Here is a 55216-nt window from a genome sequence, read left to right as displayed (position 1 = left end):
TGCGCGCCGACTCGGCGATGCCGGGCAGGCGCTCGTTGATCACGTCCGCGCCCAGATGCATCAGGTTGAGATGGATGTGGTCCTTATGCTCGCCGACGCCGCGCCCCTCGCGGATCTCGATCGTCATGGCGCGGCTGACCACGTCGCGCGAAGCCAGATCCTTCGCGTTCGGGGCGTAGCGCTCCATGAAGCGCTCGCCCTCGGAGTTGGTGAGGTAGCCGCCCTCGCCGCGCACGCCCTCGGTGATCAGGCAGCCGGCGCCATAGATGCCGGTGGGGTGGAACTGCACGAACTCCATGTCCTGCAGCGGCAGGCCGGCGCGCAGCACCATGCCGCCGCCGTCGCCCGTGCAGGTGTGCGCCGAGGTGGCGCTGAAGTAGGCGCGCCCGTAGCCGCCGGTCGCCAGCACCACGGACTGGCCGCGGAAGAAGTGCAGCGTGCCCTCGTTCATGTCCAGCGCGAGCACGCCGCGGCACACGCCCTCTTCGTCGAAGATCAAGTCGATCGCGAAGTACTCGATGAAGAACGAGGCGTCATGCGCCAGCGCCTGCTGGTACAGCGTGTGCAGGATCGCATGGCCGGTACGGTCGGCCGCGGCGCAGGTGCGCTGCGCGGTGCCCTTGCCGTAGTGCGTGGTCATGCCGCCGAACGGACGCTGGTAGATCTTGCCCTCGGCCGTACGCGAGAACGGCACGCCGTAGTGCTCCAGCTCGATGATCGCCGGGATCGCCTCGCGACACATGTACTCGATGGCGTCCTGGTCGCCGAGCCAGTCGGAGCCCTTGATCGTGTCGTAGAAGTGGAAGCGCCAGTCATCCTCGCCCATGTTGCCGAGCGCGGCGGAAATGCCGCCCTGCGCCGCCACCGTGTGCGAGCGGGTCGGGAACACCTTGGTGATGCACGCGGCCTTGAGGCCCTTCTCGGCCAGGCCGAAAGTGGCGCGCAGGCCGGCACCACCGGCACCCACCACGATCACGTCGTACTTATGTTGTTGGATCTTGTAGCTTTCCACTTCAGGCTCCCAGAGCGACGCGCAGGACCGCCAGCACGCCCGCAAGCGCGCCCAGCACCGCGAGGAACTTCACCAGCACCAGCAAGGAAACTTCCTTCCAGCGCGTGTGCACGTAGTCTTCAATCACCACCTGCAAGCCGAGCACGGCGTGCCAGAACATGGTGACCACGAAAGCGATCAGCAGGATCGCGTTCCACGGCTTGCCCACCAACGTACGGGCGGTCTCGTAATCGGTATGCGCCAGGCGAAGCACCGTGGCAAGAAACCACAGGCCCAGCACCACGAGCGCAATCGCCGTGAGGCGCTGCGTCCACCAATGACCGACACCCGACTGCGCCGAACCGAGGCCGCGCGCCCGCTTGATCGGATGCTGCAGATCCTTCGCGCTCATGCCGCACCTCCGGAGGTCAATACATAGGCCCACACCAGCAGCGTGATCACCAGGCTGCCGATCACCGACAGCCAGCTGGAACGCACGAACTGCGGGATGCTGTAGCCGGCACCGGTGTCCTGCACCAGATGACGGATGCCGTTGCACAGGTGATAACCGAACGCCCAGGTCCAGCCGAACAGGACCAGCAGACCGAGCGGGCTGCCCGCGCACGCCGTGAAGGAGGCGAATGCATCGCCGCCGCTGGCGAGGGCCATCAGCCCCCACACGATGATCGCGCTGCCGAGGGCGAGCACGATTCCGGTCGCGCGATGCAGGATGGAAGTCATCATCTGCACCTGCCACTTGTAGACTTGGAGATGCGGAGAAAGCGGTCGTCGTGTGTCTGCCATGGTGGCTATCCTGGTGTGGAATCGCTGGTTTCCACGCCGACCATCTCCACCTGCCCGCACGCCGACTACTGCCGGCGTGGCAGATCAGAAATCGATGCAGCGACCGTTCTTTTCCCAATCGCCGTAGCGCGTGGGATCCGGCGCCGGCCGCTCGTCCGTCTTGCCCGAACCGGCGGGATTCGCCGGCACGGGCTGCTTCGGCGCCGGGGCGGTCGAAGGCTTCTCTTCGGGATGGGAGCGGTTGTCGGACATGGCTTCTCTTAACTGAACAAGAGTAATACTTGTGCCCCTGCAGGCACAACCTGACCAGGTGCCGCATCCTTGTCTTGATGGTCGTTCACCCCCACTCCTTGAGCCATGCCCGACACTTCGCTTTCCACGATTGCCGAGACGCTTCTGATTGAAGGTCCGGACGCCATCACCTTCGCGCAAAGCCAGTTCACCAGCGACGTGCCGGCACTCGCAGTAGGGCGCTGGCAATTCAGCGCCTGGCTCGACGCCCAAGGGCGCGTACGTAACCTCTTCCATCTCGTACGACCGGCTCCGGACCGCCTGCTGCTGCTTTTGCGCGGTGGCAGCGCCGATGCGATGAAGAGCGAACTCGCGCGTTTCGTGTTCCGCGCAAAGCTCTCCATGCATGCCGACAGCACTCGCGTCATTGGCATCGAAACCGCGCTGGCCATGCACGACATGTGCGAAGAACAGGGTTCGACGCGCCTGGGTTGCGGCGACTATTCGCTCGCACTTTCCAACAACCACGAGATGGACAACCGTTGGCGCGCCCGTCAGGTGGAAGGCGGATGGCCGTGGCTGCCCGAGGCGCTGCTTGGCACCTGCCTGCCACCCGCCCTGTCGCTGCATCGTCTGCATGCGGTGAGCCTGGAGAAGGGTTGTTATCCCGGCCAGGAAATCGTCGCTCGCCTGCATTACCGCGGCGGCAACAAACGCCATCTGTGCCGAGTCGGATTGTCGCAACCTGTTCCCTCCGGTACATCACTCGATGTGGGCGATCGCGGCATGTCGATCGCGTTGCTCGATGTCGTGACGACAGATCGTGGCATCGAAGCGCTCGCCCTTTGCCACAGCGATTTCGCGCAAGCATCAGCACACCTGTCCGCCACGCATGCGGGCCAGACGATCACGATGGAATGGCTCGAGACATGGCCCGCGTGAAGCAGCTGCGGGGATCATCAATTTGTGAGTGCAGTGTGAATTCGAAAGTCGCGGCACTTGCCTTCACAAAATCCCGCCACTAGGCTCCGCCGGAATCTGAGCGGTCCGTCATCTCACGGACCGATGCACGCGACGAACCGGAAGACTCCGGATCGGCGCGACCCGGCAAGAAGATTTGCCGGAAGGAATCACCGCCGTCCGTGGCGGAAGTAGTTGCAGGCAGTGCGGGAGCGGCGCTCCCGACGATGTCCCGGCAGCACTGGTCAGGCTAGGCAACCAAGCGCCGCCCGACTCGCCACAATCCCGTGGCAAAGGCACCCAAGGCCCCAAGTTTCGGCCCGAGTGTCATTCATCCAGGTGGAACGGCCTGCCCGCCCGTCCACCGCAACGGCGCATGAGTCTCGGCCTCTGCCGGCCATGCGTACAGCACGTTGGAGGCAGACATGAAACTTTCACTGTTGCTGTGGATGGCCTCCGTGCTTCCCCAGCCGATAGCGGACCAGGCGTGCCTGGCCACGACTGTCTATCTGGAAGCTCGCAGCGAGCCGACCATGGGACAGCTCGCCGTCGCCGAGGTCGCGTTGCGGCGTCGCGAACGCGGGCAGTGGGGCGACACGGTATGCAAGGTCGTCACCGCCCCGCATCAATTCGCCACCACCACCACACCCGGCTCGTTCGACATCACCAACATGCAGGCATTTGCGAAGGCATGGAAGATCGCCGGCGACTCGATGAGTAATTGGCAGCTTCCGGCTGCCGAACGTCGACTGGTGGTTCCGCATGCCGACCATTTCGCCACGCTTGCCATGGTGCCCTACTGGTCGATCAACCAGAACAGCCAGACCATCGGCGAGCATCGCTTCTACGCCGTCAACTGATCCGACGCGTCATGCAAACAAAAAGCCCTCCAGATGGAGGGCTTTTTGTTTGGACGTCCAGATGTCCAATCAGATCACCGCGACAACCTCATCGCGCGTAGACGCGACCACCCTGGATTTCGACGTAGTCACCTTCGCGGACGCGAGGATCCTCTGCCTGGGTGATGGTGGTGTAATCGCCGCTGTCGAGGCGAACCGTGACGCGCCACGCCACGTCGCTGCCACTGTTGGCGGTGGCCACCTTGTTGCCCACCACGCCGCCGGCGACCGCCCCGGCCACGGTGGCGGCCTTGCGGCCGTCACCCTTGCCGATCTGGTTGCCCAGCACGCCGCCGGCAACCGCACCGATGACCGCACCCAGGGTGCCATTGCTCTTGCGCTCCACGTAGACCTGCTGCACTTCCTTGACCACGCCGCAGCTGTTGCAACGGGCCGGCCCGCGGTTGTCATAGCCATACGCCGGTTGCGACGGACGACTGTACCCCCCGTTGCCGTAGGGCGCGGTTTCGCAACCCGCCAGCGCAAGGGTCGCTGCCAGTGCAGCGGAGACGAGCATCATCTTGCCTGTTGCGATAGCCATGGGGTACTCCTCAGCGAGCGTCGGAAACAGCGGTAACACCTTCCTGGACCTGCACGCGATCGCCCGGGTCATGGTCCATGCGAACCGTGCGGGTCACCCCGTTGTACTCGTAGCGAACGTCGTAACCGACCAGCTTGGTGCTGGAATTGTTGACCGTGCTGCAGCGACGCTCGACGGTGGAGGTGGTGTTGGCATGCTGCCGGCTCTCTTCGATCTTCTTGCCGGCATATCCACCGCCCACCGCGCCGGCGACTGTAGCCAGGGTCTTGCCCTTGCCGCCGCCCACCTGATTGCCGAGCACACCACCCAGCACGGCGCCGATGGCGGTACCGGCGATCTGGTGCTGATCCTTCGGCGGCGTGGTGGTGTTGACCACCTCGTCGTGGCAGACCTCCTTGGGCGTGTTCACGGTCTGACGGACCGGATCCACGCTGATCACCTTGGCATACTTGACGCCATTCGCGCCGGTATCGCCTGCAACGCCGGCGTCCGCGCTCGCATCGCGATTGCATGCCGCCAAACTTGCCGCCAACGCAGCAGCCATCCCCACATGAAGCACGTTGACCATTACACGGTTCATCATGACTCTCCTCGGTTGAATCCCTGCGAGGCGGCGCGAGCTGCGCCCCTTCGCGTTTCGCCTGACCATTGAAACCCTGCGTAACTGAATACGACCTAGCTCTTTCCCGTCACTTGGCTTTCACGTGACGCCCGCCACATCCGCGAGCCGACCTTGTTCGCCCCCATCGACCTGCATCCATGACCACGCTCGTAGATAGCCACCTTCATCTGGACGACGAACGCTTCGGCGAAGACCGCGAGCAGGTGATGTCACGGGCGCGCGAGCACGGCGTGCGGTCCATGGTAGTCCCTGCGGTGCATCGGCGTAGCTGGGACGCCATCGCCGCGCTCGCGGACCGTCACCCCGACGTGTTTCCCGCCTACGGCCTGCATCCGATGTTCCAGCAGGAGCATCGCGTCGATCATCTGGATGCCCTGCCCGGCTGGCTGGATACACACCCTGCCGTCGCCGTAGGCGAGATCGGCCTCGACTTCTTCGTCGAGCAGGCTGACCGGGAAGCCCAGCATCAATATTTCACACGCCAGCTGGCCATCGCGCGAGAACGGAACTTGCCAGTGATCATCCACGCCCGTCGTGCCGTCGATGCGGTGATCCTCGGCGTGCGCCGACAACCGGGCCTGCGCGGCGTCGTGCACAGTTTTTCCGGCAGCGAGGAACAGGCCCGCCAGCTGTTCGACCTCGGCTTCTTCCTTGGACTGGGCGGACCGCTGACCTATCCCGGTGCCCATCGACTGCATCGGCTGGTGGCGGCGATGCCGATCGATCAGCTCCTGCTCGAAAGCGATGCCCCCGATCAGCCGGGCGTCGAGCATCGCGGCCAACGCAACGAGCCGGCCTGGGTGCGCACCACCCTGTCGCATATCGCCAGGCTACGCAATGAAGACGAGGCCGCCGTCGCCGCCGCCACGTCGGCCAATGCCGAGCGCCTGTTCGGATTGCAGGATTTCCGCAACCGCCACGACTGAAGCCTCGTCCAATCGTGCGGTTGCGTCGGGCGTGCGCGGCTTGTTATCTTTTTAGTTCACCAATGAAATATGAGCTGATGAAATGGCTCTACTGTGCAACTGTATTGCGATGATGGATGAAGGCATCGACCGGCTCGGCGATGCGATTCCAGACATGCCCGCGGACAAGGCCAAGCTCAGCCGGCTGATGCTGATGGTGGGGGGCCGCCTGCAGGAGGAGCTCGAGCTCACGCTCAAGCCGCACAAGCTCAATCACAGCGAATTCCTCACGCTGATGATTCTCTACAGCAGTCCCGACGGCAGCTCCACGCCCGGCGAGTTGTGCGACTACACCTCGCAAGGGGCCACCAACATGACCCGCATCGGCAACGCACTGGTGCAGCGTGGCCTGGTCGTGCGCGCCGCAAGCGAAGAGGATCGCCGGCGGGTGCTCATCCGCATCACGCCGGCGGGCAAACGCTTCGTGCAGAAGATGCTGCCGACGCTGTTCCCGCGGGTGAGCGCTATGTTCGATGGCTTCAGCGACGTCGATCGGCGGCACCTCGGACGCCTCCTGCGCAAACTTGCGGCCAACCTGGATCAGCTGGACGAGCTCTCCCCTCCATGAATCACGTTTCGACAAGGCGACCCCCGATGAAGCACGCCCTGCCCCGCAGGCGCACCCTGCTGCTGGCCGCGATGACGGCGGCCCTCGCCGCATGCGTCATGCCCCCGCACAAGCTCGATCATCCGACCCTTCGCGACGATGTTCCGCTCGCCGGGCTGCCGACTGCCGCGCGCGCCGGCTGGCCCGCAGCCGAGTGGTGGACCGCGTACCAGGACGACCAGCTCGATCGCCTGATCGACCAGGCGATGCGCCAGGCTCCGGATCTGGCGCTGGCGCAGAGCCGCCTGGGTGGCGCCGAGCAATCGATCCGGGCGGCCGCTGCTCAGGCTGGACTGAACATCAACGGAAGCGCCCAGGTGGCGCGTCAGCGCCTGAGCGAGCACGGACTGATCCCCAGCAAGTTCCTCGGTTTCACCTGGTACAACCAGGCCGACCTTGGCGTGCAGTTGCGCTACGACTTCGACTGGTGGGGCAAGACGCGAGCCGCCGTGGAGTCGGCGCTGGACCAGGCCCACGCCGCCGAGGCGCAGCGCAGCGTGGCGGCGCTGGCGATCCAGTACGCGGTGGCCGACACCTACTTTGGCTGGCAGGCCGATCAGGCGCGCCTGGCACTGGCCGATCAGGCGCTCGCTGTACAGCAGCGGCTGACTGACATCGCGGAGTTGCGCGTTCGTCAGGGCGTCGACCTGCCGGATGAAGCCACGCGTGCTCAGGCCCAGCTGGCCGCAGCGCGCGAGATGCGTACGGCAATCGACAGCTCAGCCCGGATCCGCCTGGCCGCGCTGGCATCGCTGGTCGGCGTGGCACCGGCCGAACTTCCAAAGCTCACTCCGCGCCCGCTCCCCGCTGTCTCCGGCAGCCTGCCCGCAGGGGCCGGCCTCGATCTCATCGCGCGCCGCCCCGACATCGCCGCCAGCCGCTGGCAGGTAGAGGCTGCGCTGAAGCAGACCGACGTGGCGCGCGCCCAATTCCTGCCGGACCTCAGCATCAGCGCGCTGGCGGGACTCTCCAGCATCGACCTCGGCCAGCTGTTCACCGCCAGCAGCCGCACGTTCGCGCTCACTCCGGCGTTGCATCTGCCGCTGTTCAACAGCGGCCTGCTGCAGGCCAACTACGGCCTGAGCAAGGCGCAGCTCGATGGTGCCGTGGCGCAGTACAACAGCGTCGTGCTGCAGGCAGCACGCGACGTGTCGACCCAGGCGCTCACCGCGCAGATGCTGGCCGAGCGTCGCACCCAGCAGGAGGTCCAGTTGGATGCCGACAAGCGCCTGCTCGCCGCGGCGCAGGCGCGCGCTGCACAGGGCGTGCGCGATGCCCGCGAATCACTTGCCGCCCGCGCGCAGCTGTTGCAGCAGCGCGACGCCGCCACCCAGCTGCAGGCACAGGCCGTCAGCACCGACCTCGCCTTGATCAAGGCGCTCGGCGGCGGCTATCGCCTGCCTTCGTCCGACACCGTATCCGATACCTCCTCGCCTTCTTCTGACCATGCCGGAGCCCCCGTCCATGAGCGCCACTGAGTCCACCGCCACGTCCGCGACGGCCGATTCCCAGGAAAGCGGCATGGCCGCCAAGAACCCGGCCAAGCGTCGACGCGCGCTGATCATCGTCGCCGGCATCTTCGTGCTGGCCGCGGCTGGCTGGCTGCTGCTCTGGCTGCTGGTGCTGTCGCGCCGCGAGAAGACCGACAACGCCTACGTCGGCGGCAACCAGGTCGCCATCTCGGCGCAGGTACCTGGCACGGTGGTGGCGATCATGGCCGACGACACGCAGCGCGTGGAGGCGGGCCAGGTGCTGGTGAAACTCGATGCTACCGATGCCGATGTCCGCCTGCAGCAGGCGCGCAGCGCGCTGGCTCAGGCCGTGCGCGGCGTGCGCCAGCAGACCGACAGCGCCACCGGCGCCGAGGCCCAGGTGGCCGCGCGTCGGCTCGATCTGAGCAAGGCCGAGGCCGATCTCAAGCGTCGCCTGCCGCTGGTTGCGGCGAACGCGGAGTCGCCTGAGATCATCCAGCACCTGCGCGATGGCGTGGCCCAGGCGCGCGCGGCGCTGGACGCGGCGCAAGCCCAGGCATCGGCGGCCCGCGCAGCGGTGGAAGGCACCGACGTGGCGCGCAATCCGGCGGTGATGCAGGCACGCGCCAATTTCCGTGCGGCCTGGGTGGCTTCGCAGCGCAACGCGATCTATGCACCCGTCTCGGGCTACGTCGCGCAGCGCGGCGTACAGCTGGGCAACAGCGTGCAGCCCGGCCAGCAGCTGATGACCGTGGTGCCGCTGCACAACCTGTGGATCGATGCCAACTTCAAGGAGAGCCAGCTGCGCCACATCCGGCTGGGCCAGCCGGTGAAGATCGAGGCGGACATCTACGGCAGCGACGCCGAGTATCACGGCAAGGTAGTCGGCATCGGGGCCGGCACCGGCAGCGTGTTTTCGCTGCTGCCCGCGCAGAACGCCACCGGCAACTGGATCAAGGTGGTGCAGCGGGTGCCGGTGCGCATCGCGCTGGACAATGCCGAGCTGGACAAGCACCCCCTGCGCATCGGCCTGTCCACCGACGTCACCGTGGACATCTCGAACGACGGGGGTGACGTGCTCGCCAAGGCGCCGTCGGTGCAGCCGGTCGCCAGTACCGACGTCTACGCGCAGATGGCCGCCAAGGCCGATGCCGAGGCGGATCGCATCGTCGAAGCCAACCTACCCTCCACCCACTGAGCCGACCCATGGCCGCCACGCCGAACGATGCCGCGCCGCTGAAGCCCCTGCACGGCAGTGCGCTGGTGCTGCTGACCATCGCGGTCGCCTTCAGCACCTTCATGGAAGTGCTGGACATGACGATCGTCAACGTGGCCGTGCCGCATATCGCCGGCAGCCTCGGCGTGAGCCCGAGCGAGGGCACCTGGACGATCAGCTCCTACGCGCTAGCCAGCGCGATCATGCAACCGCTCACCGGCTGGATCGCCAAGCGGTTCGGGGAGGTGAAGACCTTCGTCGTCTCGGTGATGCTGTTCGTGGTGTTCTCGATGCTGTGCGGCCTGGCCACGTCGATGCCGATGCTGGTGATCGGCCGCCTGATGCAGGGCGCCGGCTCCGGCCCGATGGTGGCGCTGTCGCTCACCCTGCTCCTTTCGAGCTACCCGAAGGAGCGCCAGGGCATCGCGCTGGCACTGTGGGCGATGACCGTAGTGGTGGCGCCCATCTTCGGCCCGATCCTCGGTGGATGGCTTACCGACAATTTCTCCTGGCCGTGGATCTTCTACATCAACCTGCCGGTGGGCCTGGCCGCGGCGGTGATTACCTGGACGCTGCTGCACAAGCGCGAGACCAAGACCTTCAACATGCCCATCGACATGGTCGGCCTGGTGCTGCTGGTGGTGGGCGTCGGTGCGCTGCAGTTCATGCTCGACAACGGCAACGACCACGACTGGTTCTCCTCGCCGATGATCACCACGCTGGGCATCACTGCGCTGGTATGCCTGACCTTTCTGGTGGTGTGGGAGCTGCACGCCAAGCACCCGGTGGTCGACCTGTCACTGTTCCGCCAGCGCAATTTCACGGTGGGCGTCACGGGACTGTCGCTGGGCATGATGGCGTTCTTCGGCATCAACGTGGTGTTCCCGTTGTGGCTGCAGACCACGCTGGGCTACACCGCCACGTGGGCCGGACTGGCGACGGCACCGGTCGGCATCCTCGCCTTTCTGGTCGCGCCGATCCTGGGTCGCAACCTGCACCGGCTCGACCTGCGCGCGGTGGTCACCTTCGCCTTCATCATGTTCGCTGCTACGTCGTACTGGTTTTCGACGTTCGACAGCGGCGCCTCGTTCTCCACACTGGTGCTGCCGCGCTTCGTGATGGGCATCGCGATCCCCTGTTTCTTCATTCCGCTCAACCAGGTCTACCTGTCCGGCCTGCCGGCCTCGGAAATCGCCAGCGCCTCGGGCCTGGCCAACTTCTGCCGCACCCTGGGTTCGAGCGTCTCGACGGCGGTATCGGTAACGCTGTGGCAGCACCGTGGCGAGTTCCACCATGCCACCCTCACTGAGAACATCACCCCGGCCCATCCTGCCGCGACCAGTTTCCTGCAACAGCTGTCGCACGCGGGCCTGCCCGCCACCAAGGGGCTGGGCGTGGTCGATCAGCTGCTCACCCGGGAGGCGCTGACACTGGCCGTCAACGACGTGTTCTGGCTCTGCGCCTTGCTCTTCGTGGCGTTGATCCCGGTGCTGTGGCTGGCCAAGCCGCCCTTCGGCAGTGCCGGCGGCGCCGTAGGTCATTGATCCGGCGCCGGCCGGGACGATTTTGCTGCACTCCGGCGTGCAGCATTGCGACTGGTGCAGCGCAATACCTTCTGCTAGTTTCCGCCGCATGGCACAAACACTCCGCATCATCAAGAAGTATCCGAACCGTCGGCTCTACGACACGGAAATCTCCAGCTACATCACGCTGGAGGAAATCCGCCAGTTGGTGCTGGACGGCGAAACCTTCGAGGTCCGCGACGCCAAGAGCGGCGAAGACCTCACCCGCTCGGTGTTGCTGCAGATCATCTCCGAGCACGAGGAGAAGGGGCAGCCGATGCTGTCGCCGCAGCTGCTGAGCCAGATCATCCGGTTCTACGGCGACTCGCTGCAGGGCTTCATGGGGCCTTATCTGGAGCGCAGCCTGCAGGTCTTCCTCGACCAGCAGCAGCAGTTCCGGACCCAGCTCAACAGCCTGATGGGCCAGACCCCGTGGTCGATGCTCAACGACCTCACCGAGCGCAACATGGATGCGTGGAAATCCATGCAGCGCGGCTTTCTCGATGCGGCCACGCAGGCCAAGCCGGCCACCGCCGCACCCAGCGCAGGCGCCGGCCGCACGGGCAAGAAGTCCTGATCCTGCCGGGGCGCGCCTTCCGCCGCCCCGAGCCCGTTTCCTTCAGCGGCCGCTGCAGCACAGCACGTGCTGCCGTGCCGCATGACGAGTAGCAAGCATGAGCAAGCGACTGGCTGTCGTCACCGGCGGCATCGGCGGTCTCGGCACCGAAATCTGCCGGCACCTGGCGCGTGACGGTCGCCGCGTGATCGCGGTCGACCTGGCCACCCGCAGCGAGCGCCTCGAAGCATTCATGGACGAGGTATCCGACTTCGACGGCACGATCGGCTTCGCCCCAGCGGACATAAGCGATTTCAACAGCTGCCGCGCGCTGGTCGAAGGCATCGAGAGCGCCCACGGCAACATCGACATCTTGGTCAATGCCGCCGGCATCACGCGCGACGCCAGCCTGCGCAAGATGACGCCGGAGCAGTGGCACCAGCTGATGCGGGTCAACCTCGACGGCATCTTCAATACCAGCCGCCAGGTGGTCGAAGGCATGTGCGAACGCGGCTTCGGACGCATCGTCAACCTGAGTTCGGTCAACGGCCAGACCGGCCAGTTCGGGCAGACCAACTACTCCGCCGCCAAAGCCGGGGTGCACGGTTTCAGCATGGCGCTGGCGCGCGAGACCGCGCGCAAGGGCGTCACGGTGAACACGGTCTCCCCCGGCTACTGCGACACGCCGATGGTGGCCGCGGTCGCACCGGCCGTGCGCGAGCAGATCGTGGCCGACATTCCGGTCGGACGACTCGGCTCGCCCGCCGACATCGCCCGCGCCGTGGCCTTTCTCGCCGCCGACGATGCCGGCTACATCACCGGCGCCAACCTGCCGGTCAACGGCGGCTACTTCATGAGCTTCTGACCGACCCGCCGGCGGCTTGCACCGGGCCGCCGCCTGATCGACAGTGGCCGCCCCACGCGACGGACCCATCCTTGGCCTCCCCCACACTCACTCTCGCCGGCGGCGGCCTGGTCGGCGCCCAGCTCGCGCACCTGCTCGCCCGTGCGGGCTTCGACGTCGAGGTGTTCGAGAAGCGCCTTGACCCGCGCCGCGCCGGCTACGAAGCCGGCCGTTCGATCAACCTGGCGCTGGCCGAACGCGGATTGCACGCGCTGCGTGCCGGCGGACTGGCCGAGCAGGTACTCGCCCGCGCGGTGATGATGCGCGGCCGCATGGTGCACCTGGGCAACGACGCACCCTCGCTGCAACGCTACGGCGTGGACGACAGCGAGGTGATCTGGTCGGTCTCCCGCGGCGCGCTGAACATGCTCACGCTGGACGCCGCCGAGGCCTCCGGCGTGCGCTTCCACTTCGGCCACGTAATCCGCGACGTCGACTTCGACCGCCAGCGGCTGTACCTGATCGATGCCAGCGGGGCCATGCGCGAGCACGCTTTCGAGCGGCTGATCGGTGCCGACGGCGCGGGCTCGGCGGTGCGCGCGGCGATGAACCGTCGCCAGCCACTGGGCGAGCGCGTGGAAGCCCTGGGCCACGCCTACAAGGAGCTGGAGATCCCGCCCGTGGAGGCGCTGCCCGGCGTTCCCGCCAGCACACACGGGCATTTCGCGCTCGAACCGCACGCGCTGCACATCTGGCCACGCGGCGGGCACATGTGCATTGCGCTGCCCAATCCGGAAGGCAGCTTCACCGTGACGCTGTTCCTGCCCGGCGTGGGGCCGCACCCGAGCTTCGCCACCCTGCCCGATGCGGATAGTGCAGAGCGCTTCTTCCGCACCGAGTTTCCCGACCTGCTGCCGCTGATGCCGCGCTTCGCGCAGGATTTCACGGCGCACCCGGCGCCCAATCTCTACACGCTTTATCTCGACCGCTGGCACCTGGGCGACCGCGCCGTGCTGCTGGGCGACGCCGCCCACGCCATCGTGCCGTTCCACGGCCAGGGCATGAACTGCGGCCTCGAGGACGCCGTCGAGCTGGCCGGCTTGCTGGCGTCCAGCAGCGGCGATGGCGCCGGTGTATTCGAGACATTCCAGCAGCGGCGCAAGCCCAACGCCGACGCGATTGCGGCCATGGCGCTGGAGAACTACATCGAGATGCGCGATTCGGTGGCCGACCCGCGTTATCTGGCCAAGCGCGAACTGGGCGCGCGCCTGGCAGAGGCGGCACCGGAGCACTTCATGGCGCGCTACCGCATGGTCACCTTCACCCGCCTGCCCTATGCCTACGCCTACGAACGCGGCAAGGCGCAGGACGCGCTGCTCGATCGGCTGCTGGCCGAGCATGGCAGCGCCGCTGCGGTGCCGCTGGAGGAAGCCGTTGGCCAGCTCCGCGCCAGCCTGCCGCCACTGCCCGTGATAGAGCGTGGATGAGGCACTGCTCGCGGCATACCTGGCCACCGACTACCGCATGCGGTTGCCGCAAGGCGGCGTCGCCAGCCTGCGCATCGGCGCGCCGCTGCCGAGCGCGCTCCTGCAGCTGACGCAGGGCGCACCATGGGCGGTGCTTGCCGCGTGGAATCCGCGGTCGCAGCCGATGCCGCGCGCCTGGAACCGCCGCGCACAACGTCTCCTGCTGGCTGAACTGCGCGCGCGCCCGGACATCCGCGCTATTCGCGCCGCCGTAGGCGTGGGCGCCGGCGGCTGGCGCGAATCCAGCCTGCTGGTGGTCGGCGCGGATGCGGCCAGCATGCGTGCGCTGTGCGCCCGCCACGGCCAATACGCCTTCATCGCTGGCGAAGGCGAGACGCCGCCACGGCTGTACTGGACGGATGACGCGCCGTGACGGCCGCCGGGCGACAGGTCGCCGCATGGACAAGGCCGCCGGCCATTGCGGACAATTGAGCGAATGACCGCCGCCCCCCTCCCTCTGCTCGAAGCGCGAGCCTTGAGCTTCCTTCGCCAGGACGAACCCGTGTTCGGGCCGCTGCACTTCCAGCTGCATGCGGGCGAGCTGGCGCTGGTGGAGGGAGACAACGGCAGCGGCAAGACCACGCTGATGCGCGTGCTGGCCGGCCTGCTGCACATCGACGAGGGCGAGCTGCACTGGCGCGGCACCCCGCTGGTGCGCGACACCAGCCAGGGCGAGATCGTTTTCCTGGGCCACCAGTTGGGCCTCAAGGGCGACCTCAGCCCGCTCGAGAACCTGCGTATCGCTGCCGGCTTGCACGGATGCCGCAATGGCATGGATGCGGCCAAGGCGCTGCGCGAGGTGGGCCTGTCGGGCTACGAAGACGAGCCGGTGCGCCAGCTTTCCGCCGGCCAGAAGAAGCGTGCTGCGTTGGCCCGCCTGCTGCTGGTTCCGGCCACGCTGTGGCTGCTCGACGAGCCGTACGCCAACCTGGATCGCCACGGCATCGCGCTGGTCAACCGGCTGCTCGAAACGCATATCGGCGGCGGCGGCGCGGCGCTGGTCACCAGCCATGGCGCGGTGAGCTTCCACGGCGGCGAGCCGCAGCGTATCCGGATGCACGCATGAACCGCGCTCCGCTGTCGCGCGCCTGCGCCGCGGTGCTGCGGCGCGACCTCACGCTGGCCTGGCGTCGCCGCGGTGACATCGCGATGCCGGTGCTGTACGCGCTGATCGTGATCACGCTGTTCCCATTCGCGTTGGGGCCGGAAAACGCGCTGCTGCAGCGGATCGCCGGCGGCGTGGTGCTGGTCACCGTGTTGCTGGCGATGCTGCTGGCGCTGGACGGCATGTTCCGCAGCGATATCGAGGACGGCTCGCTGGAACAACTGGTGCTCGCCCCGCAGCCGCTGGCGCTGATGCTCGGCATGAAAATTCTTGCGCACTGGCTCACCACCGCGCTGCCGCTGATCGTGATCGCGCCGATGCTGGCCAGCATGCTGCAGCTGCCCCTGGCCGCCATGCCGGTGCTGCTACTGGCGCTGGCGCTGGCCACGCCGATGCTCAGCCTGCTCGGTGCGGTGCTGGTGGCGCTGACGGCCGGCACCCGACGCTCTGGTATGCTGCTCGCCCTGATGTTGCTGCCGCTGTGCGTGCCCGTGGTGATCTTCGCCGCCGGCGCGCTCTCCGCAGCGCAGCAGGGCCTGCCATGGATTGCCCCGATCGCATGGCTCGGCGCCGCGCTGGCGCTGGCTCTCGTGCTGGCGCCGCTGGCCTGCGCCGCCGCCCTCCGCATTGCCTTGGACGCGTGACCTCTATGTCCAGCTGGATTCCGCTCTGGTTGCACAAGCTCGGCTCGCCGCCGACCTTCTACCGCTTTGCCGGCACGCTGCGCCCGTGGATGCTCGCCCTCGCGTTGATCCTCGGCGCCGTGGCGATGTACGGCGGGCTGGTGCTGGCGCCGCCGGATTACCAGCAGGGCGACGACTACCGCATCATCTTCGTGCACGTGCCGAGCGCGTGGATGGCCCTGTTCATCTACGCGGTGATGGCTGTTTCCGCCTTCATCGCCCTGGTCTGGCGGATCAAGCTGGCCGAGGTGGTGGCAATGGAATCGGCGCCGATCGGCGCAGCGTTCACCCTGATCACCCTGGTCACCGGCTCGCTGTGGGGCATCCGCATGTGGGGTACCTGGTGGACCTGGGACGCCCGGCTAACGTCGGAGCTGGTGCTGCTGTTCCTGTATCTCGGCGTGATGGGCCTGTACCACGCGTTCGAGGATCGCCGGCAGGGCGCGCGGGCCGCCGCCTTCCTGGCGCTGATCGGCATCATCAACGTGCCGATCGTTCATTTCTCGGTGAACTGGTGGAACACCCTGCACCAGGGCTCCACCGTGCGCCTGCTCGGGCCGTCGACCATGAGCGGCTCGATGATCTGGCCGCTGCTGACCATGATGGTCGCCACCAAGTGCTACTACCTGGCCAGCCTGTTCGGCCGCGTACGTGCCGACTTGCTGGCGCTGGAAAGCGGCAAGGATTGGGTACGCCAGATCGCGCAGCGCGAGGGCGGCCGATGAGCGCGTTTTTCGCCATGGGCGGCTATGCGGTCTACGTGTGGCCGTCCTACGCTGTGTTTCTCCTCGTGCTGCTGGCCGACGCGCTGGCGCCGGTGCTGCGCCGTCGCCGGGTGCTGCGCGAGCTGCGCACCCGACTGGCGCGACAGGCGGCCCGCCAGTCCCGCGACGCGTCCCCCGACGCCTGATATCGAACCGGAAGTCCCGCATGAATCCCACCCGCAAACGTCGGCTCATCATCGTGGTCATGGTGCTGGTGGCTGCCGCCATCGCCGGCGGCCTGACCGTGTTCGCGCTGCAGCAGAACATGAACTACCTGCTCACGCCCAGCCAGGTGCAGTCCGGCCAGGCGAAGGGCTACAAGACCTTCCGCCTCGGTGGCATGGTCAAGCAGGGCTCGATCCAGCGCGCCAACGATTCGCTCAAGGTGACCTTCACGGTGATCGACGCCGACGGCGCCATGCCGGTGGAGTACACCGGCATCCTTCCGGACCTGTTCCGCGACAACCAGTCGGTGATCGCCACCGGCCACATGGAGAACGCCCACTTCGTCGCCACGGAAGTGCTCGCCAAGCATGACGAGACGTACATGCCCAAGGAGTTGAAGGACGCCATGGCCAAGGCGCACGAGGGCAAGAAGGTGGCCGAGAACGAGGCGGGGGGCGCCGCGCGCTGAGCGCAGCGCGTGCCGGCCACGATCCGCCGCCGTGAACCATCACCAGCGTTTCCCGCTGCCGCCACTGCAGCCTTGCGTGTCCCACCACGGTATCTGCCATGACTCCTGAACTCGGCCAGCTCGCCCTCGTCCTCGCCTTGCTGCTGGCACTGGCGCAAAGCGTGCTGCCGCTGATCGGCGCCTGGCGCGGCAATCGCGCCTTGGTGGCCATCGCGCGCCCTGCGGCCGCCGGCCAGGCCGCCTTCGTGATCGTGGCGTTCGCCCTGCTGGTGTGGGCGTTCCTGCGCTTCGATTTCTCGGTGGCCTATGTGGCCGACAATTCCAACCTCGCACTGCCCTGGTACTACCGCATCGCCGCCGTGTGGGGCGCGCACGAGGGTTCGATGCTGCTGTGGGTGCTGATCCTCAACGTGTGGACGCTGGCGGTTGCCGCACTGAGCCGCAACCTGCCCGAGGTATTCGTGGCGCGCGTGCTGTCGGTGCTCGGACTGGTCGCGGTGGGCTTCCTCACCTTCATCCTGTTCACCTCCAACCCGTTCGCGCGGTTGCTGCCGATGCCCGTCGACGGCGGCGACCTGAACCCGGTGCTGCAGGACCCGGGCATGACCTTCCACCCGCCCGTGATCTACATGGGCTACGTCGGTTTCTCGGTGGCGTTCGCGTTCTCCATCGCGGCGTTGCTCGGTGGCGAGATGGAACAGGCGTGGGTGCGCTGGGCGCGCTCGTGGACCAACGTGGCATGGGCCTTCCTCACCGCCGGCATCGTGGCGGGCAGCTGGTGGGCCTACGCCGAGCTCGGCTGGGGCGGCTGGTGGTTCTGGGATCCGGTGGAGAACGCCAGCTTCATGCCATGGCTGGTCGGCACCGCGCTGATCCACGCGCAGGCGGTTACCGAGAAGCGCGGCTCGCTGCGTGCCTGGACCATCCTGCTGTCGATCTTCGCCTTCTCGCTGTCGCTGCTGGGCACCTTCCTGGTGCGCTCGGGCGTGCTCACCTCGGTGCATGCGTTCGCCTCGGACCCGCGCCGCGGCCTGTTCATCCTGTGCTTCCTGGTGGTGGTGGTTGGCGGATCGCTGCTGCTGTATGCGCTGCGCGCACCGAAGGTCGCCGGCGGCAAATCCTTCGCGGTGGTGTCGCGCGAGTCGGCAATCCTGGTCGGCAACCTGATGTTCACCGTGGCCGCAGCGATGGTGCTGCTGGGCACGCTGTTCCCGCTGATCGGCGATGCGTTCAACCTGGGCCGCATCTCGGTGGGGCCGCCGTATTTCGGCTTCCTTTTCCCGCTGTTGATGGCGCCGGTGGTCCTGCTGCTGCCGTTCGGTCCGTTCCTGCGCTGGGGTCGCGGCGAACCGGGTCTGCTCAAGGCCATCGCGTTGCGCGCCGGGGTGGCGGGCGTGGCCTGCGCCATCGTGGCGGCGTTCTTCGTGCACGGGCAGGTCAAGGCGATCGCCGGCGTGGCGGCGGCCGTGTGGTGCGCAACCGGCACCCTGCTGTATGTCTACAAGCGCTATCGCGAGATGCCGCGCGGGCGGCGTTATCCGGCCGAGATGGCCGGCATGCTGCTGGCCCATTTCGGGCTGGGCGTGTTCCTGATCGGCGTGCTGCTGTCCGAATCGCTCAGCGTCACCCGCGACGTGCGCATGGCGCCGGGGGACATCCAGACCATCGGCAGCTACGGCTTCCGCTTCGATGGCGTCAAGCAGACCAGCGGCCCGAACTGGCGCGGCAACCAGGGCAGCGTCAGCGTGCTGCGCGACGGTGCGGTGGTGGCCGTGATGCATCCACAGAAGCGCACCTACACCCGCGAGCAGGTGCAGACCGAATCGGCGATCGATCCGGGCTTCACCCGCGATCTCTACGTGGCGCTGGGCGAGCCGATGGACGCAAACAATCTCGGCGGCGCCTGGGCCATGCGCATCTATTACAAGCCGTTCATCCGCTGGCTGTGGGCCGGCGGCCTGTTCATGATGCTCGGTGGTTTCGTCGCTGCGGCTGACCGGCGCTTCCGCGTTCGACGCAAGGCCGAGGAAGGCGAGGACGAGACCGCGACGGCGCCGCTGGCCACGGCATCGCTTACTGTGGCGCGCGAGTCGCATTCATGAGCCGGTTGCTTCCCTTCTTCGCGTTCCTGGCGCTGTGCGGCCTGTTCGGCTTCGGCATCTGGTGGAACTCCAGCCACGACCAGACCGCCATTCCCTCGCCGCTGATCAACAAGCCGGCGCCGGACTTCGCCCTGCCCGAGCTGTACGACCCGTCGCGCACGGTCACCAAGGCCGACCTGCTGGGCAAGCCCTACCTGCTCAACGTGTTTGCCAGCTGGTGCATCGAGTGCGGCGTGGAACACCCGCTGCTGCAGGCCGAGGCGCCGACGCTGGGGGTGACCCTGGTCGGCTACAACTACAAGGACCAGCCGCAGGACGCCAAGGCCTGGCTGGAAAAGCACGGCAACCCCTACGCCGTGCTGATGGCCGACCTGCCCGGCCAGACCGCGATCGACTTCGGCGTCTATGCCGCACCGGAAAGCTTCCTGATCGACGCGAAAGGGGTCATCCGCTACAAGCGCATCGGGCCGTTCACGCCCGAGGTGATCGAGAAGGAACTCAAGCCGGCGATCGCCGCGCTGAAGAAGGAAGCCCCATGAAACGCCTGCTTGTCCTCGCCACCCTGCTGCTGTGCCTGTTCGCCGGTGCGCTCGGCGCCCAGGCGATCGAGCCGCTGCCGTTCAAGAACCACGCCGAGGAGCTGCGCTTCCAGCACCTCACCGCCGAGCTGCGCTGCCCGATGTGCCAGAACGAGACCCTGGCCGATTCCAACGCGCCGATCGCGCGCGACCTGCGCCACCAGGTATTTGCCCTGATGCAGCAGGGCAAGAGCGATGACGAGATCAAGCAATACCTGGTGGACCGCTATTCGGACTACGTGCTGTACGACCCGCCGGTGAACGCAGCGACGTGGCTGCTCTGGTTTGGGCCCCTGCTGATCCTGCTGATCGGCACCGTGGTCGTGGTGGTCACCATCCGCAAGCGCGCGCGCGCCACGTCGTCAGCGGTGACGGCGAACGTCGATCATGGGGACGATTGGTGAAAATGCTTTTCTACGTTGTTGCCGCCGCGATGATCGCGGCGACGCTGGTGCTGTTGCTGTGGCCGCTTATGCGCCACGGCCGCAGCCAGGGCCGTTCGCGAGGCGTGTTTGCGCTCGCGCTGGGCATCGCCTTCGTGCTGCCGCTGGCGGCCGCGGGGCTCTACCTCGCGGTCGGCACGCCACGTGCGCTGGACGGTGTCGCCAGGCAGGCGCCGGCGATGGACGTGGGTCAGGCACTGGCCGAACTGCGCGCCCACCTGAAGGAGTCGCCCAACGATGCGCAGGGCTGGCTGCTGTTGGCACAGACCACCTCGGCGATGGGCCGGAGCGCCGAGGCCCGCGATGCCTACGACCAGCTGCTGCGCCTCGCCCCGGACAACCCGACGGCCATGGTCGGCTGGGCCGAGGCCGACTCGATGGCCCGCGCCGATCACCGCATCGACGGACGCTCCCGCGAACTGCTCGAACGCGCCGTGCAGCAGGAGCCGGACAACCAGCGCGCGCTTTGGCTGCTCGGCATCAGCGATTTCCAGCAGGATCGCTACGCCGACGCCGCCGCCACCTGGCGACGCCTGCAGCCCCTGCTCGAACCGGGCTCCAGCGTGGCCAAGGCAGTCGCGCAGCAGATCGCCGCTGCGGACGCGCGCGCTGGCAACCCGCCGCCGGCAACATCGGCAGCCGCCACACAGGGCGCGCAGCTCACGGTGAAGGTGAGCCTCGCACCCGCGCTGAAAGACAAGCTGCAACCCGGCGACACCCTGTTCGTCTACGCCCGCGCCGAGCAGGGCCCACCGATGCCGCTGGCGGTGGCACGGCTCGACGCCGCCCGTCTGCCGGCCACGGTGGAACTCACCGACGCCATGGCGATGGCGCCGACCATGAAGCTCTCCTCCGTACCCCGCGTATTCGTCGGTGCGCGCATCAGCCACAGCGGCCAGGCCATTGGCCAGGCCGGCGACTTGGAAGGTGATGCCGGCGTGGTGCCGGTGGATCGCCGCGAACCGGTGGCCGTGCTGATCGACAAGGTGCACCCGTGAATGATGCGCGGCGCTATTGCGCCCTGCCCTCGCCGTTCGCGATGAAGCGCGGCGGCGCGCTGCACGGCGCCCGCGTCGCCTACGAAACCTGGGGCACGCTGAACGCGGCGCGCGACAACGCGGTGCTGATCCTCACCGGCCTGTCGCCCAGCGCCCACGTCGCATCCAGCGCCGATGATCCCTCGCCGGGCTGGTGGGAAGCGATGCTCGGGCCCGGCAAGGCGATCGACAGCGACCGCTGGTTCGTCATCTGCGTGAACTCGCTGGGCAGCGACAAGGGTTCCACCTGCCCGGCCTCGATCGACCCGGCCACCGGCCAGCCGTACCGACTCACCTTCCCCGAACTGGCGCTGGAAGACGTGGCCAACGCCGCGCATGAAGTAGTACGCCAGCTCGGCATCGAGCGCCTCGCCTGCCTCATCGGCTGCTCGATGGGCGGCATGAGCGCGCTGGCCTACATGCTGCTGCACCCGGGTTCGGTGCGGGCGCACATCAGCGTGGACACCGCCCCGCAGGCGCAGCCGTTCGCCATCGCGATCCGCTCGCTGCAGCGCGAGGCGATCCGTCTCGACCCGGACTGGCGGGGTGGGCAGTACGACATTCACGCCAAAGAGGGCGGGACTTACCCCGACATGGGCATGAGCATCGCGCGCAAGCTCGGGGTGATCACCTATCGCTCGGCGATGGAGTGGAACGGCCGCTTCGCGCGCATCCGGCTCGATCCGGAGCAGCGCGAGGAGCAGCCCTTCGGCGTGGAATTCCAGGTCGAGTCGTACCTGCAGGGCCATGCCGAGCGCTTCGTGCGTACCTTCGACCCCAACAGCTACCTGTACCTCTCGCGCGCCAGCGACTGGTTCGACGTGGCCGAATACGGCGGTGGCAGCGTGCGCGAGGGGCTCAAGCGCATCCACATCGAGCGGGCGATGGTGATCGGCGTCAGCACCGACATTCTGTTCCCGCTCGAACAGCAGGAGCAGATCGCCGACGGCCTGCGCGACGCCGGCGCGGCAGTAGAATTCGTGGCGCTGGACTCGCCGCAGGGGCACGATGCCTTTCTGGTCGACATCGCCAATTACAGCCCGGCGATCGGCGGGTTCCTGCAGCGGCTCTGACCGCGGTCACGCCGCCGCGGTGGCACGCTGATAAGATGTCGCAGCCCCACGCCGTACCGAGACCGCCATGCTCGCCCAGGAATTCCCCGGCTGCCGCACGTTGATCGACGCGATCGACCATGCCGTCAGCCAACCCTCCACCCACGCCATCACCGACACCCTGCGCAACAGCCTGTGCCGCCTGATCCGCGCCCAGGAGGTGACGCTTCCCGAGTGCGTCTACGAGACCGCTGAAGGCCGCTACGCCCGCCGCGAGCTCTACCGCAGCGAAGAGCACGGCTACTGCGTGGTGGCGATGACCTGGGGCCCCGGCCAGGGCACGCCAATCCACGACCACTGCGGCATGTGGTGTGTCGAGGGGGTGTGGAGTGGTGCACTGGAAGTGGTGCAGTACGAGCGCCTGGCAGAGGAAAATGGCCAGTGGCGCTTCCAGCCGGTCGGTTCGATCCAGGCCGGCCCCGGCTCGGCCGGCAGCCTCATTCCGCCGCACGAATACCACACCATCCGCAATCCCAGCGACGACACCGTCGCCGTGAGCCTGCACATCTACTCCGGCCAGATGACCCACTGCGCGATCTTCCAGCCGGCCGCCGGCGCCCAGTGCTACGAGCGTCACGACCGCCAGCTGGGGCTCGACCCCCTGCATTGAACCCGGCATAATCGCGGCCTGTTTTGCCGGTGTGGCGGAATGGTAGACGCGGCGGACTCAAAATCCGCTGGCAGCGATGTCGTGTAGGTTCGAGTCCTATCACCGGTACCAGACATGAAAAACCCCGCCTTGCGCGGGGTTTTTCGTTTCACGGCAGGGCGCGACGCGCGACTCAGCCGAACAATTCGCTCTCCTCGGCGTCGTGCCAGCTGCCGTCGCACTCCTGCACCTGCACGGGCGGATGATCCAGCCCCCAGGCACGACTGAGCTTGGAGCGCATGGCCACGGCCGCGCGAACGGCATCGGAACGGCTGCCGAAGGTGCCCACGCGGGCGACCTCGCGGCGCACGATCCAGGGCGTGTCGTCGGTGTAGGGGACGAACAGGCGAACCGGTTGCGGATCCATGGCATCTTCCTCGACAGTTCTTGACGGGGCCAAGGGCCGAGTCCTTCCAAACGGGCCGGAAGGATTCTGAAGAAAGCGGTAGCAGGTGGTGCCTTGCACGGCGCGCGCATTCCGCCACGCGCCGGAGTGGTGACGATAGCGCGATTTCCGGCCGCAGATGTAACGCCGCCGAACGTCGGGTCAGAAATCGCTCAGCGTTGCGGGCTCAGAGCGCGCGCGCCACCCGGAAGCCGACCCGCGCGCTGCGCACGGTTGCCTCCACGCCTTGCCGGTAGGCCGAACGATCCTGGTCGGGCGCACTGCCCCACGAACCGCCGCGCACCACGTGGGCGGAGCAACCGGGGTTGATCCAGGCGCTGCCGTCGCGCGGCGCGCGCAGGTAGCTGTCGTGCCAGCAATCGGCCACCCACTCGGAGACGTTGCCGTTGATGTCGTACAGGCCAAACGGGTTGGCGACGAAGCTCATCACGGGCGCCGGCCCCCAGTAGGCATCGCGGTAGCCGCGAAAGGCGTTGCTCCAGCGCCGGCCGTTGCGCGAGCGATCCAACGCGCCGGTGAGGTTTTCCACGCGCTTGTCCGGCGCGCCGTCGCCCCACCAGTAGCGGGTGGTGGTACCGGCGCGCAGCGCATATTCGAACTCGGCCTCGCTGGGCAGGCGGTAGGCCTTGCCGGTGCGCTTGCTCAGCCATTCCACGTAGGCCTTGGCGTCGTTCCACGAGACATTGACCACCGGCAGGTTGTCGTCGGCCGGATGGCCGGCGTAGTCGTCCTCCCAGGTGGCACGGCCATCGTCGCGCAGGGCACCGCTGCGTTCGTCATAGACGCTGGACCCGCCCATCGTCACCGAATCGGGCCGGTAGCCACTGGCACGCACGAAATCGCGGAACTGGCCCACGGTGACCTCGGTGCGGGCGACGGCCACGCCCAGGGCGAGCGTCACGGTATGGCGCGGGATCTCGGTGTCGTTGCGGTCGGCCTCGTCGTCAACGGCACCCATCTGGAAGCTGCCGGTCGGGATCACCACCATCGCCGGCGCCTTGCCGGGAAGGTCGACGAAGCTGTCGGTGAACACCTGGCCGGGGTGATAGCTCGCGTAAAGGCGGGCGTTCACCAGCCGCTCGCGGAAGTCGTCCAGGCCCGGCAGGTCCGGCCGCGTGTCACGCGCCTGCCCGGCAAGCTTTTCGGCCAGCGACAGGTTGCCGGCATCCAGCGCCGAGCGCGCCTGCGCCAGCAGCCCGCCGGCCCGCTGGTCGCGCATGCCTTCCACGCGCGTACTCACGTCGCGCATCGCCAGCGAATTGGCCTGGATCGCCTGGGCCTCGGCCAGCGCCTTGTCCGCCCCTGCGAAATCGTTCTGCGCGACCGCCGCCAGTGCCCGGTCCAGCACGGCGCGCTGCACCTGCAGCAGGCCCTGCTGGGCCACCGCGTTCTGCGGATCGAGCACCAGCACTTGCCGGTAGATCGCCAGCGCATTGCCGCCGTCGGGCTGATCGACCTTGCCCTGGTCCAGCAATGCCGCCGCCTGCGCCAGCATCGGGCGCACCTTGACCAGCGTGTCGAGGCTGGCCTGCAGGGTCTTCACATCGTCGGCGGCACCGGGCAGCGAGCGCAGCGTGGCGATCAGCTCCCTGGCCGAGTCGGCGTCACCCACCGCGATGTCCTGCCCGATCGCGGCGACCAGCCGCGCGCGCGATTCGTACAGGCCTTCCAGCGCGCGCCGGCTGTCCGGCTTGAGCTTGAGCGCCTGTTGGTAGAGCGCGGCGGCGCTGTCATTGGCCCCAGCCACCTCGCCGGCATGCAGCGCCTTGTCGGCGCGCACCAGCAGGGCAACCACCTCGGGCGGGTCCTCGCCCTTCTGCTGCGGCATGTCGGGATTGCGATGCACTGTGCGTGCCGCGATCACCGCCGCCGGCGCCAAGGTCAACGGCGGACCTGCGTCGATCTCGCCGGGGTCGACCAGTGACGTCGCGCTGGACGCCGCGCGTGCCGGCGCAGCCACCCCAAGCGTCATCGAGCGACGCGGTGCCACATCCTCTGGATTGACGTGGAACACCCGCGGAAAGAAGTGATAGGTGAGCGCGAACGCCAGCACAAGCACGCCAAGGGCACCGCCGAGGGCGCGCTGTCGGGCGACGGTCGTGCTGCTGGGCATCTTGGGGCGTCCTCGTGGGGCCTGTTATCGTGCCACGCCCACCGTGGGCAATCGACCTCCCATCGAGTCGACTGGCCCGCACGCCGCCTCTGCGGCAACGCCCCGCTCTTGAAGGAACCGCTGCATGTCCCTGCCCGCCCTGCCCAACGACGCCGAATGGATCGACCACCGCGACGCGCTCGACCGCTGGCTGGCTGAACTTCCGGCCGGCGCGATCGTTGGGATGGACACCGAGTTCATGCGCCGCAATACCTTCTACCCGCAGCTCGCCCTGCTGCAGCTCGGCTGGCAGGGCCGCTACGCGCTGGTCGATCCGCTGGCGTTCGACCTCGGCGACGCGCTGCATCCCTCGCTGCATGCAGGCGAGGCAGTAACCGTGATGCACAGCGCCGGCGAAGATCTGGAAACCCTCGCGCCGCTGCTCCCCGGCGGCCCGCGTACCCTGTTCGACACGCAGATCGCCGCGGCCTTCGTCGGCATGGGCCTGGGCGTGAGTTATCGCGCACTGGTCGCCGAACTGTGTGGCGTGGACCTGGACAAGGGCGAGACCCGCTCGGACTGGCTGCAGCGCCCGCTCACCGACTCCCAGCGCCTGTACGCCACGCTGGACGTGGTCTACATGAGTTCCATCCACGCCCAATTGAGCGAACGCCTGCACCAGCGCGACCGCAGCGCCTGGCACGCCGAGGACTGCGAACGGCTCAAGCACCGCGCCGGTGCCCGCGAAGGCGAGACGCAGCCGCAGCGAGCGATGCGCGGCGCCGCCGAGTGGACTCGTCCGCAGCAGGCGTTGCTACGCCGCCTGCTGCTGTGGCGCGACCGCACCGCCCGCTCGCTCGATCGCCCACGCCCCTGGCTGCTGGAGGACGCCCTGATGATGAGCCTGGCGCAGCACCCGCCCGGCACGCTGGCGGAACTGGACCAGCGCAGCCGCGGCCAGCGTGCGCTGCGCTCGCCGCAGCGCGCCGAGCTGTTCGAGCTGCTGCGCCTGCCGATGGACGAGGTCGAGATCGCCGCCACCGCGACCATTCCGAGCCATCCGCAGGGCGAGGCGAAGAAGGCGCTGGCCGCGATGAAAGACGCTGTGGACGCCCTCGCCACCGAGCTGGACCTGCCCAGCGGTCTGCTCTGCCCGCGCAAGGTGCTGGAGGAATACGTGGTCACCGCAGAGTGGCCCGAGTTCCTCGACGGCTGGCGCCACGGCGTGCTGCACGACCGTCTGCCAGGCCTGTTGCCCGGCTGAGCGAACAGCCAAAACCGGCATGGCGGGGTCTTGGCGAGCTCCGGATGCGCTGCTACCATGCGCAGCTCATGTGGGGCCATAGCTCAGCTGGGAGAGCGCGTCGTTCGCAATGACGAGGTCGGGAGTTCGATCCTCCCTGGCTCCACCAAATTTCCGGTTCGGCGCCATCCCCTTCCTGGGGACATGCCGAAATCCACCGAAACCCCCGAAGCCTCTGCTGTCGGGGGTTTTTCTTTGGCGGGCCGCATCCGCTTCGGCCCGGATGCTTCTGCAGCCTGCGGGCGCCACGTCGCATCAGAGTTTCGGGCGCGGATTTCCGCCTTCTTCCATTGGGAGACCACCGCTCGAGAGAGGCCTCGGCACCTTGGTCGCAGGCTGTCTCCATTGCGCACGCCTTTTCCAGACATCGCCCATGCGCGGGGGGAATGATGGGCTTGCGTGAGGCCGCTCCTGGCAACTGCACGCAATCCCCTGCGACGCACTCTCCTCGTGGCGACCGGCGCCACTTCCCACAGGCATATCGCACCATGAACGCATCGACTTCCACTGCCCGCCCGACTCTGGGGCGCAGCACGCTGTTCGCCATGGCATTGGCCTGCGGGACGGCCGTGGCCAATATCTATTACAACCAGCCGATGCTCGGGATGATGGAAAAGAGCTTCCCGCACAGCCCCGCGGTGGAGCTGGTGCCGACGCTGACCCAGGTCGGCTACGCGCTCGGCCTGCTGCTGTTGCTGCCGCTGGGCGACTTGCTGGAACGCCGCCGGACCATCGTCGCGCAGTTCCTGGCGGTGGCCGCGGCCTCGGTGCTGGCGGCGCTGTCGCCCGGCATGGCCGGCATCCTGGCTGCCTCGATCCTGATCGGCGGCGCCTCTACCGTCGCGCAGCAGATTGTCCCGTTCGTGGCGATCCTCGCGGCGCCGGAAAGGCGTGGTCAGGCGTTCGGCCTGGTAATGAGCGGTCTGCTCACCGGCATTCTTTTCAGCCGCACGCTGGCGGGTTTCGTCGCTACCTGGTTCAGCTGGCGCGCCATGTTCTGGGTCGCCGCACCGATCGCCCTGCTCAGCGCCGGGTTGATGGCGGTGTGCCTGCCGCAGCACCGCCCGGCGCACAGAGTGCGTTACGGTGAGCTGCTGCTCTCGATCGGCCGCCTGTGGCGGCATGAGCCCGTACTGCGCCGCGCCGGCTTCACCCAGGCGATGCTGTTCGCGGCCTTCACCGCGTTCTGGACCATCCTGGCGCTGCGCCTGCAACAGCCCGCGTTCCATCTTGGTGCCGACGTGGCCGGGCTGTTCGGCATCATCGGCGCGGTCGGTGTGGTGATGGCGCCCCTGGCAGGACGCGCCGCCGACAAGCGCGGGCCCTACCTGGTGATCGGCCTGGGCGCCATGACCACCTTGCTGGCGTGGCTCGTGTTCGGCCTGTGGACCACGTTGGCCGGCATGGTGGTGGGCGTGGTACTGCTCGACTTCGGCGTGCAGATCGCGCTGGTCTCGCACCAGCATCTGATCTACGGCCTGCACCCGGAACACAAAAGCCGTCTCAACGCAGTGTTCATGACCACCATGTTCCTGGGCGGATCACTCGGCTCGATCGGTGCGGCCACCGCGTGGCGACATGGCGGCTGGACCGCCGTGAGCGTGTTCGGTGGAGTCGCCGCGCTGATCGCGCTGGGTAGCCAGCTCCGCGCCCATCGACTGCAGCACCTGCCGGCGCCGGCGGCACCATGATCACTTGGCATCCGATGCGAAGGCGGGATGCCGTCGCTCGGCCAGCGCGCACGTGCGCTGAATGGCTAGGGCTCAGGTAACGTCGCGCTCACTCGGGCTGTCCAGTGCCTCGGGCAGCGCTTCCAGCCGCGCGCGCGCAATCGGCTCGCCGCTGATGTCCGACAGGCCATAGGTCCCCTGGGCGATCTTCTCCAGCGCCCGCCTGATCGCCTTCAGACGTTCGATATTGCGACGATAGGTCGCCTCGTCGTTCTCCTGCATCGCCATCGTCTCGGCGCTGTCCGCGCTGTCCCGCACCTCGTCGATGGATTCGTCCTGCAATCGCCGTTCGTCGCTGCCGGCAGCGTCCGCCTCGGCGACGAGCCGGTCGCGCAATGCCTCCAGGCGCGCCTTCTGACGGGCAAGGAATGCAGCGTCGAGCCCCGTTGTGCTCTCTGACGGCTGGGACATGGGAATACTCCAAGAATAGAAAGTTGTGGGCCCAATCGGCCGCGGATTGGCACGCGGTGGCTCGACGCCCCTCAACGGCCAGACGACAGCGATGATCGATGTGACTCGGGGAGCGGGCCGTCGTCAGGAAGCGACCAGCGCGCACCCTTCCGGCGAGAGCAGGTCATCGTCATCACGGTGCTGCTTCATGTAGGCGAGAAAGAACGGGCAGCGCGGCGTGACCCGCAGGCCGCGCTGCCGCGCGGAGGCCAAGGCGGCGCGGATCAGTGCCGTGGCGACGCCTTTCCCCCGCATCGCCTCGGGCACGATGGTGTGGGTGAAGGTGATGGTGTCGCCGGCCAGGGCATAGGCGGCAAAGGCCACGTTGTCGCCCTCGATCGCCTCGAAACGCGTTCGCGCAGGGTTGTCCTGTATCTGCATGCGGGCGTTCAGCCATTGCGCCCGGATTCGAACAGGAACCACACGCGCCGCTCCGCCTCGTCGATCCAGTTTTCCAGCAGGCTGGCGGTGGCCACGTCGTGGTACTCATCGCACAGTGCATGGGTGGAGCGCATGTAGTCAGCCAGGCGCATGTTGTCCTCGCGCAGTTCCGCCAGCATGTCCTCCGGCGTGACGAATTCCGCGTCGTTGTCCGGGATGCGCTGCAGCCGGGCCACATGGCCGACCGAACGCAGCGTGGTGCCGCCCAGCTTGCGCACGCGCTCGGCGATGTCGTCGGTGGTGGCGAAAATCTGTTCGCCCTGCTCATCCAGCAGCAGGTGACGGTCGCGGAAGTACGGGCCGGACATGTGCCAGTGGAAATTCTTGGTCTTCAGGTAGACCGCGAACACGTCGGCCAGCAACGCGTTGAGCCCTGCCGAGATGTCGTGCCGCGCCGCCTCACCCAGGCTCGAAGGCGTACGCATGTCGGCTGCACGCATGGCCTTGGCGGACTCGATGTCTTTCATCACATTCTCCTCGGATGATGCAAAGCGCGTGCATGTCCCGCCGGGGGCAAGGACCTGCGCTGACGATGGCCAGCGAGCAGCGTCGCTGCCCGCACTGATGGGAACCGGTGGGAGGCTAGGCGACCGGCGGCATCCCGGATTGCACAATCGGGCGCATTTGCCTGGGCGGAGAGGGAACGCTGCGCGAGATCAGCGCCACGCCGACTGGACGAAGGCATCGACCTGCCGGGTGTAATCCGAATCCAGGCCGAGGTTCTTGTTGATCTCGCCGTGCGACAGATCCTCCTCCAGCACGCGGGCGCGGCCGCCCAGCGACTGCACCTTGTCGACGAAGGCATGCGCCTGCGGGCAGGAGTCGCGGCGGCGGCTTGAGCACACCGCCAGCACCGGTGCCGGCGCGGCCACGAGGTGCTGATACGGCGACGCGGCAAGCCAGTCCGCCGGGTTGGCGCCGAATGCCTGGTCGTACAGCGGAAGGTGCGGGCCGCGCATGGTCTGCACCACGTCCAGGCAGGCGCTGTCCAGCGAGACGGTGCCGCGCCACGGGCGCGCGCCCTGCTCCCGCGCCAGCTCGGGCCGTGCCGCCAGCAGCGCGACCAGGTGCGCACCGGCGGAGTGCCCCATCAGTAGGAAGCGGTCCGGGTCGGCGCCCCACGTGGCGGCGCGCCGCTGCGCCAGCGCCAGCGCGCGCGCCACGTCGCGGGCCTGCTCCAGCGGCGGCGTGTCGGGCAGCATGCGGTAGTCCACCGAGATCACCACCACCCCGCGCGGCACCCAGTAAGCCACCTTGTTTGCCACCACGCCGGGCATAGCCTTGTCGCCACGGCGCCAGCCGCCGCCGTGCACCATCAGGATGACCGGCGCGTCGTGGGCCCGGGCCGGCGCGTACACGTCGAGGCGTTGCCGCGGATCGCTGCCGTAGGCCACGTCGCGCACCACGCGCGTGCCGGCGGGAAGCGGCGCCTCGACGCCGGATTCCGCCTGGCGCTCACGCCAGCGTTCCGCCCACCCGCCGCGCGATTGGGCAAGCGCGCCGCCGGCCATCAGCAACAGGCACGCGCCAAGCCACCACGTCTTCATGTTGCGATTCATCACGGTCTCCCCAAGGCGATCTTCAAGGCACCGCCGACGCTGCCGGTGGCGCGCATGTCCATGATCAGCTGCCGCCACGGCCGGAACACCAGACGCAGCGGATTGAACGTGCCCAGCGGGCGGGCCAGGCCGTAACGCACCGGATCGTCCGCGCGTTCGGTGCGCAGCGTACCGAACAGACGGTCGAACACGATCAGCACGCCGCCGTAGTTGCAGTCCAGGTACGCCGCGTTCGAACCGTGATGCACGCGGTGATGTGCCGGCGTGTTGAACACCCACTCCAGCGGACCCAGCCTGCCCACAGCTTCCGTGTGCAGGAAAAACTGGTAGTGCAGGTTGAATGCCAGCAGCGCGAATACCATGCGCGGGTCGAAGCCGACTAGCACCAGCGGCAGGTAGCCAAGCCAGCCCAGCGACAGCAGGTGGGTCCAGCCGAGCCGGATCGCACTGAGCAGGGTCATTTGCTCCGGCGTGTGGTGCACCGCGTGGGTCGCCCACATCCAGCGCATGGTGTGGCTGGCGCGATGGACGAGGTAATACGCCAGCTCCACCGCGAGGAAGGCCACCAGCCACACGCGCCCGTCCCGCATCGACCAGTGCACGGGAGCCACCCACGCCAGCGCCACGAACAGGCCGCCGAGCACACTGGCCGACAGCACCCCGACCACCGCGTGGCCGAGCCCCACCGCCAGCGAGGCCAGTGCACCGCGGCCGTCGTAGCCCAGCCGCGCGAAGCGGCGGCGCCAGAGCCATTCACCCAGCACCGCCAGCAGCATCAGCGCAAACAACCCGGGCGATCGTGCGAGCCGTTCCATCAGCGCGCTCCGCGCTGGCCGGCCACCGCATGCAGACGAGCGGCGAGCTGCTGCATCTCGGCCTGTTCCACGGTACCGCTGTGGTCGGTGTCCGCAAGGGCGAACAGGCGCTCCCCGGTCTGGTCGAACTCGGCACGGGTGATGCGGCCGTCGCCATCCAGATCGGCGCTGCGCTGCATGGCGTGCACTTTCGCCAGCATGGCGCTGCTGGACCTCACGAAGCGCGGCAGGTCCTCATCGGAAATCACGCCATCGCCGTTGCGGTCGGCCCTGGCGAAGCGATCGGCGCGGCTGGTGTCGAATTCCGCCCGGGTGATCCGGCCATCGTGATTGGCGTCGGCCTGGGCAAAGCGCTCGGCGGGGTCCGCCCTGCCGCCCTGCGCGCGCGCGGCCGGCACCAGGACGACGCAACCGGCCAGCAGGCCACAAAGGAAGATAAAAGGAAAACTGGAACGCATGTCTTGCTCCTCAGGATCGGTGACCTCGGCGCGCGCTGCTCAGCGACCGCAGGCGATGACGTTGCCGGCGGCATCGGTGCAACTGCCGCTGTGCGTGACGCCTTCACCCTTGGTGTAGATGGTCTGACCGCTGTAGCTGGCCCCGGCCGCATTGGTGGCCGAGGTGGTGTGTTCGGTGACGCCGCCGGCCGTACTGGTGCTGGCGCTGTAGCTGCCGCGCGGGCCACTGGCGCTGGTCTGCGCGTTGCCGCTGACGCTGCCGTCGGCGCCGCGCGTGTAGGCTCCGCGGGTATTCACCGTGCCACCGGCCGCCGTGGTGCCCGCGCCGTTGTGCCCGCGACTGGCGGAACCGTCGGCGTTGCGGGTGTAGCCGTTGGCGCCCTGGTAGCTGCCGCCGTTGGCGCCCTGCACCGAGCGGCCGGCCCGGTGTTCCACACTGCCGTCGGCTCCGGTGGCGGTGTAGCCGCCGCGCCGCACCGAGCCGCGGGGGCCGGCAGCCGTCGTCCCGCGCACGTGGGTCCATCCCCCCTGGCCGTTGGCGAATGTGCCGTTGACACGGGCGCGACCGGCACGCTGCGCCATGGTGGGCGTCGCCAACGCGAGCGTGGTGGCACAGGCCAGCGCGAGTGAGACGATGCGGAAGTTCGGAGACATGCTCATGGTGCACTCCTGCGTGGGGTGAAAGGGATGCCGCACGCGGTGGCGTCGGCAGACCGACTGTCGCGCCGCCGCGGGTTGCCAGGTATGTCCGATTGCGCCGGCTTGTGAGCGGATGTTGCCCGCCCGGCCGTCAGAAACATTTGCTTGCAAAGGCATCGCAACGGCGCTTGTGGGCGCCCCCGCACGCACGGGATAGTCACGCCATGGACTCGCCCCACATCCTCGTCGTCGACGACGACCTGCGCCTGCGCGACCTGCTGGAGCGCTATCTCGATCAGCAGGGCTTCCGCGTGCGCGGCGCCGGCAACGCGGCCGGCCTGCGCCGCGAGCTGGCCGGCCATCACGTCGACCTGATCGTGCTGGACCTGATGCTGCCCGACGCCGACGGCCTGCAGCTGTGCCGCAGCCTGCGCGCCGAAGGCGTGCAGACGCCGATCATCATGCTTACTGCCAAGGGTGACGACGTCGACCGCATCGTGGGGCTGGAGATCGGCGCGGACGATTATCTCGGCAAGCCCTGCAATCCGCGCGAGCTGGTGGCGCGCATCCGCGCCGTGCTGCGGCGGCAGCCGCGCGCGGTGGCCGGAGCACCGCAGACCGATCTCGCCGCCGTGCGCTTCGGCCGCTTCAGCTTCGATCCCGCCACTCGCCAGCTGCTCGACGAGGGTGCGCCGGTCAAGCTCACCAGCGGCGAGTTCGCCGTGCTGGCGGCGCTGGTGGCGCATCCATTCGAGACTCTGAGCCGCGAGCGGCTGATCGCGCTGGCGCGCGGCCGCGAGCACGATGCATTCGACCGCAGCATCGACGTGATGGTGTCGCGCCTGCGTCGCTGCATCGAGGACGACCCGCGCCAGCCGCGCTGGCTGCAGACGGTATGGGGTGTGGGATACGTGTTCGTGCCGCATGGAGAGCCAGCATGAAGCGCGCGCCCACCACCTTCGCCCTGGTGCTGGCACTGCTGCTGGCGGCGCTGGTGACCGCGCTGACGCTGGCCGGCACGCTCTCCACGCGCGCCGGCCTGCGCGCGGCGGGTGACTCCTACGGTCGGCTGGTAGTGGCCACGGTTACCGCCGTCGATGCGCTGTCGGCACGCGACGATGCCGAAGCCCGCGCTGCGCTGGCAACCCTCGAACGCAACGGCGTTCGCCTCACCTCGGACGCGCCACTGGTTGAGCAGCAACGTGTCGCGCCGATGGCAGCGCAGGTCGGTCGCGCTGTGGGCGACATGCTCGGCGATCCCTCGCGAGTGCGCGTGGTCCAGCAGGCCGAAGCACAAATCTGGGTTCGCAGCGCCGCTCGACCAGATCGCTGGATCGTGATGCAGGCAGTGAGTTACCGCCGCCAGTTCATCCGCTCGATGCTGGCGCTGATGCTGTTCGCCGGGCTGGTGGCCTTTGCGGTGGCCACCCTGGCCGCGCGACTGCTGACCCGCCCGCTGGAACGGCTCGCCGCGCATGCCCCCGCCCTGCTCGGCGGGCAGCCGATCCAGCAGCATTTGCGCGGCAGTCCGCGCGAAGTGCGCGACCTCGCCGATGCGTTGGGTGCGGCCGGCGACACGCTGCGCCAGAGCGCGCGCGAACGCGAGCTGATGCTGGCCGGCATCTCGCATGACCTGCGCACGCCGCTGGCGCGACTGCGGCTGGCGCTGGAGCTGGGCGACGCTGGCGATCCGAACCGCCGCGACGCCATGGTCACCGACCTGGAAGAACTCGACAGCGCGCTCGCCCAGTGCCTGGCCTACGTGCGCGACGGCAGCGACGAAGCCCTGCGCGAGATCGACCTCGCCACCCTGCTCGTGCAGCTGATGGCCCTGCGCGCCCAGCCGGACGACTGGCGCTACGAGGGCCCCGACAGCGTGCGGCTGCGCGGCCGGCCCAGCCTGCTGCGCCGCGCGCTGGGCAACCTGATGGACAACGCCGAGCGCTACGGCGCCGCCCCGTTCCGGGTGACGGTGCAGCGCCACGACGACGGCGCGCACGTGAGCGTGCAGGATCATGGCCCGGGCGTGCCCGACGCCCTGCTGACCCAGCTCGGACGCCCGTTCCTGCGCGGCGACCCGGCGCGCGGCGGCGCCGCCGGCACCGGCCTGGGCCTGAGCATCGTCAAGCGCGCGGCCGAGGTCTCCGGCGGCCGCCTCCAGCTTGAGAACCGACCCGGCGGCGGTTTCGTCGCCACGCTGGTGTTGCCAGTCGGCACGGCGGCCGCCACGCCCGCCTGAGCCGAGCGCTCACCCCGGACGCGCGATCTTCCCGGCGCATGACAATGCGCCCAAGGCAGCGTTGTGGCTCGCCCGCAGCGGCCGCAAGCAAAAAGGCCGGCAATGCCGGCCTTATTGACTGGAAAATGGTGCCCTCGAGACGATTCGAACGTCCGACCTGCCCCTTAGGAGGGGGCCGCTCTATCCAGCTGAGCTACGAGGGCAGCAGCGGGATTTTGGCATGGATGAACGCTCCGCGGCGACGCCCCGGGGTCGGCCTGTGGGGACCGGCCTGCTAGACTTGCGGTTTTCACCGCGGCACCACATCTCGTCGCGAAGACCCGTTCCAAGGAGCATGCATGTCCCACGAAATCCTCAAGGCGCTTGGCCTGTCCGCCGAGCAGTCTGGCACGTATCTCGGCCAGGGCGAATGGTCCCGGACCACTGACGCGGGCACGCTGCGCCCGGTCAATCCGGCCACCGGCGAGGTGATCGCGGCGGTGCATGCCTCCAGCCAAGCCGACTACGAGACCATCGTCCAGCGCGCACAGGCCGCCTTCAAGGTATGGCGCACCACCCCGGCACCGCGTCGCGGCGAAGCCGTGCGCCTGTGCGGCGAGGCGCTGCGCAAGCACAAGGACGCCCTCGGTTCGCTGGTCGCTCTGGAGATGGGCAAGATCAAGCCCGAGGGCGACGGCGAGGTGCAGGAGATGATCGACATCGCCGATTTCGCGGTAGGCCAGAGCCGCATGCTCTACGGCTACACCATGCACTCGGAGCGCCCCGGCCACCGCATGTACGAGCAGTACCAGCCGCTGGGCCTGGTCGGCATCATCAGCGCGTTCAATTTCCCGGTCGCGGTGTGGGCGTGGAACGCCATGCTGGCCGCCATCGCCGGCGACATCTGCATCTGGAAGCCCTCGCCGAAGGTGCCGCTGTCGGCCGTCGCCACGATGAAGATCTGCAACGACGCGCTGCGCGATGCCGGCTTCCCGGACCTGTTCTTCCTGTTCAACGACGCCGGCACCGACCTCTCGCAGGCCTTCGTCGACGACAAGCGCATCCCGCTGATCAGCTTCACCGGCTCGACCAAGGTCGGCCGCATGGTCGGCGAGCGCGTGGCGCACCGCATGGGCCGCTCGCTGCTGGAGCTGGGCGGCAACAACGCGATCATCCTGGATGAGAGCGCCGACCTGAAGCTGGCGATCCCGGGCATCGTGTTCGGTGCGGTCGGCACTGCCGGCCAGCGCTGCACCACCACCCGCCGCCTGTTCGTGCACACCTCGATCTACGACACCGTGCTCGAGACCCTGGTCAAGGCGTACAAGCAGGTCGAGGGCAAGATCGGCGATCCCACGCTGGCCACCACGCTGATGGGTCCGCTGAACAGCCCGGAGAGCGTGAAGGCCTACCTGGCTGCCGTCGAGAAGGCCAAGGCCTCCGGCGGCACCGTCGCCACCGGCGGCGCCGCGCTGACCGACCGCAAGGGCAACTTCGTGCTGCCGACCATTGTCACGGGCCTGAAGAACTCCGACGAGGTGGTGCAGTCGGAGACCTTCGCGCCGATCCTCTACGTGATGCCGTTCGACAGCATCGATGAGGCGATCGAGATGCAGAACGACGTGCCGCAGGGCCTGTCCTCGGCGATCTTCACGCAGAACCTGAAGGTGGCCGAGCAGTTCCTGTCGGCGGCGGGCAGCGACTGTGGCATCGCCAACGTCAACATCGGCACCTCCGGCGCCGAGATCGGCGGCGCCTTCGGCGGCGAGAAGGAAACCGGCGGCGGTCGCGAGTCCGGCTCGGATGCGTGGAAGGTCTACATGCGCCGCCAGACCAACACCATCAACTACTCCGATTCGCTGCCGCTGGCCCAGGGCATCAAGTTCGACCTGTAAGCAAGCCTGCAAGGGTACGCGGGCCCCGGCTCGCGTACCCTTGCGGTGGCACCGCCACCCTTCCCGCCTGCTTCCCGGGGGTTTCCGAGATGAGCACGACGTCCGCCCCTCGCACCACCTGCACCCTGGCCGTGGTCAGCCTGTGCTTCGGCATCGCCGCCTGGACCGTATTTCCCTTCTTCGGCGCGATCGTCGCCGTGATCTGCGGCCACCTGGCACGCCGGGAAATCCGCCAGACCCTCTCCGAGCCGCTCGACGGCGACGGCTTTGCGATCACCGGGTTGGTTCTCGGATACGCCCAGCTGATCCTGAGCGTGCTCGGCATGCTGGCGTTCTGGGCAGTCCTTCTCGGCCTGATCCATCTCGCCTGGACATGATCGATCCCGACACCCCGGACATCCCCTTCCGCCTCGACGGCTACCGCGTGGTGGTCGCCGGCGGCAGCCGCGGCATCGGCCGCAGCATGGCGCTGGCGTTCGCGCAGGCCGGGGCGGGCGTGTCCGTATGTGCCCGCGGCGAATCGGCGCTGGCCGAGGTCGCGCAGGCGATCCGGGCGCAGGGCGTGGTGACCCATACGCAGTCCTGCGACCTGGCCGATGGGGCCGCCATCGACGACTACATCGCCGCCGCCGCCCGCGCCCTGGGCGGCATCGACGTGCTGGTGAACAACGCCACCGGCTACGGATTCGCCGAGGACGACGAGGGCTGGACCGCCAATTTCCGAGTCGACCTGATGGCCGCCGTGCGTGCCTCGCGGGTCGCCCTGCCGCACCTCAGGCGCAGCGGCCGCGCCAGCATCCTGCACACCAGTTCGATCGCCGCGCTGCGCCCGCGGGCCAGCGGCGCACCGTACGCCGCGATCAAGGCCGCGCTGAGCCACTACACGAGCTCGCAGGCACTGGCACTGGCGCCGGACCGCATCCGCGTGAACGCAATCGCGCCCGGCTCGATCAGCTTCCCCGACGGCCTGTGGGAACGTCGCCGGGCCGAGGAGCCCGCCCTGCACACGGCGACGCTGGCAAAGATCCCGTTCGGCCGTTTTGGCACGCCCGAGGAAGTGGCCCACGTGGCGCTGTTCCTCGCCTCGCCCTGGGCCGGATGGATCACCGGCCAGACCCTCGCCGTGGACGGCGGCCAGATGCTCACCGGCTGAATCCCATGTCCGATCTGCGCAGCACCGAACGCTTCAGCGACCGCGTCGCCGATTACGTGCGCTATCGCCCCGACTACCCCGTGGCGCTGGTCGACTGGTTGCGTCGCGAGCATGGCGTGGACGCGTCGTGGGACGTCGCCGACGTCGGCGCCGGCACCGGTATCTCGGCGAAGCTCTTTCTCGACGCGGGCCATCGCGTCACCGCCGTGGAGCCCAATGCGCCGATGCGCGCCGCGTCCGAGCAGTGGCTAGGCGAGAACCCGAATTTCCGCGCGGTGGATGGTCGCGCCGATGCCACCACCCTGCCTGATGCCAGCGTCGCGCTGATCGTGGTAGCGCAGGCTTTCCATTGGTTCGATGAGGTAGCCACACGGCGCGAGTTCGCGCGCATCCTGCGGCCGGGCGGGCTGGCGGCGATCGTCTGGAACACGCGCCATCTCGGTGGCACGCCGTTTCTCGAAGGCTATGAATCGCTCCTGCAGTGCTACGGCACCGACTACACCAGCGTCGCCGAGCGCTACGCCGACGAGCCGCGCATGCGCGCCTGGTTCGGCAACGGCTTTCGCGGCACGGCCAGCTTCGATCACGGCCAGCAGCTGGACTTCGACGCGCTGAAAGGCCGCCTGATGTCCTCCTCCTACGCGCCTGCGCCCGGCCATCCGAAGCACGCCCCGATGCTCGCTGCCCTGCGTACGCTGTTCGACGCCACCGCGGTGGACGGCCGCATCGACTTCACCTACGACACCCGCGCCTACGTGGGCCACCTGAGCTGACGCATGTATTCCTATCTCCGCCCCCTGCTGTTCGCGCTGGATCCGGAAACGGCCCACGGCGCCACGCTGTATGCGCTTGACGTGGCCCATCGCAGCGAGCTGCTGCGCTTTGTCGCCAAGCCACCGGCGGAGTTGCCGGTGGACGCGTTCGGACTGCGCTTCCCCAATCCGGTCGGCCTCGCCGCCGGGCTGGACAAGAACGCCGATCACCTCGATGCGCTCGGCGCCCTGGGCTTCGGCTTCGTCGAGGTGGGCACCACCACGCCGCGACCGCAGCCGGGCAACGACAAACCGCGCATGTTCCGGCTGAAGGAGCACGAGGCGATCATCAACCGGCTCGGCTTCAACAACGCCGGCGTCGATGCGCTGGTGCGCAACGCGGAAAAGTCGAGCTTTGCCGGCGTGCTCGGCATCAACATCGGCAAGAACAAGGACACGCCGAACGAGAAGGCGGTCGACGACTACCTGTTCTGCCTGGAGCGCGTCTACGCACGCGCCAGCTACGTCACCGTGAACATCTCTTCGCCCAACACCCAGGGCCTGCGCGACCTGCAGGAGGAGGAGACGCTGCGCCGGTTCATCGGCACCCTGCGTGAGGCGCAGGAGCGGCTGGGCGCGCAGCACGGTGTGCGCAAGCCGATGCTGCTGAAGATCGCACCGGACCTCACCGAACCCGAACTCGACGCCATCGCTGAGGTTCTGCTTGCCAGCGGCGTAGACGGCGTGATCTGCACCAACACCACCATCGACCACAGCGCCGTGGCCAGCGATCCGCAGTCGCGCGAAGCCGGCGGCCTGTCCGGTCGCCCGCTGATGGCGCTCGCCACCGCCGTGCAGCGCGGCATGGCCGAGCGGCTCAAGGGCAAGGTCGGCATCGTCGGCGTGGGCGGCATCCTGGAAGGCGACGATGCGGTGACCAAGCTCGACGCCGGCGCCACGCTGGTGCAGATCTATTCCGGGCTGATCTATCGCGGCCCGGCACTGATCGCCGAGTGCGTCGAGGAAATCCGTCGCCAGCGCGGAGCGCACGATGCCCGCTGACCACACCCTGCCCGCCCAGCGCATCGACATGGGCGGCTACGCGCTGATCGAGAACGCACCGCTGGCCCATCGCAACACGCTGCGCGTGGCGGCGAAGGCGCACCTGCTGGCGGAGATCCGCGACGCCAGCAAGCTGCCCGAGCTGCTCGCCTTTCCTGCCGTGAAGAGCGGCCCGGTGCTGGTGCTGGGCGAAGGCAGCAACGTGCTGTTCGCCGGCGATTATCCCGGCACCGTGCTGGCGATGGCCACGCAGGGCGTGCAGGTGGAGTCCGAGGGCGACACGGCGCGCGTCGCCGTGGCCGCGGGCGAGCGCTGGGACGACTTCGTGCGCTGGACGCTGGGCCAAGGCCTGGCCGGCCTGGAAAACCTGATCCTGATTCCCGGCACCGTGGGCGCCGCCCCCATCCAGAACATCGGCGCCTACGGCACCGAGGTGGCCGAGTTTATCGAGAGCGTGGAGGCGTGGGATACCCACTCGCACCAGGTGGTGACGCTCGATCACGCCGCCTGCGCGTTCGGCTATCGCGACTCGTTGTTCAAGCGCGAACCGGGCCGCTACATCGTCACCGCGGTGCGCTTCGTGCTGCCGCGCATGCACGATCTCCGGCTCGACTACGCCGGCATCCGCGAGGAACTCGAGCGCATGGGCGTGGCCAAACCGGCGCCGTTCCACGTGGCCGAGGCGGTGGTGCACCTGCGCACGCGCAAGCTGCCGGACCCGGCGGTGATCGGCAATGCCGGCAGCTTCTTCAAGAACCCGATCGTCGAGGCCGCCACCGGCGAGGCGCTCCAGCGCGGGCATCCCGGACTGGTCGCCTGGCCGGGCCGTGACGGTCGCTGGAAGCTTTCGGCCGCCTGGCTGATCGAGGCCGCCGGCCTCAAGGGTTATCGCGAAGGCGATGCCGGCATCTCGCATCGCCACGCGCTGGTGCTGGTCAACCACGGCCACGCCACCGGCCCCGAGCTGTGGGCGCTGGCGCAGCAGGTGATTGCACGCGTGCGCGACACTTTCGGGGTAACGCTGGAACCCGAGCCGGTGATCGTCGGCGGCTGAGCCGCCGTTGCCGGGTCGCGATCCGGGCCGCCGCCAAATTTTTACGCGATCTATATGGGGTAGCGCATTCGCGCTACCCCTTTGTTATGGGCCGGTTCCTAGAGTGCGCGCCATCGCACTGACGGAGTCATCCCCTTGGACATTCCCTACCTCTTGCTGGCTGTCGTGCTCATAGCCCTGACAGCTGGCCTCGTGCGCCTCTGCGACCGGCTCGGCCGGCGCTGAGCCGTGCCGCCCCCGCGATCTTTCCGACGGAATTCGCCATGACCTTCATCTACGCGCTGGCCGCTGCGATCGCAGTGGCCCTCACGGGCTACCTCTGCGTGGCCCTGCTCAAGCCGGAGTGGTTCGAATGACCACCAACGACTATCTCCAGATCGCCCTGTTCCTGGCGGCGCTGCTCTTGCTGGTGAAACCCCTGGGAAGTTACATGGCGAACGTATTTTCCGATTCGCCCAATCGCGTCACGCGCCTGGGCGCCGGCGTGGAACGCGTGCTTTACCGAGTCTGCGGCATCCATCCCGAGGAGGACATGGGCTGGAAGCAGTACGCGTGGGCGATGCTGGTCTTCAATGTGCTCGGCCTGCTGGCGGTGTACGCCCTGCAGCGCCTGCAGCTGTGGCTGCCGCTGAATCCGCAGCACCTGGCCGCGGTGTCGCCGGACTCGGCGATGAACACCGCCATCAGCTTCGCCACCAATACCAACTGGCAGGGCTATGGCGGCGAGTCGACCATGAGCTACCTGACCCAGATGCTGGGCCTGGCGGTGCAGAACTTCCTCTCCGCCGCCACCGGCATCGCGGTGCTGATCGCGGTGATCCGCGGCTTTGTGCGCAGAAGCGCCAGTGGCCTGGGCAACTTCTGGGTCGACCTCACACGCAGCACGCTCTACGTGCTGGTGCCGCTGTCGCTACTGCTGAGCCTGGTGCTGGTGTCGCAGGGCGTGGTGCAGAACTTCAAGCCCTACGTCGAGGTGCCGGTGCTGCGGACCACGCACTACACCGAGACGACCAAGGACGCCGCCGGCCACGCCACCACGCGCGAGGTGCCGGTGACCACGCAGACCCTGCCGATGGGTCCGGCCGCCTCGCAGATCGCAATCAAGCAGCTGGGCACCAACGGCGGCGGCTTCTTCAACGTGAACTCCGCGCACCCGTTCGAGAATCCCACGCCGCTGAGCAACTTCTTCGAGATGCTGGCGATCCTGCTGATTCCGGCTGCGCTCTGCTACACCTTCGGCAAGATGGTCGGCGACCGTCGCCAGGGCTGGGCACTGCTGGCGGCAATGCTGGTGATCTTCGTGCCGCTGCTGCTGGTATGCACGGGCGCCGAACAGGCAGGCAACCCGTTGCTGCACGGCCTGGGCGTGGACCAGCACGCGTCGGCGCTGCAGGCCGGCGGCAACATGGAAGGCAAGGAAACGCGCTTCGGCATCGTCAATTCGACGATCTGGGCCACCGCCACCACCGCCGCCTCGAACGGTTCGGTCAATGCCATGCATGACTCGTTCACGCCGATCGGCGGGCTGGTGCCGATGTGGCTGATCCAGCTCGGCGAAGTGATCTTCGGCGGTGTCGGTTCGGGGCTGTACGGCATGCTCGCGTTCGCCGTGGTGGCGGTGTTCATCGCCGGCCTGATGGTGGGCCGCACGCCCGAATACCTCGGCAAGAAGATCGAGGCGCACGAGATGAAGATGGCCTCGATCGCGGTGCTGATTCCCTGCGCGCTGGTGGTGATCGGCACCGCCATCGCGGTGATGGTGCCCGCCGGGTTCGGCAGTGTGGCCAACCCTGGTGCGCACGGCTTCAGCGAGATGCTCTACGCCGTCAGCTCGGCCTCGAACAACAACGGCAGCGCGTTCGGTGGACTGTCGGCCAACACGCCGTTCTGGAACGTCCTGCTGGGCATCTGCATGTTCCTGGCCCGCTATCCGCTGATCGTGGCGATGCTCGCCATGGCCGGCTCGCTGGCCGCCAAGCGCAGCGTGCCGCCGTCGGCCGGCACGCTGCCCACCCACACGCCGCTGTTCGTCACGCTGCTGGCCTGCGTGGTGATCGTGATCGGCGCACTCACCTTCCTGCCGGCGCTGGCCCTGGGGCCGATCGTCGAATCTCTGCTGGGACGCTGATCCATGACTTCGCACACGCATGCGACGAGCCAGTTCAACCGTGAGCTGGTGCTGGCTGCCGTCGCCGATTCCTTCCGCAAGCTCTCGCCGCGGCTGCAGTTCCGCAACCCGGTGATGTTCGTGGTGTTCCTGTGCAGCCTGCTCACGACAGGGCTGTGGGTGCAGGCGCTGACGGGCCACGGCGAGGCGCCGACCGCGTTCATCTTCTGGGTCAGCCTGTGGCTGTGGTTCACCCTGCTGTTCGCCAACTTCGCCGAGGCGCTGGCCGAGGGCCGCGGCAAGGCCCAGGCCGATGCGCTGCGCAGCTCGCGCAAGGATGTGCTGGCCAAGAAGCTGGCCGCTCCGAGGCGCGATGCGGCGGTGACCCTGATGTCCTCGGCCGACCTGCGCGCCGGCGACGTGGTGCTGGTGCAGGCGGGCGACATCCTGCCCGGCGACGGCGAGGCCATCGTGGGCGCCGCCAGCGTCAACGAGAGCGCGATCACCGGCGAATCCGCACCGGTGATCCGCGAGGCGGGCGGCGATCGCAGTGCCGTCACCGGCGGCACCCAGCTGCTGTCGGACTGGCTGGTGGTGCGCATCACCCGCAACCCGGGCGAGACCTTCCTCGACCGCATGATCGCGATGGTCGAAGGCGCGGCGCGGCGCAAGACGCCAAACGAGATCGCGCTGACCATCCTGCTGGCGAAGTTCACGCTGATCTTCCTGCTCGCCTGCGCCACGCTGCTGCCGTACTCGATCTACAGCGTGCAGGCCACCGGCAGCGGCAGTCCGATCACGCTCACCGTGCTGATCGCACTGCTGGTGTGCCTGATCCCCACCACCATCGGCGCACTGCTGTCGGCGATCGGCATCGCCGGCATGGACCGGATGATCCGCGCCAACGTAATCGCCACCTCGGGCCGGGCGGTGGAAGCGGCCGGTGACGTCGACGTGCTGCTGCTGGACAAGACCGGCACCATCACGCTGGGCAACCGCCAGGCGGTGGCCTTCCTGCCGGCACCGGGCATCGATGAGCGCGTGCTGGCCGAGTCGGCACAGCTTGCCTCGCTGGCCGACGAGACTCCCGAAGGCCGCAGCGTAGTGATGCTGGCGCGCGAGCGACACGGCCTGGAGGCGCACACGCCAGCCGAGGGCGCCGCCGAGTTCGTTCCCTTCACCGCGCAGACCCGCATGAGCGGCGTCGACATCGATGGCCGGCGCATCCGCAAGGGCGCGCTCGATGCGGTGGAGCGTCACCTGACCGCCCAGGGCAGCCAGTTGCCACCGGCGGTCAAGCGCATCGCCGAGGAGATCGCCCGCCGCGGCGCCACCCCGCTGATCGTCACCGACGGCGCCCTCGCGCTGGGCGTGATCGAACTGAAGGACATCGTGAAGGGCGGCATCAAGGAGCGCTTCGCCGAGATGCGCGCGATGGGCATCAAGACCATCATGATCACCGGCGACAACCCGCTCACTGCCGCGGCCATCGCCGCCGAGGCCGGCGTGGACGACTTCCTCGCCGAAGCCACGCCGGAAGCCAAGCTCGGCCTGATCCGCGAGATCCAGTCGGAAAACCGCCTTGTAGCGATGTGCGGCGACGGCACCAACGACGCCCCGGCGCTGGCCCAGGCCGACGTGGCGGTGGCGATGAACACCGGCACGCAGGCGGCCAAGGAAGCCGGCAACATGGTCGACCTGGACTCCAATCCGACCAAGCTGATCGAGGTGGTGGAGATCGGCAAGCAAATGCTGATCACCCGCGGCGCGCTGACCACGTTCTCCATCGCCAACGACATCGCCAAGTACTTCGCGATCATCCCGGCCGCGTTCGCCACCACCTACCCGGCGCTCAACGCGCTCAACGTGATGCACCTGGCCACGCCGCAGAGCGCGATCCTGTCGGCGGTGATCTTCAACGCGCTGATCATCATTTTCCTGATCCCGCTCGCGCTCAAGGGCGTGAAGTACCGCGCCCTGGGCGCCGGCGCGCTGCTGCGTCGCAACCTGCTGGTGTACGGCCTGGGCGGCATCGCGGTGCCGTTCCTCGGCATCAAGCTGATCGACCTGCTGCTGGTGGCGTTCGGCCTGGCCTGAGCCGCCACTTCCCTCCGGAGACAACAATGTCCTTTGCACGTATCGCCGCAACGGCCCTCATCGCCCTCACCGGGGTCACCGCAGCCCATGCCGATGACCGCGCTTCCCCGGTCACCGGCAACCTCGCCGTGACCTCCGACTACCTGTTCCGCGGCCTTACCCAGACCTGGGGCCGCCCCGCGATCCAGGGCGGTGCCGACTACACCAACCCGAACGGCTTTGCCGCCGGCTTCTGGGGGTCGAGCATCGGCGAGCGCAGCTACCCCGGTGGCGCGATGGAGCTGGATCTGTACGCCAGCTACGGCCGGGCGATCGACAGCAACTGGTCCTGGCGCGTGGGTCTCTACACGTACGTCTACCCCGGCGCCAACCTCAACCAGGCCGGCCTGCCCTCGCGCTCGCTCAACACCGTCGAGGCGAACGCCGCGCTGACCTGGAAGCAGTTCACCCTGAAGTACAACCGCGCGCTCACCGATTATTTCGGCGTGGACACCGAGCAGGGCTACACCGGCGATTCGAAGGGCACCTACTACCTGCAGCTCGACGCCAGCTTCCCGCTGGCCGATGCCTGGAGCCTGGCCCTGCATGCCGGCCACACGCACTACACCACCGCGCTGGCGACGGCGCTGGCCAATGGCGCGCGCGACCCGAGCTACAGCGACTTCGGCGCCACGCTGAAATACCAGTTCAACCCGCACTGGTCGATCAGCGGCGGCGTCACCCATGCCACCAACGCCGATTTCTACCGTCGTACCGCCAGCTTCCTCGACGCCCGCGACACCCGCAACGTGGGCGGCAGCCGCGGTTTCGTGATGCTGCAAGGCACGTTCTGACCGGAGCACATCCATGTTCAAGCTTTTGCGCCAATCCTTCCTGATGCTGCTGGTGATGACCGTGATCACCGGCGTGCTGTATCCGCTGGCCGCCACCGGCTTGTCCCGGCTCGCCTTCGCCCACCAGGCCGACGGCAGCCTGATCGAGCGCGACGGCAAGCCGGTCGGCTCGGCGCTGATCGGGCAGTCGTTCGACGATCCGCGCTATTTCTGGGGTCGTCCGTCAGCCACCGCGCCCAATCCATACAACGCCAGCGCATCGTCCGGCTCGAACCAGGGACCGACCAACCCGGCCCTGGCCGATGCGGTGAAGCAGCGCATCGCCGCCCTGCAGGGCGCCGACCCGGGCAACCACATGCCGGTGCCGGTGGATCTGGTGACCGCCTCGGGCAGTGGCCTCGATCCGCAGATCAGCCCGGCCGCGGCGCAATATCAGGTGGCGCGTGTGGCGCGGCTTCGCCGGCTCGACGTGGCGCAGGTGCAGGCGCTGGTGCGCGCCCACACGCAGGGGCGTCAGCTCGGCGTGCTGGGCGAGCCCCGCGTGAACGTGCTCGGACTCAACCTGGCGCTGGATGCACTCGCCAGACGCTGATCCTTCCATGTAGCCCTGTCGCCGACGAGAGACGACGATGACCGATTCCGCGCGTGACGCCCGTGCCGACGCCCTGCTGCATGCCACGCAGGGCGCCGACCAGCACCGGCTGAAGATCTTCCTCGGTGCGGCACCCGGCGTCGGCAAGACCTTCGCCATGCTCTCGGCTGCGCGCGAACTGAAACGGCAAGGCGTGGACGTGGTGGTCGGCCTGGTGGAAACCCACGGCCGCGCCGAGACCGCGGCGCTGCTGGAAGGGCTGGAAGTGCTGCCGCGTCGCACCGTACAGCAGCACGAGCGCGAGTTCACCGAGTTCGACCTCGACGCCGCGCTCGCGCGACGCCCGGCGGTCCTGCTGGTCGACGAACTGGCCCATACCAACCTGCCCGGCGGCCGCCACACGCGTCGCTGGCAGGACATCGCCGAGCTGCTCGACGCCGGCATCGAGGTCTACACCGCGCTCAACGTGCAGCACCTGGAGAGTCGCAACGACCAGGTGCGCCGGATCACCGGCATCACCGTGCGCGAGACCGTGCCCGATGCCTTCCTCGACCGCGCGCGTGACATCGTGCTGGTCGACCTGCCGCCACGCGAGCTGATCGGCCGGCTCAAGCAGGGCAAGGTCTACGTGCCGGAAACCGCGGCGGCGGCGCTCAACGCCTTCTTCTCGCCGACCAACCTGGCGGCGCTGCGCGAGCTGGCGGTGGAAACCATCGCCGGCCACGTCGACAACGACCTGCGCGAGCACATGCTCGCCCGCGGCACCGCGATGCCGGTGCGCCGGCACGTGCTGGCGGCGATCGACGGCCACGGCCAGAGCGACTATCTGGTGCGCGTGGCCCGGCGTATCGCCGAGCGACGCGGTGCGCCGTGGAGCGTCGCCTTCGTCGACACCGGCGCGGAACTGGAGCCGGCCCGCCGCGAACGGCTCGATGCCGCCATGCGGCTGGCCGAGCGCCTGGGCGGCGAGACGATCATCCTGCGCGGCCACGTGATCGCCGACGAACTGCTCGCCCATGCCGATCGCGAGGGCGTCGGCCAGATCATCCTGGGGCGCACCCGTGAGCGGCCGATCGCGCGCCTGCTCGGCATCTCGCTCACCCAGCGGCTGCTGCGTCGTGGAGCGCACATGGAACTGACCATCATCGCCACGCCGGCGGAGCGCGCCCAGGCGCGCCGACGGCGGATCACCCGCGCGCGCGGATCACGCGGCGAGTACGGCTACGCCACCCTGGCTGCCGGCATCGCCTTCGTGGCGGCCTTTGCCGCCGACCGATACCTGTCGGTGGCCAATCTCTCGCCGATTTTCCTCATCGCCGTGCTGGCGGTGGCGGTGCGCACGCGCATGACCGTGGCCGTCTATACGGCCGTGCTGTGCTTCCTGGGCTACAACTTCTTCTTCACCGCGCCGCGCTACACCCTGGCGATCGCCAACGCCGACGATGTGCTGGCGGTGACGCTGTTCCTGGTCACGGCACTGGTGTGCAGCCGGCTGGCCACCCGGCTGTCGAGCCAGGTGGCATCGCTGCGCGACGCGCAAGTGCGGGCGCGGGCGCTGCTGCGGCTCGGCCAGCAGCTCGCCGCGAGCGCCGACGCCGAGGCCGTGCGGGAGGCCGGGGCGCAGGCCCTCGCGCACGCGTTGGGCGCTCATGCCGCGTTGCTCGTGCGCGACACCGACCAGCGCCTGCAGCCAGCCGCCAGCGCGCCGCGCAGTTTTGCGCTGAGCCACCAGGACCAGGCCGCCGCCGACTGGTGCGAGCGCCACGCCGAGGCCGCCGGTCGCCACACCGACACGCTCAACGGCGCCGCCTGCTGGATGCTGCCGCTGGGCACGGAAGATCACCGCCTGGGCGTGGCCGCGCTGCGACTGGACGACCGCGCCACGCTGAACCCGGATCGGCGCAGCCTCGCCCTCGCCATGGTGCAGGACATCGGCCGCGCACTGGAGCGCGCACGCCTCGCCGACGAACTGGAGAGCGCGCGCGTGCAGGGCGAAACCGAGCGCTTGCGCAGCGCCCTGCTCTCGTCGGTCTCGCACGATCTGCGCTCGCCGCTGGCCTCGATGATCGGCGCCGCCGGCACCCTGGTGAGCTACGAGGACAAGCTGCCGCCGACCGAGCGGCGCGAGCTGCTGGCGTCGATCCTCGGCGAGGGCCAGCGGCTGGATCGCTACATCCAGAACCTGCTCGACATGACCCGTCTGGGCCACGGCACGCTCAAGCTCAACCGCGACTGGACCGACAGCGCGGAGATCGTCGGCGCCGCGCTGGGCCGCCTGCGCAAGTTGTTCCCCGACCTGCGCGTGGAGACCGACGCGCCGCGCGATCCGGTGCTGATGTACGTGCACCCGGCACTGATCGAGCAGGCGCTGTTCAACATCCTGGAGAACGCCGCGCGCTTCTCGCCGCCCAACGAGCCGGTCCGCATCACCGTGCATGTCGCCGACGAGCGCCTGCTGATCGACGTGGCCGACCGCGGCCCCGGCATTCCCGAGGACGAGCGCGTGCGCATCTTCGACATGTTCTATTCGGTGTCCCGCGGCGACCGTTCTCCGCAGGGCACCGGCCTCGGGCTGGCGATCTGCCGTGGCATGATCGGCGCCCACGGCGGCAGCGTGGAAGCGCTGCCGGGCGATGGCGTGGGCACGGTGATCCGGATCAGCCTGCCGCTGGCCGAGCTGCCCAAAGGCGATGACTGAGGGCGGCGACTGATCCGGACCGGTTGCCTCAGCGACGCGCCTTGGACAGCAGGCGCAGGATTTCCATGTACAGCCACACCAGCGTGACCATCAGCGCGAATGCGCCGAACCACTCCATGTACTTCGGCGCGCCCTGCGCGGCGCCCCGCTCGATCATGTCGAAGTCGAGCACCAGGTTCAGCGCGGCCAGGCCCACCACCAGCAGGCTGAAGCCGATGCCCATGGCGCCGGATTCGTGGATGAAGGGAATCTGGATGCTGGTGAACGTGCGCAGGCCGAAGTCCACCAGGTAGAGCAGCATGATGCCGCCGGTGGCCGCCACCACGCCCATGCGGAACTTGTCGGTGACCTTGATCACCCCGGTGCGGTAGAGCAGCAGCATCGCCGCCAGCACGCCCACGGTGAGCATGATCGCCTGCAGCACGATGCCGGGAAACCGCAGTTCCATGAAGGCGGAGATGCCGCCGAGCGCAAAGCCCTCGGCAATCGCGTACAGCGGTGCGGTGATGCCGGACCAGCGCGGCGCGAAGCTCGACACCATGGCCAACGCGAATCCGGCCAGCAACCCACCCCACAGGAACGGCGACACCGCCGCCAGCGCGGCCTGCAGATTGCCGTCGGCGGCGGCTTCGGCGAAGCGGTTCCAGGTCCAGCTGCCGGTGACCACGGCCAGCAGCAGCAACAGGCCAGTCTTGGCGATGGTGCCGTTCATGGTCATCCGCTCACCAGCGGCGAACGGGCCCTGGAAGACCTTGTCCTTCAGGACGGGATTGCTCGAACGCATGGAAATCTCCTCGGATCGCGGGTCACAGCAGGTGACCGGTCCGGGCATGCTAACCCGCCCCCGCCATGGCGTCAGCTCGAGCGTCCACAGGCACCCTCACCTGGCCCGTGACGGCTCCAGGTTGGGCAGAAACACGGTGATCAGTCCCATCAACGGCAGGTAGGCGCAGAGCTGGTAGACGTAGGCAATGCCGTGCGCATCGGCCAGGTTGCCGAGCACCGCGGCGCCGATGCCCCCCATCCCGAAGGCGAAGCCGAAGAACAGGCCCGAGATCATGCCGACGCGCCCGGGAATCAGCTCCTGCGCATACACCAGGATGGCCGAGAACGCCGACGCCAGGATCAAGCCGATCACTACCGACAGCACGCCAGTCCATGCCAGACCGACGTGCGGCAGCAGCAGGGTGAACGGCGCCACGCCGAGGATGGACACCCAGATCACCCACTTGCGTCCGATCCGGTCGCCGATCGGACCGCCGATCAGCGAACCGGCCGCCACTGCGAACAGGAACGCGAACAGATGCACCTGCGCGCTCTGCACCGATACGCCGAAGGTGTGGATCAGATAGAACGTGTAATAGCTGCTGAGGCTGGCCAGGTAGAAATACTTCGAGAAGATCAGCAGCCCCAGGATCGCCAGCGCGCCGACGATGCGGGGCCGCGAAAGCGAGGCCACGGCGGGGTGATGCACGATCGCCCGGCTGCGGGCCACATGGTGTGCGCCGTACCAGCGGCCCACCTGCAGCAGCACCACGATCGCCAGCAGCGCCGCCAGCGAGAACCACGCCACGCTGCCGCGTCCGTGCGGCACGATGATCCACGCCGCCAGCAAGGGGCCGAGCGACGACCCGGTATTCCCGCCGACCTGGAACACCGACTGCGCCAGGCCATGGCGGCCGCCCGAAGCCAGTCGGGCGACCCGCGAGGATTCCGGATGGAAGATCGCCGAGCCGGTGCCGACCAGCCCGGCAGCCAGCAGCAACAACGAAAAACTGGGCGCCACCGACAGCAGCAACAGGCCGCACAGGGTGAAGCCCATGCCGACGGGCAGCGAATACGGCATCGGCCGGCGATCGGTGACCATGCCGACCAGCGGTTGCAGCAGCGACGCGGTGATCTGGTAGGTGAGCGTGATCAGGCCGATCTGGGTGAAGCTCAGGTGGAAGCCGTCCTTCAGCACCGGATAGATCGCCAGGATCAGCGACTGGATCATGTCGTTGAGCATGTGGGCAAAGCTGATTCCGCCGAGCACCGCGACGGCCGGGCCGCCGGACGCGTGCGGCGACCTTGCGGTGACAGCGTCGGGGGACGGCAGGGGCGCATCGTCGACGCGGATGTTCATCGGCAGGGCTCAGGGGAGTGGCGGGTCGTTGCGTGACCGGGGCGGCCACTTTAGAGTCGCCCCGGACGGCCCGCTTTGATCAACGGGTCAACTTCTGTCGAATTCGGGCCACATCGTCGGCATGCGCAACACCCGCGTCATCCACTACGAAGACACCCCGCGCGACGTCGTCACCACCGGCAACGAGTACCCGCCGCACTTCGTGCTCCCCCGCCACACGCACAAACGCGGCCAGCTGCTGTATGCCTCCACCGGCGTGGTCACGGTGATCACCGATGCCGGCAGCTGGGTCGTTCCGCCACGGCGGGCGCTGTGGATTCCTCCCGGCGTCGCGCACGAGGTGCGCATGAGCGGCACCGTGTCCACTCACAGCGCCTACGTGCGCCGCGAGGCGGCCGAGGGGATCGGCCTGCCGATCCACTGCCGGGTGATCGAGGTGTCGCCGTTGCTGCACGCGCTGCTGCATGAAGCGGTGGACCTGCCGGCCGAGTACGCGCTGGACGGCCGCGATGGACGGGTGATGGCGCTGCTGCTGGACGAGCTCGCCGCGATGCCCGCCCTGCCGCTGAACACGCCGCTGCCGCGCGATGCGCGTCTGGCTCGGTTGTGCCGGCGTCTGCTCGACGCCCCCGCACTGGACATCGACATCGACGCCATGGCGCACAAGGCGGGCATGAGCCGACGTAACTTCACCCGGCTGTTCCGCAGCCAGACCGGCATGAGTTTCGCGAGCTGGCGCCAGCAGGCCTGCTTGCTGGCGGCGCTGACCCGATTCGGACGCGGCGAGTCGGTCACCCGCGTAGCGATGGAGCTGGGCTACGGCAGCACTAGTGCGTTCACCGCCGCCTTCCGCCGCGTGCTCGGCGATGCGCCCAGCCGCTACCTCACCAGACACGACCACGGCACCGGCAGCTGACATGGGTCAGCTGCCGCGATGCACGGCCGCCGCTAGCATGGGCGTGTCACATGGACGTCAACCAGGCAGCACAACATGTCCGTGCGATGACGCTCGCCGGTGTCCGTCTGCATCGCCGACCTCTCCCCGGATAGAAGCCCGATGACCCAGCGCAAGAAGCCCGCCCCAGCCGCATCGTCCGTGCCACCCGCGGAAGCCGTGGGTACGGTCGACCTGGCCGATCGCTCGCTGTACATCCATCGCGAGCTGTCGCAGCTGCAGTTCAACATCCGGGTGCTCGACCAGGCGCTGGACGAGGGCACACCGCTGCAGGAACGGCTGAAGTTCCTGCTGATCTTCTCCAGCAACATGGACGAGTTCTTCGAGATCCGCGTGGCCGAGCTGAAGGACCAGATCGCCTTCGACCACGAGTTGGTCGGGCCGGACGGCATTCCGCCAAAGCAGGCGCTGGCGATGATCAGCGAGGTGGCGCACCAGCAGATCGAACGCCAGTACGCGATCCTCAACGAGCGCATCCTGCCCGAGCTGGCTGCCCAGGGCATCCGCATCGTGCGCCGCAACGAGTGGACGCTGAAGCAGAAGCATTGGGTGCGCCGCTACTTCCGCCACGAGGTGGCCCCCCTGATCACGCCGATCGGGCTGGACCCCACCCACCCGTTTCCGCTGCTGGTGAACAAGAGCCTCAACTTCATCGTGCAGCTGGAAGGCGTGGATGCATTCGGCCGCGATTCGGGCCTGGCCATCGTGCCGGCACCGCGCGTGCTGCCGCGCCTGATGCGCCTGCCCGACGACATCTGCGAGGGCGGCGAGAACCACGTGCTGCTGTCGTCGGTGATCCACGCCCACGTCGACGAGCTGTTTCCCGGCATGCAGGTGCACGGCTGCTACCAGTTCCGCCTCACCCGCAACGCCGACCTGACGATCGACCCGGAAGACGTGGACGACCTCGCGCGCGCCCTGCGCGGCGGCCTGTACACCCGACGCTTCGGCGACGCGGTGCGGCTGGAGGTGGCCGACAACTGCCCCAAGCTGCTTATCGACTACCTGCTCAAGCAGTTCGGGCTCACCGCCGCCGAGCTGTATGAAGTCAATGGCGCAGTAAACCTGTCGCGCCTGTTCGGCGTGGCCAGCAAGCCTGGCTTCCCGCAGCTGCAGTTCCAACCGTTCACGCCCTCGATCCCCAAGCAGCTGAAGAAGTCCGACGACATCTTCGCCAGCCTGAGCCGCCAGGACGTGCTGCTGCTGCATCCGTACGAGTCGTTCACTCCGGTGGTCGACATGCTGCGCCAGGCGGCGAAGGATCCCTCGGTGCTGGCGATCAAGCAGACGCTGTACCGCAGCGGCGCCACTTCGGAAATCGTCGATGCGTTGGTGGACGCGGCGCGCGCCGGCAAGGAGGTCACCGCGGTGATCGAGCTGCGCGCGCGCTTCGATGAGGAATCCAACCTCACCCTCGCCTCGCGCCTGCAGCAGGCCGGCGCGGTGGTGATCTACGGCGTGGTGGGCGTGAAGACGCACGCCAAGCTGATGCTGATCCAGCGCCGCGAGGGCAGCGAGCTGGTGCGCTACGCGCACCTGGGCACCGGCAACTACCATACCGGCAACGCGCGGCTTTACACCGACTACAGCCTGCTCACCTCCGATCCGGTGCTGTGCGAGGACGTGCACAAGCTGTTCAGCCAGCTCACCGGCATGGGCAAGGTGCAGCCGATGAAGAAGCTGCTGCATGCGCCGTTCACGCTGAAGAAGACCCTGCTCGACCTGATCGCCCGCGAGACGGCGCATGCCGAAGCCGGCAAGCCGGCGCAGATCATCATCAAGGTCAACGCGGTGACCGACGCCAAGGTGATCCGCGCTCTGTACAAGGCCAGCATGGCGGGGGTGAAGATCGACCTGATCGTGCGCGGCATGTGCTGCCTGCGTCCCGGCGTGCCCGGGGTATCGCACAACATCCGGGTGCGCTCGATCATCGGCCGGTTCCTGGAACACAGCCGCGTCTACTGGTTCGCCAACGACGGCGAGGAGAAGCTCTACCTGGCCAGCGCCGACCTGATGGAGCGCAACCTCGATCGTCGCGTGGAAACCGGCTTTCCCATCGAGGGCAAGAAGCTGATCCAGCGGGTGCGCCGCGAGCTGGATCTCTACCTGGCCGACAACGCCAGTGCGTCGTTGCTGCAACCGGACGGAAGCTACGTGCGGGCGCAGCCGGCGAGCGGCCAGAGTCCGCGCAACGTACAGCACCAGTTGCTGGAGAAGCTCTGCGGCAGCGGAGCGGCGGTGAGCTGATCAGTCTTGCCTGATCATTGGTCGCAGCCACTTCACGCCCCCTCTGGTGGCACGGTTCCTGCTGGTCTATGGCATGGGCCTACACAGTGTGGTGCCTTGCGCCCGCCGACAGGACTGCCTCGCCTTGGCACGCTGAACGGCTAACGCCCGCTTGCGCATGAGTTCGTGGACGCATCACGCACTACATGTCCGGGGGCACCATGCGTCACGACCGGGGGGGACGGATGTCATGACAAGGCCGGCAATCACCAGGCCGCCGAGGTGGATGCGCTGGGCGCAGCGGGCGCTGTATGCGTTCGCCCTGCTGTGCAGCGGCTACCTGCATGCCGCTACCCCGCTGGCCGGGGCATGGCGGGACGTGCGCGAAGGCGACACGCCGGCCAAGGCGATGGAGGATTTCCGCCAGGGCGAAATGAACCGCTTCAACCCGGCCCTGCTGCAGCGCCTGCCGCAGGGTGCGCGGGGCAGTTGGGTAGTGCTCGATCCGCAGCCGCCGTGGGTGCAGGAGGAGCGCGTGCTCAGCATCTATCCGCCGCCGCTGGGCACGGTGACCCTTTATGACCACAACGGACCCACCGTTTCACTTGGCCTCGATGATTTCCAGGCCGCGGTGCACGGCCACGGCCGACTGG

General features: G+C 68.2%; 58 protein-coding genes and 3 tRNA genes (2 of these 61 cut by a window edge). 43 read left to right on the top strand and 18 right to left on the bottom strand.

The features are described from left to right. From sdhA to ISP17_RS11985, 4 genes are all read right to left on the bottom strand, one after another. A protein-coding gene (gene sdhA / locus ISP17_RS12000; RefSeq protein ID WP_404633435.1) for a succinate dehydrogenase flavoprotein subunit crosses the window boundary here: on the bottom strand, positions 1 to 1012 show its 5' portion. Its footprint begins 776 nt before the window's first position; the window shows 1012 of its 1788 coding nt (coding positions 1-1012); the start codon lies at positions 1010 to 1012; its stop codon lies beyond the left edge, outside the window. Position 1013: 1 nt separating this feature from the next. Continuing rightward, positions 1014 to 1403, bottom strand: coding sequence for a succinate dehydrogenase, hydrophobic membrane anchor protein (gene sdhD, locus ISP17_RS11995; RefSeq protein WP_404633433.1), 390 nt, complete (start codon positions 1401 to 1403; stop codon positions 1014 to 1016). Then, complete coding sequence (gene sdhC / locus ISP17_RS11990; RefSeq protein WP_404633431.1) at positions 1400 to 1795, bottom strand: succinate dehydrogenase, cytochrome b556 subunit; 396 nt, start codon at positions 1793 to 1795, stop codon at positions 1400 to 1402. Before sdhC ends, sdhD begins: the two co-directional genes overlap by 4 nt. A gap of 84 nt (positions 1796 to 1879) precedes the next feature. After that, positions 1880 to 2047, bottom strand: a complete 168-nt coding sequence (locus ISP17_RS11985; RefSeq protein WP_404633429.1) for a DUF1674 domain-containing protein — start codon at positions 2045 to 2047, stop codon at positions 1880 to 1882. Positions 2048 to 2152: 105 nt separating this feature from the next. Between ISP17_RS11985 and ygfZ the strand changes: the two genes are divergently transcribed. Together ygfZ and ISP17_RS11975 are read left to right on the top strand one after the other, a co-directional pair. Continuing rightward, positions 2153 to 2968, top strand: coding sequence for a CAF17-like 4Fe-4S cluster assembly/insertion protein YgfZ (gene ygfZ / locus ISP17_RS11980; RefSeq protein WP_404633427.1), 816 nt, complete (start codon positions 2153 to 2155; stop codon positions 2966 to 2968). A 443-nt stretch (positions 2969 to 3411) separates the two neighbouring features. Beyond that, entirely contained in the window at positions 3412 to 3846 is a 435-nt protein-coding gene (locus ISP17_RS11975; protein ID WP_404633425.1) for a cell wall hydrolase, read from the top strand. 88 nt (positions 3847 to 3934) lie between these two features. On the opposite strand, the gene ISP17_RS11970 is transcribed toward ISP17_RS11975, so the two are convergent. Both ISP17_RS11970 and ISP17_RS11965 read right to left on the bottom strand, forming a co-directional pair. Further along, complete coding sequence (locus ISP17_RS11970; protein WP_404633423.1) at positions 3935 to 4426, bottom strand: outer membrane lipoprotein; 492 nt, start codon at positions 4424 to 4426, stop codon at positions 3935 to 3937. Between the two features lie 10 nt (positions 4427 to 4436). Beyond that, positions 4437 to 5006, bottom strand: a complete 570-nt coding sequence (locus ISP17_RS11965) for a glycine zipper 2TM domain-containing protein (protein WP_404634298.1) — start codon at positions 5004 to 5006, stop codon at positions 4437 to 4439. 179 nt (positions 5007 to 5185) lie between these two features. On the opposite strand from ISP17_RS11965, the gene ISP17_RS11960 reads away from it, so the two are divergent. The 21 genes from ISP17_RS11960 to ISP17_RS11860 all read left to right on the top strand — a co-directional run bounded on the left by ISP17_RS11960 (position 5186) and on the right by ISP17_RS11860 (position 22975). Next, positions 5186 to 5974 (top strand): TatD family hydrolase, encoded by a 789-nt coding sequence (locus ISP17_RS11960; RefSeq protein ID WP_404633421.1) that lies wholly within the window; start codon positions 5186 to 5188, stop codon positions 5972 to 5974. A gap of 82 nt (positions 5975 to 6056) precedes the next feature. Next, the gene (locus tag ISP17_RS11955; protein ID WP_404633419.1) at positions 6057 to 6581 is read left to right on the top strand and encodes a MarR family winged helix-turn-helix transcriptional regulator; all 525 of its coding nucleotides are present in this window, start codon (positions 6057 to 6059) and stop codon (positions 6579 to 6581) included. Between the two features lie 26 nt (positions 6582 to 6607). Continuing rightward, complete coding sequence (locus tag ISP17_RS11950) at positions 6608 to 8098, top strand: efflux transporter outer membrane subunit (protein ID WP_404633417.1); 1491 nt, start codon at positions 6608 to 6610, stop codon at positions 8096 to 8098. After that, the gene (locus tag ISP17_RS11945) at positions 8085 to 9290 is read left to right on the top strand and encodes an HlyD family secretion protein (protein ID WP_404633415.1); all 1206 of its coding nucleotides are present in this window, start codon (positions 8085 to 8087) and stop codon (positions 9288 to 9290) included. Before ISP17_RS11950 ends, ISP17_RS11945 begins: the two co-directional genes overlap by 14 nt. A gap of 8 nt (positions 9291 to 9298) precedes the next feature. Then, on the top strand, positions 9299 to 10852 hold the full coding sequence (locus ISP17_RS11940) for a DHA2 family efflux MFS transporter permease subunit (RefSeq protein ID WP_404633413.1): 1554 nt from the start codon (positions 9299 to 9301) through the stop codon (positions 10850 to 10852). Positions 10853 to 10940: 88 nt separating this feature from the next. After that, on the top strand, positions 10941 to 11447 hold the full coding sequence (gene phaR / locus ISP17_RS11935; RefSeq protein WP_404633411.1) for a polyhydroxyalkanoate synthesis repressor PhaR: 507 nt from the start codon (positions 10941 to 10943) through the stop codon (positions 11445 to 11447). 97 nt (positions 11448 to 11544) lie between these two features. Next, positions 11545 to 12291, top strand: coding sequence for an acetoacetyl-CoA reductase (gene phbB / locus ISP17_RS11930; RefSeq protein ID WP_404633409.1), 747 nt, complete (start codon positions 11545 to 11547; stop codon positions 12289 to 12291). A 71-nt stretch (positions 12292 to 12362) separates the two neighbouring features. Beyond that, a complete protein-coding gene (locus ISP17_RS11925) occupies positions 12363 to 13757 on the top strand; it encodes an FAD-dependent oxidoreductase (RefSeq protein WP_404633407.1) in 1395 nt (464 codons plus the stop codon). Beyond that, complete coding sequence (locus ISP17_RS11920) at positions 13750 to 14169, top strand: DUF3293 domain-containing protein (protein WP_404633405.1); 420 nt, start codon at positions 13750 to 13752, stop codon at positions 14167 to 14169. Before ISP17_RS11925 ends, ISP17_RS11920 begins: the two co-directional genes overlap by 8 nt. A gap of 63 nt (positions 14170 to 14232) precedes the next feature. After that, the gene (gene ccmA, locus ISP17_RS11915; RefSeq protein WP_404633403.1) at positions 14233 to 14862 is read left to right on the top strand and encodes a cytochrome c biogenesis heme-transporting ATPase CcmA; all 630 of its coding nucleotides are present in this window, start codon (positions 14233 to 14235) and stop codon (positions 14860 to 14862) included. Next, the gene (gene ccmB, locus ISP17_RS11910; protein WP_404633401.1) at positions 14859 to 15545 is read left to right on the top strand and encodes a heme exporter protein CcmB; all 687 of its coding nucleotides are present in this window, start codon (positions 14859 to 14861) and stop codon (positions 15543 to 15545) included. The genes ccmA and ccmB overlap by 4 nt, the downstream gene beginning before the upstream one ends. A gap of 5 nt (positions 15546 to 15550) precedes the next feature. Continuing rightward, on the top strand, positions 15551 to 16309 hold the full coding sequence (locus tag ISP17_RS11905) for a heme ABC transporter permease (RefSeq protein ID WP_404633399.1): 759 nt from the start codon (positions 15551 to 15553) through the stop codon (positions 16307 to 16309). Next, entirely contained in the window at positions 16306 to 16494 is a 189-nt protein-coding gene (ccmD, locus tag ISP17_RS11900) for a heme exporter protein CcmD (protein ID WP_404633397.1), read from the top strand. Before ISP17_RS11905 ends, ccmD begins: the two co-directional genes overlap by 4 nt. A gap of 20 nt (positions 16495 to 16514) precedes the next feature. Beyond that, entirely contained in the window at positions 16515 to 16982 is a 468-nt protein-coding gene (gene ccmE / locus ISP17_RS11895) for a cytochrome c maturation protein CcmE (protein ID WP_404633395.1), read from the top strand. A gap of 98 nt (positions 16983 to 17080) precedes the next feature. Continuing rightward, positions 17081 to 19084: a heme lyase CcmF/NrfE family subunit gene (locus tag ISP17_RS11890; protein ID WP_404633393.1), complete on the top strand. Its 2004-nt coding sequence runs from the start codon at positions 17081 to 17083 to the stop codon at positions 19082 to 19084. Continuing rightward, a complete protein-coding gene (locus ISP17_RS11885) occupies positions 19081 to 19623 on the top strand; it encodes a DsbE family thiol:disulfide interchange protein (RefSeq protein ID WP_404633391.1) in 543 nt (180 codons plus the stop codon). The genes ISP17_RS11890 and ISP17_RS11885 overlap by 4 nt, the downstream gene beginning before the upstream one ends. Next, the gene (locus tag ISP17_RS11880) at positions 19620 to 20066 is read left to right on the top strand and encodes a cytochrome c-type biogenesis protein (RefSeq protein ID WP_404633389.1); all 447 of its coding nucleotides are present in this window, start codon (positions 19620 to 19622) and stop codon (positions 20064 to 20066) included. Before ISP17_RS11885 ends, ISP17_RS11880 begins: the two co-directional genes overlap by 4 nt. After that, positions 20063 to 21103, top strand: a complete 1041-nt coding sequence (locus ISP17_RS11875; RefSeq protein ID WP_404633387.1) for a tetratricopeptide repeat protein — start codon at positions 20063 to 20065, stop codon at positions 21101 to 21103. The genes ISP17_RS11880 and ISP17_RS11875 overlap by 4 nt, the downstream gene beginning before the upstream one ends. Next, entirely contained in the window at positions 21100 to 22215 is a 1116-nt protein-coding gene (gene metX / locus ISP17_RS11870; RefSeq protein WP_404633385.1) for a homoserine O-acetyltransferase MetX, read from the top strand. The genes ISP17_RS11875 and metX overlap by 4 nt, the downstream gene beginning before the upstream one ends. A gap of 67 nt (positions 22216 to 22282) precedes the next feature. Further along, the gene (locus ISP17_RS11865) at positions 22283 to 22864 is read left to right on the top strand and encodes a cysteine dioxygenase family protein (RefSeq protein WP_404633383.1); all 582 of its coding nucleotides are present in this window, start codon (positions 22283 to 22285) and stop codon (positions 22862 to 22864) included. Between the two features lie 25 nt (positions 22865 to 22889). Continuing rightward, positions 22890 to 22975 (top strand) — tRNA-Leu (locus ISP17_RS11860). Between the two features lie 61 nt (positions 22976 to 23036). On the opposite strand, the gene ISP17_RS11855 is transcribed toward ISP17_RS11860, so the two are convergent. Both ISP17_RS11855 and ISP17_RS11850 read right to left on the bottom strand, forming a co-directional pair. After that, on the bottom strand, positions 23037 to 23270 hold the full coding sequence (locus ISP17_RS11855) for a hypothetical protein (protein ID WP_404633381.1): 234 nt from the start codon (positions 23268 to 23270) through the stop codon (positions 23037 to 23039). Between the two features lie 205 nt (positions 23271 to 23475). Then, positions 23476 to 25422, bottom strand: a complete 1947-nt coding sequence (locus ISP17_RS11850) for a formylglycine-generating enzyme family protein (protein WP_404633379.1) — start codon at positions 25420 to 25422, stop codon at positions 23476 to 23478. A gap of 124 nt (positions 25423 to 25546) precedes the next feature. On the opposite strand from ISP17_RS11850, the gene ISP17_RS11845 reads away from it, so the two are divergent. From ISP17_RS11845 to ISP17_RS11835, 3 genes are all read left to right on the top strand, one after another. Then, the gene (locus ISP17_RS11845) at positions 25547 to 26665 is read left to right on the top strand and encodes a ribonuclease D (protein ID WP_404633377.1); all 1119 of its coding nucleotides are present in this window, start codon (positions 25547 to 25549) and stop codon (positions 26663 to 26665) included. A gap of 72 nt (positions 26666 to 26737) precedes the next feature. After that, positions 26738 to 26813 (top strand) — tRNA-Ala (locus ISP17_RS11840). A 379-nt stretch (positions 26814 to 27192) separates the two neighbouring features. Further along, positions 27193 to 28395, top strand: a complete 1203-nt coding sequence (locus ISP17_RS11835; RefSeq protein ID WP_404633375.1) for an MFS transporter — start codon at positions 27193 to 27195, stop codon at positions 28393 to 28395. 72 nt (positions 28396 to 28467) lie between these two features. On the opposite strand, the gene ISP17_RS11830 is transcribed toward ISP17_RS11835, so the two are convergent. From ISP17_RS11830 to ISP17_RS11800, 7 genes are all read right to left on the bottom strand, one after another. Continuing rightward, entirely contained in the window at positions 28468 to 28845 is a 378-nt protein-coding gene (locus tag ISP17_RS11830; protein ID WP_404633373.1) for a TraR/DksA family transcriptional regulator, read from the bottom strand. A gap of 123 nt (positions 28846 to 28968) precedes the next feature. Next, the gene (locus ISP17_RS11825) at positions 28969 to 29265 is read right to left on the bottom strand and encodes a GNAT family N-acetyltransferase (RefSeq protein ID WP_404633371.1); all 297 of its coding nucleotides are present in this window, start codon (positions 29263 to 29265) and stop codon (positions 28969 to 28971) included. An 8-nt stretch (positions 29266 to 29273) separates the two neighbouring features. Then, positions 29274 to 29792 (bottom strand): Dps family protein, encoded by a 519-nt coding sequence (locus ISP17_RS11820; RefSeq protein WP_404633369.1) that lies wholly within the window; start codon positions 29790 to 29792, stop codon positions 29274 to 29276. 189 nt (positions 29793 to 29981) lie between these two features. Further along, on the bottom strand, positions 29982 to 30884 hold the full coding sequence (locus ISP17_RS11815) for an alpha/beta hydrolase (RefSeq protein WP_404633367.1): 903 nt from the start codon (positions 30882 to 30884) through the stop codon (positions 29982 to 29984). Further along, on the bottom strand, positions 30884 to 31699 hold the full coding sequence (locus ISP17_RS11810) for a sterol desaturase family protein (RefSeq protein ID WP_404633365.1): 816 nt from the start codon (positions 31697 to 31699) through the stop codon (positions 30884 to 30886). The genes ISP17_RS11815 and ISP17_RS11810 overlap by 1 nt, the downstream gene beginning before the upstream one ends. Further along, the gene (locus tag ISP17_RS11805; protein ID WP_404633363.1) at positions 31699 to 32157 is read right to left on the bottom strand and encodes an EF-hand domain-containing protein; all 459 of its coding nucleotides are present in this window, start codon (positions 32155 to 32157) and stop codon (positions 31699 to 31701) included. The genes ISP17_RS11810 and ISP17_RS11805 overlap by 1 nt, the downstream gene beginning before the upstream one ends. Positions 32158 to 32196: 39 nt before the next feature. Then, positions 32197 to 32817 carry a hypothetical protein gene (locus tag ISP17_RS11800; protein WP_404633361.1) on the bottom strand — a complete coding sequence of 207 codons (621 nt, stop codon included), beginning with the start codon at positions 32815 to 32817 and terminating at the stop codon, positions 32197 to 32199. A gap of 203 nt (positions 32818 to 33020) precedes the next feature. Here ISP17_RS11800 and ompR point away from each other — a divergent pair, with 203 nt between their 5' ends. Next, positions 33021 to 33737: an osmolarity response regulator transcription factor OmpR gene (ompR, locus tag ISP17_RS11795; protein WP_404633359.1), complete on the top strand. Its 717-nt coding sequence runs from the start codon at positions 33021 to 33023 to the stop codon at positions 33735 to 33737. Further along, entirely contained in the window at positions 33734 to 35035 is a 1302-nt protein-coding gene (locus ISP17_RS11790) for an ATP-binding protein (protein WP_404633357.1), read from the top strand. The genes ompR and ISP17_RS11790 overlap by 4 nt, the downstream gene beginning before the upstream one ends. Positions 35036 to 35161: 126 nt before the next feature. Here ISP17_RS11790 and ISP17_RS11785 read toward each other — a convergent pair. After that, positions 35162 to 35238 (bottom strand) — tRNA-Arg (locus ISP17_RS11785). 135 nt (positions 35239 to 35373) lie between these two features. Between ISP17_RS11785 and amaB the strand changes: the two genes are divergently transcribed. From amaB to ISP17_RS11725, 12 genes are all read left to right on the top strand, one after another. Continuing rightward, complete coding sequence (gene amaB, locus ISP17_RS11780; RefSeq protein ID WP_404633355.1) at positions 35374 to 36909, top strand: L-piperidine-6-carboxylate dehydrogenase; 1536 nt, start codon at positions 35374 to 35376, stop codon at positions 36907 to 36909. An 89-nt stretch (positions 36910 to 36998) separates the two neighbouring features. Then, the gene (locus ISP17_RS11775; RefSeq protein ID WP_404633353.1) at positions 36999 to 37286 is read left to right on the top strand and encodes a DUF4190 domain-containing protein; all 288 of its coding nucleotides are present in this window, start codon (positions 36999 to 37001) and stop codon (positions 37284 to 37286) included. Then, a complete protein-coding gene (locus ISP17_RS11770) occupies positions 37283 to 38062 on the top strand; it encodes an SDR family NAD(P)-dependent oxidoreductase (RefSeq protein ID WP_404633351.1) in 780 nt (259 codons plus the stop codon). The genes ISP17_RS11775 and ISP17_RS11770 overlap by 4 nt, the downstream gene beginning before the upstream one ends. Before the next feature lie 5 nt (positions 38063 to 38067). Further along, entirely contained in the window at positions 38068 to 38835 is a 768-nt protein-coding gene (locus ISP17_RS11765) for a class I SAM-dependent methyltransferase (RefSeq protein ID WP_404633349.1), read from the top strand. A gap of 3 nt (positions 38836 to 38838) precedes the next feature. Continuing rightward, positions 38839 to 39876: a quinone-dependent dihydroorotate dehydrogenase gene (locus ISP17_RS11760; RefSeq protein WP_404633347.1), complete on the top strand. Its 1038-nt coding sequence runs from the start codon at positions 38839 to 38841 to the stop codon at positions 39874 to 39876. Between the two features lie 28 nt (positions 39877 to 39904). Further along, positions 39905 to 40930, top strand: coding sequence for a UDP-N-acetylmuramate dehydrogenase (gene murB, locus ISP17_RS11755; protein WP_404634296.1), 1026 nt, complete (start codon positions 39905 to 39907; stop codon positions 40928 to 40930). 263 nt (positions 40931 to 41193) lie between these two features. Beyond that, positions 41194 to 41286, top strand: coding sequence for a K(+)-transporting ATPase subunit F (gene kdpF / locus ISP17_RS11750; protein WP_404633345.1), 93 nt, complete (start codon positions 41194 to 41196; stop codon positions 41284 to 41286). Next, entirely contained in the window at positions 41283 to 43058 is a 1776-nt protein-coding gene (kdpA, locus tag ISP17_RS11745; RefSeq protein WP_404633343.1) for a potassium-transporting ATPase subunit KdpA, read from the top strand. The genes kdpF and kdpA overlap by 4 nt, the downstream gene beginning before the upstream one ends. A gap of 3 nt (positions 43059 to 43061) precedes the next feature. Further along, complete coding sequence (gene kdpB, locus ISP17_RS11740) at positions 43062 to 45134, top strand: potassium-transporting ATPase subunit KdpB (RefSeq protein WP_404633341.1); 2073 nt, start codon at positions 43062 to 43064, stop codon at positions 45132 to 45134. Positions 45135 to 45160: 26 nt separating this feature from the next. Next, complete coding sequence (locus tag ISP17_RS11735; protein WP_404633339.1) at positions 45161 to 45967, top strand: TorF family putative porin; 807 nt, start codon at positions 45161 to 45163, stop codon at positions 45965 to 45967. A gap of 13 nt (positions 45968 to 45980) precedes the next feature. Continuing rightward, positions 45981 to 46559 carry a potassium-transporting ATPase subunit KdpC gene (kdpC, locus tag ISP17_RS11730; RefSeq protein WP_404633337.1) on the top strand — a complete coding sequence of 193 codons (579 nt, stop codon included), beginning with the start codon at positions 45981 to 45983 and terminating at the stop codon, positions 46557 to 46559. Positions 46560 to 46596: 37 nt separating this feature from the next. Then, positions 46597 to 49257: an ATP-binding protein gene (locus ISP17_RS11725; protein WP_404633335.1), complete on the top strand. Its 2661-nt coding sequence runs from the start codon at positions 46597 to 46599 to the stop codon at positions 49255 to 49257. Positions 49258 to 49285: 28 nt separating this feature from the next. Here ISP17_RS11725 and ISP17_RS11720 read toward each other — a convergent pair whose 3' ends face one another. Together ISP17_RS11720 and ISP17_RS11715 are read right to left on the bottom strand one after the other, a co-directional pair. Further along, the gene (locus tag ISP17_RS11720; RefSeq protein WP_404633333.1) at positions 49286 to 50041 is read right to left on the bottom strand and encodes a Bax inhibitor-1/YccA family protein; all 756 of its coding nucleotides are present in this window, start codon (positions 50039 to 50041) and stop codon (positions 49286 to 49288) included. A gap of 96 nt (positions 50042 to 50137) precedes the next feature. Beyond that, on the bottom strand, positions 50138 to 51382 hold the full coding sequence (locus ISP17_RS11715) for an MFS transporter (protein WP_404633331.1): 1245 nt from the start codon (positions 51380 to 51382) through the stop codon (positions 50138 to 50140). A 121-nt stretch (positions 51383 to 51503) separates the two neighbouring features. Between ISP17_RS11715 and ISP17_RS11710 the strand changes: the two genes are divergently transcribed. The 3 genes from ISP17_RS11710 to ISP17_RS11700 form a co-directional block, all read left to right on the top strand. After that, positions 51504 to 52298 carry an AraC family transcriptional regulator gene (locus tag ISP17_RS11710; protein ID WP_404633329.1) on the top strand — a complete coding sequence of 265 codons (795 nt, stop codon included), beginning with the start codon at positions 51504 to 51506 and terminating at the stop codon, positions 52296 to 52298. A gap of 141 nt (positions 52299 to 52439) precedes the next feature. Beyond that, the gene (ppk1, locus tag ISP17_RS11705) at positions 52440 to 54584 is read left to right on the top strand and encodes a polyphosphate kinase 1 (protein WP_404633327.1); all 2145 of its coding nucleotides are present in this window, start codon (positions 52440 to 52442) and stop codon (positions 54582 to 54584) included. A gap of 229 nt (positions 54585 to 54813) precedes the next feature. After that, positions 54814 to 55216, top strand: the 5' end (the start) of a protein-coding gene (locus tag ISP17_RS11700; protein ID WP_404633325.1) for a sensor domain-containing diguanylate cyclase. 1349 nt of this gene lie beyond the right edge of the window; 403 of the gene's 1752 nt are visible here — the first part of the coding sequence; the start codon lies at positions 54814 to 54816; its stop codon lies off the right edge, out of view.

The organism is Dyella ginsengisoli, assembly GCF_044904665.1.
Lineage (GTDB): Bacteria > Pseudomonadota > Gammaproteobacteria > Xanthomonadales > Rhodanobacteraceae > Dyella_A > Dyella_A ginsengisoli.
This window is presented reverse-complemented; position numbering and strand designations above follow the sequence as displayed.

Bases quoted from the DNA above. Each gene is read 5' to 3' on its own strand.
- ISP17_RS11970 (WP_404633423.1), bottom strand. From the start codon at position 4,426: ATGGCTATCGCAACAGGCAAGATGATGCTCGTCTCCGCTGCACTGGCA.
- kdpC (WP_404633337.1), top strand. From the start codon at position 45,981: ATGTTCAAGCTTTTGCGCCAATCCTTCCTGATGCTGCTGGTGATGACC.
- ISP17_RS11720 (WP_404633333.1), bottom strand. From the start codon at position 50,041: ATGCGTTCGAGCAATCCCGTCCTGAAGGACAAGGTCTTCCAGGGCCCG.
- ISP17_RS11960 (WP_404633421.1), top strand. From the start codon at position 5,186: ATGACCACGCTCGTAGATAGCCACCTTCATCTGGACGACGAACGCTTC.
- ISP17_RS11735 (WP_404633339.1), top strand. From the start codon at position 45,161: ATGTCCTTTGCACGTATCGCCGCAACGGCCCTCATCGCCCTCACCGGG.
- ISP17_RS11950 (WP_404633417.1), top strand. From the start codon at position 6,608: ATGAAGCACGCCCTGCCCCGCAGGCGCACCCTGCTGCTGGCCGCGATG.
- amaB (WP_404633355.1), top strand. From the start codon at position 35,374: ATGTCCCACGAAATCCTCAAGGCGCTTGGCCTGTCCGCCGAGCAGTCT.
- ISP17_RS11865 (WP_404633383.1), top strand. From the start codon at position 22,283: ATGCTCGCCCAGGAATTCCCCGGCTGCCGCACGTTGATCGACGCGATC.
- ISP17_RS11985 (WP_404633429.1), bottom strand. From the start codon at position 2,047: ATGTCCGACAACCGCTCCCATCCCGAAGAGAAGCCTTCGACCGCCCCG.
- ISP17_RS11710 (WP_404633329.1), top strand. From the start codon at position 51,504: ATGCGCAACACCCGCGTCATCCACTACGAAGACACCCCGCGCGACGTC.
- ISP17_RS11775 (WP_404633353.1), top strand. From the start codon at position 36,999: ATGAGCACGACGTCCGCCCCTCGCACCACCTGCACCCTGGCCGTGGTC.
- ISP17_RS11760 (WP_404633347.1), top strand. From the start codon at position 38,839: ATGTATTCCTATCTCCGCCCCCTGCTGTTCGCGCTGGATCCGGAAACG.
- ISP17_RS11905 (WP_404633399.1), top strand. From the start codon at position 15,551: ATGTCCAGCTGGATTCCGCTCTGGTTGCACAAGCTCGGCTCGCCGCCG.
- ISP17_RS11820 (WP_404633369.1), bottom strand. From the start codon at position 29,792: ATGAAAGACATCGAGTCCGCCAAGGCCATGCGTGCAGCCGACATGCGT.
- ISP17_RS11850 (WP_404633379.1), bottom strand. From the start codon at position 25,422: ATGCCCAGCAGCACGACCGTCGCCCGACAGCGCGCCCTCGGCGGTGCC.
- sdhC (WP_404633431.1), bottom strand. From the start codon at position 1,795: ATGGCAGACACACGACGACCGCTTTCTCCGCATCTCCAAGTCTACAAG.
- ISP17_RS11805 (WP_404633363.1), bottom strand. From the start codon at position 32,157: ATGCGTTCCAGTTTTCCTTTTATCTTCCTTTGTGGCCTGCTGGCCGGT.
- ccmA (WP_404633403.1), top strand. From the start codon at position 14,233: ATGACCGCCGCCCCCCTCCCTCTGCTCGAAGCGCGAGCCTTGAGCTTC.
- kdpA (WP_404633343.1), top strand. From the start codon at position 41,283: ATGACCACCAACGACTATCTCCAGATCGCCCTGTTCCTGGCGGCGCTG.
- ISP17_RS11885 (WP_404633391.1), top strand. From the start codon at position 19,081: ATGAGCCGGTTGCTTCCCTTCTTCGCGTTCCTGGCGCTGTGCGGCCTG.
- ISP17_RS11825 (WP_404633371.1), bottom strand. From the start codon at position 29,265: ATGCAGATACAGGACAACCCTGCGCGAACGCGTTTCGAGGCGATCGAG.
- ISP17_RS11845 (WP_404633377.1), top strand. From the start codon at position 25,547: ATGTCCCTGCCCGCCCTGCCCAACGACGCCGAATGGATCGACCACCGC.
- ISP17_RS11940 (WP_404633413.1), top strand. From the start codon at position 9,299: ATGGCCGCCACGCCGAACGATGCCGCGCCGCTGAAGCCCCTGCACGGC.
- murB (WP_404634296.1), top strand. From the start codon at position 39,905: ATGGGCGGCTACGCGCTGATCGAGAACGCACCGCTGGCCCATCGCAAC.
- phaR (WP_404633411.1), top strand. From the start codon at position 10,941: ATGGCACAAACACTCCGCATCATCAAGAAGTATCCGAACCGTCGGCTC.
- ccmB (WP_404633401.1), top strand. From the start codon at position 14,859: ATGAACCGCGCTCCGCTGTCGCGCGCCTGCGCCGCGGTGCTGCGGCGC.
- ISP17_RS11855 (WP_404633381.1), bottom strand. From the start codon at position 23,270: ATGGATCCGCAACCGGTTCGCCTGTTCGTCCCCTACACCGACGACACG.
- kdpB (WP_404633341.1), top strand. From the start codon at position 43,062: ATGACTTCGCACACGCATGCGACGAGCCAGTTCAACCGTGAGCTGGTG.
- ccmE (WP_404633395.1), top strand. From the start codon at position 16,515: ATGAATCCCACCCGCAAACGTCGGCTCATCATCGTGGTCATGGTGCTG.
- ISP17_RS11715 (WP_404633331.1), bottom strand. From the start codon at position 51,382: ATGAACATCCGCGTCGACGATGCGCCCCTGCCGTCCCCCGACGCTGTC.
- ISP17_RS11975 (WP_404633425.1), top strand. From the start codon at position 3,412: ATGAAACTTTCACTGTTGCTGTGGATGGCCTCCGTGCTTCCCCAGCCG.
- ISP17_RS11770 (WP_404633351.1), top strand. From the start codon at position 37,283: ATGATCGATCCCGACACCCCGGACATCCCCTTCCGCCTCGACGGCTAC.
- ISP17_RS11830 (WP_404633373.1), bottom strand. From the start codon at position 28,845: ATGTCCCAGCCGTCAGAGAGCACAACGGGGCTCGACGCTGCATTCCTT.
- ISP17_RS11790 (WP_404633357.1), top strand. From the start codon at position 33,734: ATGAAGCGCGCGCCCACCACCTTCGCCCTGGTGCTGGCACTGCTGCTG.
- ISP17_RS11800 (WP_404633361.1), bottom strand. From the start codon at position 32,817: ATGAGCATGTCTCCGAACTTCCGCATCGTCTCACTCGCGCTGGCCTGT.
- ompR (WP_404633359.1), top strand. From the start codon at position 33,021: ATGGACTCGCCCCACATCCTCGTCGTCGACGACGACCTGCGCCTGCGC.
- ISP17_RS11815 (WP_404633367.1), bottom strand. From the start codon at position 30,884: ATGAATCGCAACATGAAGACGTGGTGGCTTGGCGCGTGCCTGTTGCTG.
- ISP17_RS11725 (WP_404633335.1), top strand. From the start codon at position 46,597: ATGACCGATTCCGCGCGTGACGCCCGTGCCGACGCCCTGCTGCATGCC.
- ISP17_RS11965 (WP_404634298.1), bottom strand. From the start codon at position 5,006: ATGAACCGTGTAATGGTCAACGTGCTTCATGTGGGGATGGCTGCTGCG.
- ppk1 (WP_404633327.1), top strand. From the start codon at position 52,440: ATGACCCAGCGCAAGAAGCCCGCCCCAGCCGCATCGTCCGTGCCACCC.
- ygfZ (WP_404633427.1), top strand. From the start codon at position 2,153: ATGCCCGACACTTCGCTTTCCACGATTGCCGAGACGCTTCTGATTGAA.
- phbB (WP_404633409.1), top strand. From the start codon at position 11,545: ATGAGCAAGCGACTGGCTGTCGTCACCGGCGGCATCGGCGGTCTCGGC.
- ISP17_RS11765 (WP_404633349.1), top strand. From the start codon at position 38,068: ATGTCCGATCTGCGCAGCACCGAACGCTTCAGCGACCGCGTCGCCGAT.
- ISP17_RS11835 (WP_404633375.1), top strand. From the start codon at position 27,193: ATGAACGCATCGACTTCCACTGCCCGCCCGACTCTGGGGCGCAGCACG.
- ISP17_RS11890 (WP_404633393.1), top strand. From the start codon at position 17,081: ATGACTCCTGAACTCGGCCAGCTCGCCCTCGTCCTCGCCTTGCTGCTG.
- ccmD (WP_404633397.1), top strand. From the start codon at position 16,306: ATGAGCGCGTTTTTCGCCATGGGCGGCTATGCGGTCTACGTGTGGCCG.
- ISP17_RS11945 (WP_404633415.1), top strand. From the start codon at position 8,085: ATGAGCGCCACTGAGTCCACCGCCACGTCCGCGACGGCCGATTCCCAG.
- ISP17_RS11880 (WP_404633389.1), top strand. From the start codon at position 19,620: ATGAAACGCCTGCTTGTCCTCGCCACCCTGCTGCTGTGCCTGTTCGCC.
- ISP17_RS11810 (WP_404633365.1), bottom strand. From the start codon at position 31,699: ATGGAACGGCTCGCACGATCGCCCGGGTTGTTTGCGCTGATGCTGCTG.
- ISP17_RS11955 (WP_404633419.1), top strand. From the start codon at position 6,057: ATGGCTCTACTGTGCAACTGTATTGCGATGATGGATGAAGGCATCGAC.
- kdpF (WP_404633345.1), top strand. From the start codon at position 41,194: ATGACCTTCATCTACGCGCTGGCCGCTGCGATCGCAGTGGCCCTCACG.
- sdhD (WP_404633433.1), bottom strand. From the start codon at position 1,403: ATGAGCGCGAAGGATCTGCAGCATCCGATCAAGCGGGCGCGCGGCCTC.